The sequence below is a fragment of the Brachybacterium hainanense genome (genome assembly GCF_042434575.1).
GTDB classification, from domain to species: Bacteria; Actinomycetota; Actinomycetes; order Actinomycetales; family Dermabacteraceae; genus Brachybacterium; species Brachybacterium hainanense.
This window is the reverse complement of the sequence record NZ_JBHLSV010000004.1, coordinates 114,494-169,603: the sequence shown is the minus strand read 5'-3', so window position 1 is coordinate 169,603 and position 55,110 is coordinate 114,494. Positions and strand designations below refer to the sequence as shown.

The 55,110-nt window shown below is 72.4% G+C and carries 51 protein-coding genes (2 of these 51 only partly in view); 25 read left to right on the top strand and 26 right to left on the bottom strand.

The window, feature by feature from the left end:
* The 7 genes from ACFFF6_RS04725 to ACFFF6_RS04695 form a co-directional block, all read left to right on the top strand.
* Window positions 1–1,261 carry the 3' portion of an ABC transporter substrate-binding protein gene (locus ACFFF6_RS04725; protein WP_376978691.1) on the top strand. The gene continues 59 nt to the left of window position 1, outside the view, so only the last 1,261 of its 1,320 coding nucleotides appear in the window; its start codon lies off the left edge, out of view; its stop codon occupies window positions 1,259–1,261.
* A 2-nt stretch (window positions 1,262–1,263) separates the two neighbouring features.
* On the top strand, window positions 1,264–2,244 hold the full coding sequence (locus ACFFF6_RS04720) for a carbohydrate ABC transporter permease (protein WP_376978690.1): 981 nt from the start codon (window positions 1,264–1,266) through the stop codon (window positions 2,242–2,244).
* Window positions 2,241–3,116 (top strand): carbohydrate ABC transporter permease, encoded by an 876-nt coding sequence (locus tag ACFFF6_RS04715; RefSeq protein WP_376978688.1) that lies wholly within the window; start codon window positions 2,241–2,243, stop codon window positions 3,114–3,116. The genes ACFFF6_RS04720 and ACFFF6_RS04715 overlap by 4 nt, the downstream gene beginning before the upstream one ends.
* A 102-nt stretch (window positions 3,117–3,218) precedes the next feature.
* On the top strand, window positions 3,219–4,541 hold the full coding sequence (locus ACFFF6_RS04710; protein ID WP_376978686.1) for a M20/M25/M40 family metallo-hydrolase: 1,323 nt from the start codon (window positions 3,219–3,221) through the stop codon (window positions 4,539–4,541).
* Window positions 4,538–5,941, top strand: coding sequence for a DUF3100 domain-containing protein (locus tag ACFFF6_RS04705; protein WP_376978684.1), 1,404 nt, complete (start codon window positions 4,538–4,540; stop codon window positions 5,939–5,941). Before ACFFF6_RS04710 ends, ACFFF6_RS04705 begins: the two co-directional genes overlap by 4 nt.
* A gap of 117 nt (window positions 5,942–6,058) precedes the next feature.
* Window positions 6,059–7,369: an outer membrane protein assembly factor BamB family protein gene (locus tag ACFFF6_RS04700; RefSeq protein WP_376978682.1), complete on the top strand. Its 1,311-nt coding sequence runs from the start codon at window positions 6,059–6,061 to the stop codon at window positions 7,367–7,369.
* A gap of 111 nt (window positions 7,370–7,480) precedes the next feature.
* Entirely contained in the window at window positions 7,481–8,086 is a 606-nt protein-coding gene (locus ACFFF6_RS04695; RefSeq protein ID WP_376978680.1) for a nucleoside deaminase, read from the top strand.
* 188 nt (window positions 8,087–8,274) lie between these two features.
* On the opposite strand, the gene ACFFF6_RS04690 is transcribed toward ACFFF6_RS04695, so the two are convergent.
* From ACFFF6_RS04690 to ACFFF6_RS04660, 7 genes are all read right to left on the bottom strand, one after another.
* Complete coding sequence (locus ACFFF6_RS04690) at window positions 8,275–8,937, bottom strand: hypothetical protein (protein ID WP_376978678.1); 663 nt, start codon at window positions 8,935–8,937, stop codon at window positions 8,275–8,277.
* A gap of 410 nt (window positions 8,938–9,347) precedes the next feature.
* Window positions 9,348–11,486 (bottom strand): beta-galactosidase, encoded by a 2,139-nt coding sequence (locus ACFFF6_RS04685; RefSeq protein WP_376978676.1) that lies wholly within the window; start codon window positions 11,484–11,486, stop codon window positions 9,348–9,350.
* A gap of 103 nt (window positions 11,487–11,589) precedes the next feature.
* Window positions 11,590–12,513, bottom strand: a complete 924-nt coding sequence (locus ACFFF6_RS04680; protein ID WP_376978674.1) for a carbohydrate ABC transporter permease — start codon at window positions 12,511–12,513, stop codon at window positions 11,590–11,592.
* Window positions 12,510–13,433: a carbohydrate ABC transporter permease gene (locus tag ACFFF6_RS04675; RefSeq protein WP_376978672.1), complete on the bottom strand. Its 924-nt coding sequence runs from the start codon at window positions 13,431–13,433 to the stop codon at window positions 12,510–12,512. Before ACFFF6_RS04675 ends, ACFFF6_RS04680 begins: the two co-directional genes overlap by 4 nt.
* A gap of 3 nt (window positions 13,434–13,436) precedes the next feature.
* On the bottom strand, window positions 13,437–14,783 hold the full coding sequence (locus ACFFF6_RS04670) for an extracellular solute-binding protein (protein ID WP_376978670.1): 1,347 nt from the start codon (window positions 14,781–14,783) through the stop codon (window positions 13,437–13,439).
* A gap of 129 nt (window positions 14,784–14,912) precedes the next feature.
* Window positions 14,913–16,031 (bottom strand): LacI family DNA-binding transcriptional regulator, encoded by a 1,119-nt coding sequence (locus ACFFF6_RS04665; protein ID WP_376978668.1) that lies wholly within the window; start codon window positions 16,029–16,031, stop codon window positions 14,913–14,915.
* Window positions 16,032–16,137: 106 nt separating this feature from the next.
* A complete protein-coding gene (locus tag ACFFF6_RS04660) occupies window positions 16,138–16,722 on the bottom strand; it encodes a TIGR03086 family metal-binding protein (RefSeq protein WP_376978667.1) in 585 nt (194 codons plus the stop codon).
* 187 nt (window positions 16,723–16,909) lie between these two features.
* On the opposite strand from ACFFF6_RS04660, the gene ACFFF6_RS04655 reads away from it, so the two are divergent.
* Window positions 16,910–17,446, top strand: a complete 537-nt coding sequence (locus ACFFF6_RS04655; protein WP_376978665.1) for a hypothetical protein — start codon at window positions 16,910–16,912, stop codon at window positions 17,444–17,446.
* Window positions 17,447–17,533: 87 nt separating this feature from the next.
* Here ACFFF6_RS04655 and ACFFF6_RS04650 read toward each other — a convergent pair whose 3' ends face one another.
* From ACFFF6_RS04650 to ACFFF6_RS04635, 4 genes are all read right to left on the bottom strand, one after another.
* Complete coding sequence (locus tag ACFFF6_RS04650; protein ID WP_376978663.1) at window positions 17,534–18,052, bottom strand: DUF6328 family protein; 519 nt, start codon at window positions 18,050–18,052, stop codon at window positions 17,534–17,536.
* Window positions 18,053–18,134: 82 nt separating this feature from the next.
* Window positions 18,135–18,455 (bottom strand): DUF1905 domain-containing protein, encoded by a 321-nt coding sequence (locus ACFFF6_RS04645; protein ID WP_376978661.1) that lies wholly within the window; start codon window positions 18,453–18,455, stop codon window positions 18,135–18,137.
* Between the two features lie 162 nt (window positions 18,456–18,617).
* A complete protein-coding gene (locus ACFFF6_RS04640; protein WP_376978659.1) occupies window positions 18,618–19,583 on the bottom strand; it encodes an endonuclease/exonuclease/phosphatase family protein in 966 nt (321 codons plus the stop codon).
* Window positions 19,584–19,718: 135 nt separating this feature from the next.
* Window positions 19,719–21,140: an amino acid permease gene (locus tag ACFFF6_RS04635; protein WP_376978658.1), complete on the bottom strand. Its 1,422-nt coding sequence runs from the start codon at window positions 21,138–21,140 to the stop codon at window positions 19,719–19,721.
* Window positions 21,141–21,240: 100 nt separating this feature from the next.
* Between ACFFF6_RS04635 and mmuM the strand changes: the two genes are divergently transcribed.
* A complete protein-coding gene (gene mmuM / locus ACFFF6_RS04630) occupies window positions 21,241–22,197 on the top strand; it encodes a homocysteine S-methyltransferase (RefSeq protein WP_376978656.1) in 957 nt (318 codons plus the stop codon).
* Window positions 22,198–22,311: 114 nt separating this feature from the next.
* Window positions 22,312–23,046, top strand: a complete 735-nt coding sequence (locus ACFFF6_RS04625; RefSeq protein WP_376978654.1) for a hypothetical protein — start codon at window positions 22,312–22,314, stop codon at window positions 23,044–23,046.
* Window positions 23,047–23,100: 54 nt separating this feature from the next.
* Here ACFFF6_RS04625 and ACFFF6_RS04620 read toward each other — a convergent pair whose 3' ends face one another.
* From ACFFF6_RS04620 to ACFFF6_RS04610, 3 genes are all read right to left on the bottom strand, one after another.
* Window positions 23,101–24,429, bottom strand: a complete 1,329-nt coding sequence (locus ACFFF6_RS04620; RefSeq protein ID WP_376978652.1) for a heparan-alpha-glucosaminide N-acetyltransferase domain-containing protein — start codon at window positions 24,427–24,429, stop codon at window positions 23,101–23,103.
* Window positions 24,430–24,635: 206 nt separating this feature from the next.
* Window positions 24,636–24,902, bottom strand: coding sequence for an SHOCT domain-containing protein (locus ACFFF6_RS04615; protein WP_376978650.1), 267 nt, complete (start codon window positions 24,900–24,902; stop codon window positions 24,636–24,638).
* Between the two features lie 205 nt (window positions 24,903–25,107).
* A complete protein-coding gene (locus ACFFF6_RS04610; protein WP_376978648.1) occupies window positions 25,108–26,274 on the bottom strand; it encodes a sensor histidine kinase in 1,167 nt (388 codons plus the stop codon).
* 167 nt (window positions 26,275–26,441) lie between these two features.
* On the opposite strand from ACFFF6_RS04610, the gene ACFFF6_RS04605 reads away from it, so the two are divergent.
* A complete protein-coding gene (locus tag ACFFF6_RS04605) occupies window positions 26,442–27,092 on the top strand; it encodes a response regulator transcription factor (RefSeq protein ID WP_376978645.1) in 651 nt (216 codons plus the stop codon).
* Between the two features lie 9 nt (window positions 27,093–27,101).
* Here ACFFF6_RS04605 and ACFFF6_RS04600 read toward each other — a convergent pair whose 3' ends face one another.
* Genes ACFFF6_RS04600 through ACFFF6_RS04590 form a run of 3 tightly spaced genes read right to left on the bottom strand, consistent with a single transcriptional unit; the run spans window position 27,102 to window position 29,902 of the window.
* A complete protein-coding gene (locus ACFFF6_RS04600) occupies window positions 27,102–28,175 on the bottom strand; it encodes a hypothetical protein (RefSeq protein ID WP_376978642.1) in 1,074 nt (357 codons plus the stop codon).
* 9 nt (window positions 28,176–28,184) lie between these two features.
* Window positions 28,185–29,534, bottom strand: a complete 1,350-nt coding sequence (locus ACFFF6_RS04595) for an RNA polymerase sigma factor (RefSeq protein WP_376978639.1) — start codon at window positions 29,532–29,534, stop codon at window positions 28,185–28,187.
* A complete protein-coding gene (locus ACFFF6_RS04590; RefSeq protein ID WP_376978637.1) occupies window positions 29,531–29,902 on the bottom strand; it encodes a YciI family protein in 372 nt (123 codons plus the stop codon). The genes ACFFF6_RS04595 and ACFFF6_RS04590 overlap by 4 nt, the downstream gene beginning before the upstream one ends.
* 155 nt (window positions 29,903–30,057) lie before the next feature.
* On the opposite strand from ACFFF6_RS04590, the gene ACFFF6_RS04585 reads away from it, so the two are divergent.
* The 4 genes from ACFFF6_RS04585 (at window position 30,058) to ACFFF6_RS04570 (ending at window position 36,255) form a co-directional block, all read left to right on the top strand.
* The gene (locus ACFFF6_RS04585; protein ID WP_376978635.1) at window positions 30,058–31,119 is read left to right on the top strand and encodes a CobW family GTP-binding protein; all 1,062 of its coding nucleotides are present in this window, start codon (window positions 30,058–30,060) and stop codon (window positions 31,117–31,119) included.
* Between the two features lie 617 nt (window positions 31,120–31,736).
* A complete protein-coding gene (locus tag ACFFF6_RS04580; RefSeq protein WP_376978634.1) occupies window positions 31,737–32,324 on the top strand; it encodes a hypothetical protein in 588 nt (195 codons plus the stop codon).
* Window positions 32,325–32,473: 149 nt separating this feature from the next.
* Window positions 32,474–34,846 carry a glycoside hydrolase family 3 protein gene (locus ACFFF6_RS04575; RefSeq protein ID WP_376978632.1) on the top strand — a complete coding sequence of 791 codons (2,373 nt, stop codon included), beginning with the start codon at window positions 32,474–32,476 and terminating at the stop codon, window positions 34,844–34,846.
* Window positions 34,847–35,568: 722 nt separating this feature from the next.
* On the top strand, window positions 35,569–36,255 hold the full coding sequence (locus ACFFF6_RS04570; protein WP_376978631.1) for a hypothetical protein: 687 nt from the start codon (window positions 35,569–35,571) through the stop codon (window positions 36,253–36,255).
* Between the two features lie 20 nt (window positions 36,256–36,275).
* Here ACFFF6_RS04570 and ACFFF6_RS04565 read toward each other — a convergent pair whose 3' ends face one another.
* Window positions 36,276–36,638, bottom strand: coding sequence for an iron chaperone (locus ACFFF6_RS04565; RefSeq protein ID WP_376978629.1), 363 nt, complete (start codon window positions 36,636–36,638; stop codon window positions 36,276–36,278).
* Window positions 36,639–36,824: 186 nt separating this feature from the next.
* Here ACFFF6_RS04565 and ACFFF6_RS04560 point away from each other — a divergent pair, with 186 nt between their 5' ends.
* Both ACFFF6_RS04560 and ACFFF6_RS04555 read left to right on the top strand, forming a co-directional pair.
* A complete protein-coding gene (locus ACFFF6_RS04560; RefSeq protein WP_376978628.1) occupies window positions 36,825–38,393 on the top strand; it encodes a DHA2 family efflux MFS transporter permease subunit in 1,569 nt (522 codons plus the stop codon).
* 73 nt (window positions 38,394–38,466) lie between these two features.
* Window positions 38,467–39,270, top strand: a complete 804-nt coding sequence (locus tag ACFFF6_RS04555; protein ID WP_376978626.1) for an alpha/beta hydrolase — start codon at window positions 38,467–38,469, stop codon at window positions 39,268–39,270.
* Between the two features lie 63 nt (window positions 39,271–39,333).
* Here the strand turns inward: ACFFF6_RS04555 and ACFFF6_RS04550 are convergent, their stop codons facing one another.
* From ACFFF6_RS04550 to ACFFF6_RS04540, 3 genes are all read right to left on the bottom strand, one after another.
* Window positions 39,334–40,323, bottom strand: a complete 990-nt coding sequence (locus ACFFF6_RS04550; RefSeq protein WP_376978624.1) for a calcium/sodium antiporter — start codon at window positions 40,321–40,323, stop codon at window positions 39,334–39,336.
* Entirely contained in the window at window positions 40,323–41,006 is a 684-nt protein-coding gene (locus tag ACFFF6_RS04545; protein WP_376978621.1) for a hypothetical protein, read from the bottom strand. The genes ACFFF6_RS04550 and ACFFF6_RS04545 overlap by 1 nt, the downstream gene beginning before the upstream one ends.
* Window positions 41,007–41,128: 122 nt before the next feature.
* Window positions 41,129–42,154, bottom strand: a complete 1,026-nt coding sequence (locus tag ACFFF6_RS04540) for a LacI family DNA-binding transcriptional regulator (protein ID WP_376978619.1) — start codon at window positions 42,152–42,154, stop codon at window positions 41,129–41,131.
* Between the two features lie 101 nt (window positions 42,155–42,255).
* On the opposite strand from ACFFF6_RS04540, the gene ACFFF6_RS04535 reads away from it, so the two are divergent.
* Genes ACFFF6_RS04535 through ACFFF6_RS04525 form a run of 3 tightly spaced genes read left to right on the top strand, consistent with a single transcriptional unit; the run spans window position 42,256 to window position 45,634 of the window.
* A complete protein-coding gene (locus ACFFF6_RS04535; RefSeq protein WP_376978617.1) occupies window positions 42,256–43,758 on the top strand; it encodes an ABC transporter substrate-binding protein in 1,503 nt (500 codons plus the stop codon).
* Entirely contained in the window at window positions 43,755–44,726 is a 972-nt protein-coding gene (locus ACFFF6_RS04530) for a carbohydrate ABC transporter permease (RefSeq protein WP_376978615.1), read from the top strand. Before ACFFF6_RS04535 ends, ACFFF6_RS04530 begins: the two co-directional genes overlap by 4 nt.
* Window positions 44,726–45,634, top strand: coding sequence for a carbohydrate ABC transporter permease (locus ACFFF6_RS04525; RefSeq protein ID WP_376978613.1), 909 nt, complete (start codon window positions 44,726–44,728; stop codon window positions 45,632–45,634). The genes ACFFF6_RS04530 and ACFFF6_RS04525 overlap by 1 nt, the downstream gene beginning before the upstream one ends.
* 121 nt (window positions 45,635–45,755) lie before the next feature.
* On the opposite strand, the gene ACFFF6_RS04520 is transcribed toward ACFFF6_RS04525, so the two are convergent.
* From ACFFF6_RS04520 to otnK, 5 genes are all read right to left on the bottom strand, one after another.
* Window positions 45,756–46,250 (bottom strand): flavodoxin domain-containing protein, encoded by a 495-nt coding sequence (locus ACFFF6_RS04520; RefSeq protein WP_376978611.1) that lies wholly within the window; start codon window positions 46,248–46,250, stop codon window positions 45,756–45,758.
* A 227-nt stretch (window positions 46,251–46,477) separates the two neighbouring features.
* Complete coding sequence (locus ACFFF6_RS04515; protein WP_376978609.1) at window positions 46,478–47,479, bottom strand: 4-hydroxythreonine-4-phosphate dehydrogenase PdxA; 1,002 nt, start codon at window positions 47,477–47,479, stop codon at window positions 46,478–46,480.
* Window positions 47,480–47,565: 86 nt separating this feature from the next.
* Window positions 47,566–48,351: a DeoR/GlpR family DNA-binding transcription regulator gene (locus ACFFF6_RS04510; RefSeq protein WP_376978607.1), complete on the bottom strand. Its 786-nt coding sequence runs from the start codon at window positions 48,349–48,351 to the stop codon at window positions 47,566–47,568.
* A gap of 3 nt (window positions 48,352–48,354) precedes the next feature.
* Complete coding sequence (locus ACFFF6_RS04505; protein WP_376978605.1) at window positions 48,355–49,014, bottom strand: class II aldolase/adducin family protein; 660 nt, start codon at window positions 49,012–49,014, stop codon at window positions 48,355–48,357.
* Window positions 49,011–50,261, bottom strand: coding sequence for a 3-oxo-tetronate kinase (gene otnK / locus ACFFF6_RS04500; RefSeq protein WP_376978603.1), 1,251 nt, complete (start codon window positions 50,259–50,261; stop codon window positions 49,011–49,013). The genes ACFFF6_RS04505 and otnK overlap by 4 nt, the downstream gene beginning before the upstream one ends.
* A 201-nt stretch (window positions 50,262–50,462) precedes the next feature.
* Here otnK and ACFFF6_RS04495 point away from each other — a divergent pair, with 201 nt between their 5' ends.
* From ACFFF6_RS04495 to ACFFF6_RS04475, 5 genes are all read left to right on the top strand, one after another.
* The gene (locus tag ACFFF6_RS04495) at window positions 50,463–51,854 is read left to right on the top strand and encodes a homoserine dehydrogenase (protein WP_376978602.1); all 1,392 of its coding nucleotides are present in this window, start codon (window positions 50,463–50,465) and stop codon (window positions 51,852–51,854) included.
* 81 nt (window positions 51,855–51,935) lie between these two features.
* Window positions 51,936–53,204, top strand: a complete 1,269-nt coding sequence (locus tag ACFFF6_RS04490; protein ID WP_376978600.1) for a TRAP transporter large permease — start codon at window positions 51,936–51,938, stop codon at window positions 53,202–53,204.
* A gap of 62 nt (window positions 53,205–53,266) precedes the next feature.
* Entirely contained in the window at window positions 53,267–54,298 is a 1,032-nt protein-coding gene (locus ACFFF6_RS04485; RefSeq protein WP_376978598.1) for a DctP family TRAP transporter solute-binding subunit, read from the top strand.
* Between the two features lie 48 nt (window positions 54,299–54,346).
* Window positions 54,347–54,946: a TRAP transporter small permease gene (locus ACFFF6_RS04480; protein WP_376978596.1), complete on the top strand. Its 600-nt coding sequence runs from the start codon at window positions 54,347–54,349 to the stop codon at window positions 54,944–54,946.
* Window positions 54,943–55,110, top strand: partial view of an amidohydrolase family protein gene (locus ACFFF6_RS04475; RefSeq protein ID WP_376978594.1) — the start only. 816 nt of this gene lie beyond the right edge of the window; 168 of the gene's 984 nt are visible here — the first part of the coding sequence; its start codon is at window positions 54,943–54,945; its stop codon lies off the right edge, out of view. The genes ACFFF6_RS04480 and ACFFF6_RS04475 overlap by 4 nt, the downstream gene beginning before the upstream one ends.

Sequence of the window (55,110 nt, the reverse complement as noted above, 5' to 3'; positions counted from 1 at the left end):
GGGCCTCGGCGCTCTCGCGGCCTCCGCCGCGATGCTGGCCGGCTGCTCGACGAGCACCTCCCCCGCGCCCTCCGGCGACGGCGGCAGCACCGCGCTGTGGATCTGGCCCGAGGGCTTCGATGCGAAGATCATCGAGGACGTCGCCGGCGCCTTCCCCGATGCCGGCTTCCAGCAGGTCATCCAGGGCGGCGACTTCAAGCAGAAGCTGCAGACCACCCTGCAGGCCGGCTCCGGCCTCCCCGCCATCACCGGGATCAAGGGCGAGGACATCGCCCATTTCGCCTCCGTCCCGGACTTCTTTGTCGACCTCACCACGCTCGGCGCCGAGGACCACAAGGCCGACTTCCTGGACTGGAAGTGGCAGCAGGCCACCACGAAGGACGGCAAGCAGCTGGGCATCCCGATCGACATCGGCCCCACCGCCCTCTTCTACCGCTTCGACGTCTTCGAGAAGCACGGCCTCCCCTCGACCCCTGAGGACCTCGCCGCCGCGATCCGCGAATGGGAGGCGTTCTTCGACCTGGGCAGCAAGCTCAAGGCCGCCGATGCGGACACCTTCCTGATCCGCAACCTCGAATCCGTGTTCGCGACCGCGTGGGCACAGACCGGCAAGGGCTTCATCGACGAGTCCGGGGCGTTCATCGGCGACCAGGAGCACATCCGCCACGCCTGGGATCTCGCCGTCACCGCGCAGAAGGCGGGGATCAACGCCGCCCTCGACTCCAACACCCCGGACACCGCGGCGGCGGTCGCGGCAGGCAAGCTCCCCGCGGACTTCGGCGCCTCCTGGCACCTGTCCGACCTCATCGTCGACGCCCCCGACACCTCCGGCTCCTGGCACGTGTGCCAGCATCCCGGCGAGTCCACCAACGTCGGCGGCTCCTTCCTCGGGATCCCCGAGGGGACCCCGGATCCGAAGACCGCCTTCGAGATCATCCTGCGCCTGCTCAGCCCGGAGAACCTCGCCATCGAGTACGTGCACTCCGGCAACTTCCCGGCGAGCCCGGCCGCCTACGACACCCCGGAGGTCTCCGGCGAGGTCGAGTTCCTCGGCGGCCAGGTCGCCTCCGAGATCTTCGCCGAGGCCGCGCAGACCGTGCGCCCCCTGTTCGAGGATCCGCGCGACGGCACCGTGCGCGGCCCCTTCAGCGCCGAGCTGGTCCTGGTCGAGGCCAGCGGCAAGGACCCGGAGACGGCCTGGTCCGACGCCGTCTCCCAGGCGACCCGCCTCGCCGAGCAGAACGGCGTCACGGTGGCCTGATCATGTCCAGCGCACTCTCCACTCCCGCTCCGCCGCGCCCCCCGCGGCGGAGCGGCCCCCGCCGCGGGACCGCCGATCCCGGAACGCTCCGCCTGCGCGGTTCCCGCGTCCGCGTCCTCTATCTCGCGCTCGCCCCGTACTTCCTCGTCTTCGCGGTCTTCAGCGCCATCCCGATCCTGTTCACGATGTTCCTCGCGTTCACCGACTGGCGCGGGATCGGCGCCTGGAACGTGGTCGGGCTCGAGAACTTCTCCTACCTCCTGCGCGACCCGCTGTTCTGGAAGGCGCTGACCAACACGCTCATCCTCTGGGCGATGTCGACGATCCCCTGCCTGACGCTCGCGACGCTCGTGGCCCTGGGCCTGAACTCCGCCGTCCGCTTCTCGACGGTGTACCGCGTCGCCTATCTCGTCCCGAACATCACCTCGCTCGTGGCGATGGGCATCCTGTTCAGCTCGATCTTCTCCTCGAACTTCGGGATCGCCAATGCGCTGCTGAACGCGGTCGGGCTCGACTCCGTGCGCTGGCTGCAGACGGAGTGGGGCATCAAGATCGCGATCTCCACGCTCAGCTGCTGGAGCTTCGTGGGCTACAACGCGCTGATCATCCTCGCGGGGCTGCAGTCGCTGGACAAGCAGGTCTACGAGGCCGCGCAGCTCGACGGCGCCGGGGCCGTGCGCACCTTCTTCTCCATCACGGTGCCGATGCTGCGGCCGATCATCCTGTTCATCACGGTCATGTCGACGATCGGCTCCCTGCAGTCCTTCACCGAGTCGCAGGTCATGACGTCGTCCCTGAGCGGCAGCTCCGCCTCCGCCGGCGGCGTCGGCAACTCGGGCCTGACGATGGTCCTCTACTTCTACTCCGTCGCATTCCAGGAGAACCGCTACGGCTACGGGGCGGCCATCGCCTGGGGCGTGATGATCGTCGTCATCATCTTCACCATCATCAACTGGTTCGCGACCCGGGAGCGTGCACGATGAGCACCGCCGTCCGACGCGGCATCGCCCCCGGCGAGCGCCGCACACCGCCGCGCCGGCGCCAGGCCGTCCGGCTCCTGCGCCACCTGCTGCTGGTCCTCGGCGCGCTGGTGTCGATCTTCCCGTTCTACTGGATGTTCGTGCTGTCCACGCATCGGTCCGCGGCGATCTTCGAGTTCCCGCCCCCGCTGGTGCCGGGCGACCGCTTCGCGGAGAACCTGCAGTCGGTCATGTCGACCCTGAACGTCTGGGCGGCGATGGGCAACACCGTCGCCGTGGCCGCGACCACGACCCTGCTCGTGCTGCTGATCGACTCGCTGGCCGCCTTCGCCTTCGCGAAGTACAGCTTCCGCGGCAAGCGGATCCTGTTCCTCGTGGTGATGCTGACGTTCCTGCTGCCCTCGCAGCTCGCGACCATCCCGCAGTTCCTCATGATGACGGAGCTGGGCTGGGTCGGGGAGCTCAAGGCCGTGATCGTGCCCTCCCTCGCAGGCGCGTTCGGGATCTTCTGGCTGCGGCAGTTCTTCTCGAACTCCGTGCCGCTCGAGCTCATGGAAGCCGCGACCCTCGACGGCAGCGGCTTCCTGCGCCAGTACTGGCACGTCGCCCTGCCCTCGGCCCGCTCCGCCCTCGCGTTCCTCGGGATCTTCACCTTCATCGGCTCGTGGAACGACTTCATGTGGCCGCTGATCGTGCTCAACGACCCGAACCGGCTCACCCTGCAGGTCGCCCTCTCGCAGCTGCAGACCGCCCATGGCACCGACTACGGCATGCTCATGATGAGCGCGCTCATCGCGGTGGTCCCGCTGCTCATCGTCTTCGCGATCGGGGCGAAGCAGTTCATCGCCGGGCTCGGGGAGGGTGCGCTGAAGTAGGAGCGCGGCCGCAAGACGGCCGCGCCGCGCCCGAGCCGGACGTTCTACAGTGGTCGCCTGCCGCCCCGGCCCGCCCCCACGCTCTGGAGCCACACCGCCGCCATGTCCTTCGACAGCATCTACCCCGAGATCCGCGCCCTGGTCGACGGCCTCTGGGATCATCCCGAGCTCGGCTACGCCGAGACCCGCACCGCCCGCGCCGTCGAGGACTTCCTGGTCCGCCACGGGGCAGGGCTGCCGATCGAGCACTTCTCCACGACCGGCCTGAAGGTCGCCCTGCCGGCCGTCGACCCCGGCTCGGACCGGCGCCGCGTGGCGGTCGTCGCGGAGCTCGACGCCGTCATCTCCCCCGCCCACCCGGACGCCGATCCGGCCACCGGCGCGGTGCATGCCTGCGGGCATCACACGCAGGTCGGGATCGCGCTGGCCGCCTTCGCGCATCTGGTGTCCACCGGCGAGTGGAAGCAGGCCGGGATCGACCTGACCTTCGTCTTCGTCCCGGCGGAGGAGTTCGTGGACCTCGCCCACCGCGCCGAGCTGCGCGAGCAGGGCGCGATCACCTGGTTCGGCGGGAAGCCGGAGGCGATGATGCTGGGCGTCTTCGACGACGTCGACGCCGCCGTGTGCCTGCACGCCATCGGCGGTCTGCAGGACGGGCCGACGGTGGAGATCGACTGCGACCTCGCCGGCTTCCTGTACAAGACCGTCGAGTTCGAGGGGGTCGCCTCGCACGCGGGCCTGGATCCGTTCAGCGGCACCAACGCCTTCTCCATGGCGTCCCTGTTCACGACGGCGCTGGGGCTGGGCCGCCAGCAGCTGCGCGAGGACGTGCTGGTGCGCATGAACCCGGTCGTCCCCTCCACGGAGATGACCACGAACGTCGTCCCGCATCGGGCGGTCGTGGGGACCGATGTGCGCTCCATCGACCTGGACTACCTGGGGGAGGTCGCCGCCCGCGTGGACCGCGCCGCGCACGGCTGCGCCCAGGCCCTCGGCGGGACGGCGCACATCACCACCGAGATGGGATATCTGCCCTTCATCCAGGACCGCACCATGTCCGGCGCCTTCCGCGACGCCTTCGATCAGGACGAGCGCATCACGCACCTGATCGAGGACCGCGGGGCGATCGCGGCCGCCGGCGACGCCGGGGACCTGTCCTTCATGATGCCCACGGTCCAGCTGTCCTACGGCGGCTTCGACGGCACCATCCACGGCCGCGACTTCCGCATGGTCGACCCGGAGCACGTGCTGATCGACGTGCCGCGTCTGCTGGTGCGGGCGCTGCTGCGCCTGGATGCGCATCTGCCCGAGCCGCTGCGCCGCCGCAGCTACGAGGAGTACGTCGCCACGATCGCGGCGATCGCCCCCGTCCCCGCCGGCGCCCTGTCCGCCGTCCCCAGCTCCGATCCCGAGGCGACCCGATGAGCACCCGTCCCTCCCCCGCATCGGCCCCGGCCCGCGCCGGCGCCGGCGGCGGCATCCTCGACATGGCCCTGCTGATCGGCCTCGTCCTCGTGACGATCGTGGTCGCCGAGGGGATCGGGATCCGCGCGATCCCGATCACCGGCTCCATCACGATCACCGTGCTCCCGCTGGTCTTCGCCGTGCTCATCACGATGATCCTCGGCATCCCCGTCTGGCGGAAGGGGATCCTGCGCCGCATCTACTCGCCGCGGAACGTCGGCTTCTCCGGCGCGTTCCTCATCATCATCATGCTCCCGCTCATGGCCCGCTACGGGGCCGATGTCGCCCCGCGGCTGGGCGAGATCGTCTCCATCGGCTGGGTGTTCCTGCTGCAGGAGCTCGGCAACCTCGGCACGGTGGTGCTGGGCCTGCCGATCGCGCTGATGCTGGGCCTGCGCCGCCACGCGATCGGCTCGACCCTGGGCCTGGGTCGCGAGGGCGAGCTCGCCTACATCTCGGAGAAGTACTCGCTGAACTCGGATCCGGGCCGCGGCGTGCTGTCGATGTACCTCATGGGCACCCTGTTCGGCGCCCTGTTCTTCTCCTTCTTCGCACCGCTGCTGCTGGGCGTGGGCCTGGACGTGCGCGCCCTCGCGATCGCCTCCGGCATGGGCTCGGCCTCGATGATGACCGCGGCCTCCTCCACGCTCGCCGCGCAGGCCCCGGAGCTGCAGGACCAGATCGTGTCGTACGCGGCGGCGAGCCAGCTTCTGACCAGCTTCATCGGCACCTACACGATGGTGTTCCTCGCGGTGCCGCTGCAGCGCTTCCTGTACAACCTGTTCATGCGCGGCAAGGATCGCCTGCCGCGGCATCCCGCGCCGGTGACCGCGGCCGTCCCGACCGAGGACGCCGCGGCCGCGCCCGCCGCCTCCACGCTGTTCACGGCCCGCCGCTACGCGACCTTCGCGGCCGTGCTGCTGCTGTCGGTGCTGCTGGTGCTGTTCACACAGGCCATGAAGCTGCAGGTGAATCCGGAATCGACGCCGATCACGGCGCTGACCATCGGGGGCCTGGGCACGCTGTGGCTGTTCTCGATGATCGGCATCGCGATCGGCGACGCGATGACGCTCACGCGGGTGCCGGTCCTGCGGGACTTCCCGGTGCTGGGCTGGGTGTCGCTGACCTCGCTCGTGGGCTGCCTCGTCTCCGGGGCGTTCGTCGACGCGATCGGCGCCGTGGACTTCCTATCCCTGACCACGCCGATCCTCGCCTTCGCGGGGGTGAGCGTCGCCGACCGGCTCGTGGACCTGTCGAAGACCTCGTGGAAGATCGCGATCACGGCGATCTTCGTGTTCATCGGCACGTACGTGGGCTCCGCGCTGCTGGCGCAGTTCGGGCTGGCCGTCTCCGGCACCTGAGCGGCCGGCCCCGGGGAACGGCCGGAGCGGTCGTCCGGCCGCGTGGCAGGATGGCATCGGCGAGGGTGCCGGAGATCGGATCGTCGCCCCGCTGCCCGATCCCCAGGGAGACCCGCCATGCGCACCCGATCCATCCTCCTCACGGCCCTCGCCCTGACCCTCGCCCTCCCCGGCTGCTCGGTCCTCGGGATCTCCCCCGCGGGCCCGGGCACAGGCGGGCACGCGCCGGCGGCGACGAGCCCGATCGAGCGCCCGGCCCCCACCCTCCCCCGGCTCGACCTGGGCGCGGAGCCGCTGGCCTCAGGGCTCCCGAGCGGATCGCTGATCGATCCCGTCGTCGACGGCCGGATGCTCTCGGTGACCGGGACCGGCAGCATCCTCGTCAGCGTGGATCTGCAGACCGGGAAGGAGCTGTGGTCCCGGGACACCGGTGGTGCCTTCGAGGGCGTGGGCGAGAACGTGCGGATCGACGGCGAGCTCGCGGGCCTCGAGGATGCCGCGCTCATGCGTGTCACCCACTACGGCTGCGCGGACGACTGCGGCCCCGGCGAGGATCCGGCCGACCAGGGCTGGGGTCTCGTGGCGATGTCGCCCCAGGACGGCTCGGTCGCCTGGTCCACTGTGATCGCCCCGCCCGTCGCACCGGACCATCCGGACCGCGACTACCAGGATCATCTCGTCATCCAGTCGGCGACGGTCTCGAGCGGCGTGATCGTCCTGGGGCTCGAGGTCGACGGGGACCTGCGCTCCGAACCGCCTGCGGGCGCGCCGATGCAGCTGAGCATCGGTGTGGATGCCGCCAGCGGCAAGGAGCTCTGGCGGACGGAGGGCTTCGTCCTGGACGGCCGCGGCGTCGACGTCGGGTGGGGCGAGCTGACCGACCCGTCCGCGCCGGACGCTGCTGACGAGGATGTCCCGGCGCTGATGGATCTGCGCACCGGCGAGATCCTGGCCCGCACCGAGCACCCGGGAGCGGACATCGCGGGGGTCGGGGCGACAGGGGCTCTGCTCGAGCTCGAGGACGAGGCCGTCTACCAGTGGGTCGGGCCGAACGGACAGGACGTGCCAGGTGGCGAGGTCCGCGGCGAGTCCGACTGCGCCCGGGGCCCCGGACCGCTGACCTGCACGATCGGTCCGGACGGCGTGATGACCACCCTGACGGAGGAGGGCGAGCTGGTCTCCGCCGGGCCCTCGGAGTTCCGGTCGCTGCTGTTCACCGACGGCGACTACGTCTTCGCGATCGATCCGACAGCGGATCTGCCTCCGACCGGTGCGTTGCGGGCGACGGTCGCGCTGGACCGCAGCGGGAACCGGCTCAGCGATCCCGTTCCCGGCGTCGCCGAGCTGCGCACCGGGGACCTGCTCCTCCTGAGCGAGGCCGGGGCCGACGGCCAGAGCGTCGAGGTGCGCTCGATCACCCCTGTCTGAGGACGGTCCGGCACAGGACGCCCCGGCATCCGCGCCGGATGCCGCTGTGCCGACATGCCTGCTACGGTCCCAGGCATCGCCCGTCCCGCCGCACCGTCCGGAGGCCCTCGCATGACCGCGCCCTCGCCGCTCCCCCGTTCCTTCGGCGTCGACCTGCCCGCATGGCTGCGCGAGGAGGTGGCCGCGATGCCGCCGCGCGTTCCCGATCCCGTGGAGCGCATGCGCTTCGTCGTCCACCTCTCGGCCCGCAGCGTCGAGGAGGGCACCGGCGGCCCCTTCGCGGCGATGGTCGTGGACCGGAGGACGGACCGCGTCGTCTCCGTGGCGACGAACGTCGTGCCCAGCTCGGGCCTGAGCATCGCGCATGCGGAGACGGTCGCGCTGAGCCTCGCGCAGACCCGCCTGGGAACCTGGGACCTGGGGGCCGATGGCGCCGATCATGTCCTGATCACGAGCGCGCAGCCCTGCGCCATGTGTCTGGGGGCGCTGATCTGGTCGGGAGCGCGGGCCGTGGACATCGCCGCCCTGGGATCCGATGTCGAGGCGATCACCGGCTTCGACGAGGGCCCGGTCCCGGCCGATTGGCGCGAGCAGCTCGAGCGCCGCGGCATCGCGGTGGAGACGGGCCGCTGCGAGGCCGAGGCCCTCGCAGCGCTGCGCGGCTTCCGCACCCGCCTCGACGAGGGCGGCACCGTGCTGTACAACGGTCGCCGCTGATCGGCCATCCGCCATCCCACCCCGCTGATCGGCTCCGCTCCGGCCGGGACCGAAGACTTCGGGAGCCGGAGAGTCGGGAAGCGCCGTCTTCTCCGCGCTTCGTCGCTCTCGCTCCAGAAGTCTCCGGTCACTACGCCGAGCACGCGCCCGCGCACGCATCCGATGCAGCTCACCCGCGGACCGGCGGCTCAGCGGCGGATGTGCGGCACCGTCTGCTCGAGCCAGCAGCGGGCCGCGAGCATGTCGGCATCGACCTGGTCGAGGATCGCGTCCTGCTCGGTGCGGCTCAGCGGGTAGTCGAGCGGCTCCTCCTCCCGCTCGTCCCCGCGCAGCGCCGTCAGCTCGCCGCGGGCGAGGAGCCGCTGTGCCGACAGCTCCGCGAAGAGCCGTTCGAATCCGGTGACGACGGCGAGCGCGGCGAGCATCTCCCGTTCCACGCGGTCCAGGCAGGCGCCGATGTCCTCGCCGGTCAGCGCGGAGCCCGAGGGGTCGAACAGATCCGGCTGCCGGGGCACGTCCCGGATACGCATCCAGTCCAGCACGTCCGCGGCGCCGATCGCGCCCGGGCCCTCGTCGATCCGGACGGCCTCCGCCCGGGCCGAGCCGCCGGGATGGTGGCCCGCCCCGAAGGTCCAGAACTCCTCGCTCAGCCGGGCGAGGACGGCCAGGCGGATCCGGGCATCGGCCCCGGCACGACCGCCCTCCGGGATCCTGGCCGGCACATAGCCGGCGCCGGCGAGCTGCCCCCAGGCGTGCGCGAGCCAGCGGGCGTCACCGCCGCCGGGGAACCGCCGCGAGTACTGCCGCGAGAGCGAGTCGAGGACGGGGCGGGTCTGCATCATCGTGGCCATGCCCCTGATCCTCCCGGATCTCCCTGACATTCGAACGCACGTCCGATCCGTGGGCGTGTCCCGGGACCGATCCGTCGCTCGACGCACGCACCGCGAATGCTGACGGCGGCGGGCGTGAGCAGAAGGGACAGCAGGAGCACCCGGGCGCCCCACCTGCAGGCGAGATCCCCAGGGAGTCCCTTCCGCTCACGCCCCACCCGGGAACGCCGCCCGCGGCCTCTCCGATCCCGACGCGGAACGGCTCGGCAGCCCTGAGGGCCGCCGAACCAGGTACGCCCTGGCGGCGAGGGGAATCCGCGACTCACGTCTCCGCCCCGCCGGACGCAGAAGTCTCGACGCCGTTCTCCACACCTCCCGACACATGTCCCGATCTGCAGGGAGGTGCAGGAGCCTCGCCCCGGACGCCTGGATCAGACGCTCTCCGCCACCACCCGCACGTCCCACGCGCCCAGCGCGAGCTCCGCACCGGCTTCGAGCCGCTCGCCGGTGACGACGTCGCGCGCCGCGCTCGGAAGCGGGAGGACGCTCGGCCTCCAGGCCCAGTTGTGGATCACGTGGACCCGCTCCCCCGCCCGGTTCGTGGAGCTCGAGATGGTCTGGGACTCCGCCACGGGCCGCCACGACGGGGTGCCCGCGCCGACCGCGACCGCCCAGTCGAGCAGGGCCGCCGCGAGCGGTGCATCGGGCACGGTGCCGATGTAGGTGACACGCCCCGCGCCCGCGACGCGCGTCGTCACCGCAGGCCAGCGGCCGTAGTGCGGATGGTCGTAGCCGACCAGCACCTGCGCGGGGCCGTCGTCCGCACGCTGCAGCCCGTCGGCCCAGAGCGTCGCGCGGGCGCCGCCGGGCACGGTGAACCCGGCGGACTCCGCATCGGCCCCGGCGACGACCGGCAGCGGCTCGCGGAGGTTGCTGAACTCGTCGTACCAGACCCCGGCGGCCCGATCGAGCAGAGCGGGCTTGCGCTCCAGGCGGGCGCGGGCCTCCTCGTCCTCGTAGCCGGTCCGGATGCCGAGGATCAGATGGCCTCCGGCCTCGGCGTACTCGCGCAGCCACTGCAGGTCCGCGTCGGAGGCGATCGTGAAGGAGGCGGCGACGAGCACGGGACGGCGAGCTGCGAACTGCCCCGGCGTCTCCCGGCGCAGCTGCGCGATGTGCACGGCTCCCGACTGCAGGCCGGCCTCGAAGGCGCCCCGGGCGTAGGCCTCGTACACGGTCTGGAAGCTGCGGGGGTCGCCGTCGACGGTGCCGGGCTCGGCGAGCGCCGGGTAGTGGTGCAGCACCCACTTGCTGGCGTTGTCGAACAGCAGCGCGACATCGGCGTGGGGCGTGAGCCCGGCGACCGCGGGTCCGGCCTCCCGCAGCTCCGCGCCGAGGGCGGCGAGCTCGCGGTAGACGCGTCCCGGCTGCTGGCTGTGCGGGAGGATCCCGCCCCAGTAGGTCTCCGCCCCGGTGTGCAGGGTGTGCCAGTGCCAGTACTCGATCATGCTCGCGCCCCGGGATATGAGCGCCCATGCGGCCTGGCGCCACTGCCCGTCGAAGGCGGGCTCGTTCATCCACGGCATCCCGATGGCCTGCGCGTTCGTCTCCGTCACGAGGAAGGGCGCCTGCTTCGTGCCGTACATCCGGTCGGCATGCGCGAACAGCGACCAGGTACCGGTCGTGGTCCAGAACTGGGCGTCCTCGCGGGTGCGGGGCAGGGCGAGGGAGTCCTGCATCCGGTAGTACGGGTTTCCCGCGGCCACGTCGAGGTCGCGGGCGACGGCCTCCTCGTCCAGGGTGGGCCGGTCGTAGGAGATGCAGGTGGTGACGAACTGGTCCTCGCGGGCGTACTCGCGCACCACCTCGGCCTGCCAGCCGATGAAGGCGGTGGTGAGGTCCGCCTGGAAGCGGCGCCAGGCGAGCGTGTACTGCGGCTGCACGTTGAGGTCCGGACGCCACAGGTCCGCCCAGTCGGACAGGCGATGGGACCAGTAGGTGAGGCCCCACTCGCGGTTGAGCTCCTCGACGCTGCCGTACCGTTCGCGCAGGTGGTCGACGAACCTCTGGAAGACCTGGTCGTTGGCGAAGACCTCGTTGCCGGGCTCGTTGTCGACCTGGTAGCCGATCACGGCCGGATGCTGCGCGTAGCGGCCGATGATCTTCCGGATGACCCGTTCGGCGTGGAAGAGGAAGGCAGGGTGGGCGTAGTTGATCTCCTGCCGCGCACCCCAGCCGATCCGGTGCCCGGTGCGGCGCTCGGCGTTGATCTCCGGCACCTGGCGGACCAGCCACATCGGCGCCGCATAGGTGGGGGTGCCGAGGATGACCCGGATGCCGTGCTCGTGCGCGGCGTCGAGCACCGGGGCGAGCCATTCGAGGTCGAAGACGCCGTCACGCGGCTCCCACGTCGACCACACGGACTCGCCGACGCGGATCACGCTGAAGCCGGCCTCCTGCATGAGACGCATGTCCTCGTCCAGCCGGGGGCTCGGCTGGTACTCGTGGTAGTAGGCGGCGCCGAAGAGGACGCGGTCGCGGAGGGCGGAGTCGTGCGGAGCGGAGGACATGGGAGCCTTTCCGGAGGGGGCGGAGATTGCCGCGGCGGGGTGGCCGGGATCGGGGCGACACGGGTTCGAATCCCGTTGGGGGCGACGAGCGCGGACGCGAGGCTCATCCCTTCACCGCGCCGGCGACGAGGCCTTCGAGCAGCTGCCTGCGCAGCAGCACGAAGACGAGGATGGTCGGGATGGAGGCGAGGACGGCCCCGGCGAGCACGAGGTCGTAGCTGCGGTTCTCCGAGGCGTAGAGGATGTTCAGGCCCAGCGGCAGCGTGTACTGGGCGGAGTCGGAGATGATCACCAGCGGCCACATGAAGCTGTTGTAGCTCTGCAGGAAGCTCCACACGCCGAGCGCTCCGAGCGAGGGTCGCAGCAGCGGCAGCACGACCCTCCGGAAGGTGCCGAACTCGCTGCAGCCGTCGATGCGGGCGGATTCGATGAGCTCGTCGGGGATCGCCTGCACGATGAACTGCTGCATCATGAAGATCCCGAAGGCCGGGGCGACCCAGGGCACGATCAGCGCGAACCACGGGTTCGCGAGGCCGCTCTTGACGACGAGGACGAACAGCGGGATGAGGATGACCGCGAAGGGCACCGACAGGCTGGAGAACATGATCGCGAACAGGATCCGCTTCCCGCGGAAGCGGAACTTCGCGAAGCCGTAGCCCGCCATGGCGCACACGAGCACGGAGACGGTCGTGGAGATCGTCGAGGTGCCGATGCTGATCCCGAACCAGGACCAGAACGGCTGCGTGGTCAGCAGGTTCCGGTAGTTCTCGAGAGTCGCGGGATCGGGGATGAGGCTGGGCGGGGTCGCGAAGATGTCGCCGCGCTGCTTGAAGGAGCCGCTGATCGCCCAGACCAGCGGGGCGATGAACACGACCAGCAGGGCCAGGAGCGTCGCGTACAGCAGCCCGCGGCGGACGAGGGCGGGGGCATCGGCCCTGTGTGCGCGGGACGGGCGGCGCCCGCCGGCCGCCGCGCCGGTCACGGCCCGGGCTGGACTGCTGGTGGGGGTGCTGGCGGTGGTGCTCATGAGTCCCTCCCGATCCCGAGGATGCGGTTCAGCCCCTGGCTGACGGCGAAGACGATGGCGAACAGGACGACGCCCGCGGCGGCCGCATAGCCGAACTGCTGGCGTTCGAAGGCGGCGCGGTAGATGAACATGGCCACGGAGATGGTGGCCTCGCCAGGACCGCCCTTGGTGAGCAGGTACGGCTCGTCGAACAGCTGCGCCGCGCCGATGAACGAGGTGACGATGACGAAGGCGGAGATCGGCTGGATGCCGGGGACGGTCACGGCGAGGAAGGTCCTCCACCGCCCGGCCCCGTCCAGGGCCGCCGCCTCGTACTGCTCGCGCGGCACGTTCTGCAGCGCGGCGAGGAAGAAGATCGTCAGGTAGCCGACGGTCCGCCACAGCAGCACGAAGCCGATGGCGCCCTTGGCGATCGTGGGATCGCCCAGCCAGTCCACGCCCGGCAGGCCGAACAGGGCATGCAGGCTCGCGTTGATGAGGCCGTAGTCGCGGTCGAACATGAGCGAGTAGATGAGGGCGATGACGATGGGCGAGAGCACCATCGGCACGAAGTACGCGACCCGGAACAGGTCGCGGAAGCGCAGGCCGCGGGTGTTCAGCGCCTGGGCGACCAGGAGCGCGCACGGAACGACGACCAGCACGGCGATGAGCGTGTAGACCAGCGAGTTCAGCAGGGAGGTGCGGAAGCTGGTGTCGGTGAGCAGGTTCTCGTAGTTGCGCAGGCCGATGAAGCTGGGGCGGCCCAGCCCCACCCACTGCGTGAGGCTCAGATACACGGCCGCGCCGATCGGCACGATCATGAACAGCACGTACAGGAGGTAGAAGGGGGCGATGAAGGCGTAGGGGGCGGCGCCTCCGCGCAGGCTGCGGGCCCGGCGCGCGGTCGGGGCCGTGGGGATGGTGGTCGGTGCGGTCGTCATGGTTCAGCCCTTCGCCTGTCCGCGGAAGTCGTGATCGGCATCGGCGAGCGCTCGAGCGGGGCTCACCTCGCCGCGGAAGGCTCGCAGGATGTGCCCGGACAGGACCGTGGTCATGATCGAGCTGTCCGCGCTCTGGTGGAACTCGGGGACGTCGTCGATGACCTCGCGGAACACCTCGAACAGGCGCTGCCCGCCGAAGTACTCGTCCTCGAGCTCCAGCAGCGCCGGGTCGTCGTACACGGAGCGCAGGGTCGGCAGGTAGCCGAGGTCCTGGTAGCGCTTCACCTGCTGGGCGGGGTCGAGGTAGGCGGCCACGACGAGGTGCCCGGCGGCGTCGGTCCCGGGCTTCTCGCGCAGGGCTGCGAAGCCGGTGCCGCCGCCGACGCCGGTGGCGTGCCCGCCGGCCGTGAAGCGCGGGACGGGGGCGACGCGCCACGCCCCGGACTGCTCGGGGACGTTGGGCTGGATGCCGTAGCTCGAGTACCAGGACGGCATGTTCACCGCGAGGATCTTCCCGGACTTCAGGCCTGACTGGATGCTCGGCCCGTACATGTCGGCGACGGTCGCGAGGAAGCCCTCCTGGACGCCCTGGACGAGGAAGGCGAGGGTCTCCTCGGCCTCGGGCGTGGTGAGGGTGGGGCGGCCGTCGGCGTCGAAGAGGTCGCCGCCGCGCTGCAGGAGGTGGAGGTGGAAGCTCTGCACGGTGCCGCCGGGGTCGTTGACGGCGACCGCGCCGAGGGCCGCCCCCTCCCGCTGTGCGAGGTCGGCGCCGACCTTCGCGAGCTCCTCCCAGGTGCCGAAGTCGGCGTCGATGCCCAGGCGCTCGAACTCGTCGGCCCGGTGGTAGAGCACGGTGACGGGCGTGTCGGAGTCGAGGGCGTAGAGCGCACCGTCCTTGCTGAAGGGGGTGAGGCGGGCGGCGATGAGGTCGTCCTGGAACGGGGCGACGTCCTCGGCGAGGTCGACCAGCAGCTCCGGGGCGATGTCTCCGCGCAGCATGCGGGAGAAGGCGCCGATCTCGAGGCCCGCCACGTCCGGGGTGCCGGTTCCGGCGACGGCCTGCGCGATCAGCTTGGTGACGAGGTCCGCTGCTCCGCTCTTGGTGATCGAGAGGTCGTAGACGAAGTCCGAGCTCGCCTCGGCGACCGGGACCGCCTCGGTGAAGAAGCGGATGTAGCCGTCGTCGTGGGTCCACAGCGACAGGGGGACGGTGCCGCGGGTGATCGGGGACGGGGACGATGCGTCGCAGGCGGCGATCGCCGCGGCGATCCCGCCCGCGCCGGCGAGCGTCCCTGCGGCCCGGAGGAGCCGCCTGCGAGGCAGCGGGGGCCCGAGAGAGGTGGGGGTCATGGGCAGAACACTCCTGACTACGCTGTCAATCATGGGTGTCGAGCAGGGTGCGCCAGGGGCGTCCTGCATCGGAGGGACGAGGGGCGACGGCCTGCGGGGCGGAGAGCGCCCGCGAGGCGGCCCGGAGGACTACCGGATCGGCGGCGGGGGCCCCGTGGTCGCCCGGGTCACGAGCGAGGCGGGGACGAGCTGACGGGTCTGCGAGGGCGGGCGCCCGTCGATCGCCCGGAGCAGACGCGCCATGCCCAGGTGGGCGAAGACGTCGAACTCCTGGCGCATGGTGGTCAGCGGGGTCGTGAGGTACTCGGCCAGATCGAGGTCGTCGAAGCCGATGATGCTCACGTCGCCGGGCACCCGCAGCCCGGCCCGCTGGACGGCGGCGATCGCGCCGATCGCCATCTGGTCGTTGGCGACGAACACGGCCGTGGGTCCGGCCTGCTCGAGCAGGAGGCGCATCGACTCGAAGCCGCTGCGGGGGCTCCAGTCCCCCACCACGGTCTCCGGGGGCTCGAGCCCTTTGCCCTCGAGGGCCGCCTCCCAGCCGCTGCACCGCTGGCGGCTGGAGACCCAGGCGGAGGGACCTGCGATGTGGTGCACGGTCCGATGACCCAGCGAGAGCAGATGCCCGGTCGCCAGCAGGGCGGCGCCGAACTCGTCCGCACCGACGATCAGTTCGTCCTCGCGGCCCGTGAGCCCCTGCGAGCCGAGCGTCAGCACGGCGACATGGGCCGGGATCTCCAGCGCTCCGCCGTCGAGGTGCAGCGGCTCCGAGAGCACGATGCCTTCCACGCCCTGATCCAGCAGCGCCTCGACCGCGGACTGCAGCTCGTCGCGCCCGGTCGTGTCCGTGCGCTGGATGCTCAGCGCGTACCCCTCTGCCCTGGCGACCGCCTCGACGGCGGTCAGGACGGAGCTGGGTCCGTGCAGCGGCGCCCCGAACGCGGCCACGCCGATGCGTCGCGTCCGGCGCGTGACCAGCGAGCGCGCGGCGGCGTTGGGTCGGTAGCCGAGCTCGGCGATCGCGTCCTGGATCCGCTCCCGCAGCTCGCCGCGGACATGGGGCTCGCCGTTGATGACGCGGGAGACGGTCTTCTGGGAGACCCCGGCGCGCCGGGCGACGTCCCTCATCGAGACCGGACGGGACGTGGCCGCGAGGCCCGGAGCGGTTCGGGTGTCGATGACCGCCGAGGTCGCATCGACCTCGACGGACGCGTCCGCGGCGGAGTCCGGCGGCGGTGCAGGTTCCACGGGGCCTCCTCCTCGAGCCGGGACGTTGACGGGAACGATAGGCGCGGTTGACTACGCTGTCAACGAGGTTCCGTGTCCTGCACCGCCCGATCCGAGCCGACGCCCCTCACCCCCGCGGCGGGCTCCAGGACGGGTCCCGCCCGGACAGCCCGAGGACGCGGTCCAGCCGCGAGGAGTCCGCGGCGACGGGCACGCGCGGGCCGAACAGGCCGGAGCGCTCGGTCGGGTCCTCGCCGATGCCGGCGCAGAACTGCTCGGCGACCTCGAGGGCCGCCGTGTCCGGGTCATAGCTCTGCCCGGTGGCGACGGCGAGGTCCCAGCCGTGCAGGACCAGCTCGTCGAGCGCGACCATGGCGGTCACTTCGCCGGGCATCTCCACGCCGCCGGCCCTCGTCATGCCCTGCCACGCGGCGGGGTCCCGCCAGGCACGGCCCAGCTCGTCGAGCGCGGCCGGGGCACCCTCGCGCCAGTCCTCGGCGAGGACGGAGGCGCCGGGATCCGGGGGCGTCATGGTCGTGGGGCCGTCGATCTTCGCGGCCGCGTCCCGGAAGGCGATCGCGAGGCCGTGGAGATGCGCGACGAGCTCGCGCACCCGCATCTCCGGGCACGGGGTCGGGTTCTCGAGCTGGTCCTCGCGGACCCCTGCCACCAAGGCGGCCGCCCGCGCGGCGCTCGCCGTCAGATCGAACATGGTCAGCTCCTCGTTCGTCGGTGGTCGCAGGGTACCGCCCGCCCCGCTGCCGCGGAACGGCACCGGCGGGTCGAGGTCCGATGCATGCCCTGCGGGATGCTCGATGCGGCCCGACCGCGACGGCCGCGGCGATCGGACTGCAGCCGGGCCCGTGGTCCTTCCTCGCCCCGGGGGCTACGATCCCCGCATGGGCACCGAGGCAGCGCAGGAGATGCAGGCCGGACGGGGCCGGAGGCTGTGGCCGACGGCCACGCTGCTGGTCGTGATCGCGCTCCTCCTCGGCGCCATGGCGGGCTTCTGGGCGGGCCGCAGCGGTGCCGTGCCGGACGGTCCCGGACCGGTCCCGCCGGTCGCCTGCACGGACATCGGCGCCGTCGACGGCGTGAGCCTCGAGCTGGGCCGCGAGGACGTGGGCGAGGCGACCACAGCGATGCTGGTGGTCCGCACCGGCAGCCAGGAGGTGCGTGTCCCCGTCGACCTCACCTCCGACCGCTGGGCCCAGGGGACGACGAGCATCTGGGCGACCCTGACCGGACCGGAGATGCAGGACATCGACGCGGTCGAGCTGGTCCTCGCGGACGCTGACGGCGCGGAGCGGCGGATCACCGCGTCCGATCCGGGCGAGCCCGTCCGCGTGTCCCCGAACGGAGAGGCCTGCGAGCCTCACGTGCTGCAGTCCGCGTTCCGGATCGAGGACGGCTCGCTGGTCCGCAGCGCCGGATGACGGGCCCCGGGGCCGCGCCACCGCCCCGGGAGGCGCGCCCCGCGCGAGGGCGGGCGAGGGGCAGGGATACGCGCCGCCCCTCCGTGGTCATCCCCGCGAGGCGACCAGCCGCGGGTACAGCACCTGCAGCAGCAGGACCACGACGAGCAGCGCCGCCCCCGCGGCGATGCCCGCACCGCGTCCCAGGACGACGTCGAAGATCAGCAGCAGCACCCCGGACAGCATCAGGCCGAGCATGCCCAGGGCGATCTTCACGATCCGGTTCGAGGCGGTGACGATGTCGTCCTTGACCCGCTGGCGGAACAGGCCGCGGTGCACGCTGACGGGCGTCAGCAGCAGGACGACGATGAGCAGCGCGAGCACCAGCAGCCCGAGGTACCAGCCCACCTGGAAGCCGTCGAGATCGTGGAAGCGGGATTGGAACGGCAGCACGATGAGGAAGGCCGCGACGATCTGCGCACCGGTCTGGAGCACGCGGATCTCCTGGAGGATCTCGTTCCAGTTGCGGTCCAGCTGCTCGCCGCGGGACTCGTGGCGGGCATAGTCCTGCGGACCATCCGCGTCGGACAGCGGCGGGTCCTGCGGCGAGGAGTCCTGGGAGCTCATGGGGGAAGTGTAGGGAGCACGGCGCAGATTCCCGACCCCGCCCATGGTTCCGTCCCGCGACCGCGGACCGCGTCCCTGGACGTCAGCCCCGCGCCTCCAGGTGCAGGTCGATCCGGACGGCATCCCCGACATCGACTCCGGTCGCGCGCTGGACGGCGACCTTCACGGGCACGAAGTACGTGCCCTCGCGCGGGAAGAGGGAGGTCGTGTAGGCGAAGCCGTCCTCGGACGTCGGCGCATCCGCACGAGCGAGGTGCACCGCGGCCGGGATCGCGCCCCATCCGTAGGTGACCAGGTGCGCGACCGCGGCGACCTCATCGGCGGCGTCCTCGGGCATCGGTGCGAAGACGAACGGAGCAGGGCCCCGCCAGGAGACGAGGGTGCTGGTGAAGCTCAGATCCATCGGCTGCTCCTGCTCTCCCGCGCCGGGGCCATGGCGCCCTCCCGTCCCCGGAACACCGCGATCCTCTTCGCGCTCGGCGGGGACGGACGTCGCCGGCGCGGTCCTGCCTCAGCGCCGGCGACGTCCACCTGGTCACGTTCCCTCATCGGGCGGCCCGGCAGGTCAGGGCAGCTGCACCAGCGCCTGCACGGGCACGTGGTCGGAGGGGTAGGCCCCGGCCTTGCTGCGCGAGACGTTGATGGCGGCCTGGTGGACCGTGATGTCCTCGGTCACGAGCACCCAGTCGATGCGGTTCCCGCCCTCGACCGGGTCCTTGTAGGCCGGGAAGGTGCCCCACGCCGGGGTGAGCTGGGTGGCCGCGGTGTCCCACGTGTCGACGGTGGGGCCGTCGGTGACGAGGGTCGTGTAGCCGCCGGAGTCGTGGGCGGCCGAGTTGAAGTCGCCGGTCACGATCGTGGGCAGCTGGTCGAGCTCGCCGCCCTCGAACAGGTCGATCATGGCCTGCGCGCTCTTGATCCGCGCCGGCTCGGACTGGTGGTCGAAGTGCGTGTTGATGTACGCGAACTCCTGCCCGGTGCGCAGGTCGCGCAGCCGCGCCCACACGACGATGCGGGTGACCTTGTTGCCCCAGGTGGCGGAGCCGATCACCTTCGGGGTGTCGGACAGCCAGTACTGGTCCCAGGCGAGGACCTCGAGACGGTCCGCGTCGTAGAAGATCGCGGAGTACTCGTCCTTGCTGCCGCCCTGGCGACCGTAACCGACCATGCGATGCCCGGGCAGGGCCTCCTCGATCGCGCTCAGCTGCACGTACTTCGCCTCCTGCACGCCCAGGAGCGTGGGCTGCTCCCGCTCGAGCAGGTCGATGAGGATGGGCCGGCGGTCGGGCCAGTGATCGGGCTCGCCGGGCTTCGTGTCGGCGCTGCGCTCGAGCCGGATGTTGAAGGTCATCACGTGCAGCCGGTCCTTCTTCGCGCGTCCGATGAGTGCGCGGCCCTTCCCGCCCGTCGGGGCGGGCCCGGCGGCAGCGGCCGGCGCGGACAGGGCGGCGGCGCCGAGGGCCGCCGCGGGGACGGCGGCCATGAGGGCGCGTCGATCGAAGGAGGAGGTCGAGGGGGTCGGGGACGTCATGGTGTCGGCTCCTGGGGACGGGGACGGAGACCTCCACTGTAGGAGACGGCGGTCACACCCGTACCGGATTCGCTCCGTTCCGCCGGACGTTCACCGATCCGGCATCGGGTCTCCATCCGCTGTTCCCGACCCCGCTCACCGCTGCGGTGCGAACACCCCCGCACCGTGCCGCCAGCGGAACCAGCCCAGGCACGCGAGGGTGAAGGGCACCCCGAACCAGAGGGCCGCCCGCTGCGCCGGATCGAGGCCGACGCCGAGGAGGGAGGCGCCCAGCAGGATCAGGGCCAGGATCGGCAGCAGCGGGAACAGCGGTGCCCGATAGGGCAGATCGGCGAGGTCGCCGCCGTCCCGCAGATAGCGGCGTCGGAAGCCCAGGTGGGAGGCGGCGATGGCGATCCACACGGCGACCACCGCGAAGCCGGCGATCGACACGAGGGCGAGGAACAGGCTCCCGGGCGCGACGACGCTCGACAGGAGGGAGGCGAGTCCGCCCACCATCGACAGGCACAGGGCGATCAGCGGGATGCCGCGGCGCGTGGTGCGGGAGAGCCAGCGCGGCGCCTGCCCCTCGACGCCCAGGGAGTGCAGCATCCGGGCGCAGGAGAACAGCCCGGAGTTCCCGGCGGAGAGCAGAGCGGTGATGATGACGAAGTTCATCGCATCGGCTCCCAGGGGCAGCCCGGCCCGGTCCAGGACGGTGACGAAGGGGCTCTCGTCGGTGCCGGCCTGCTCGTAGGGGATGATCGCCGCGATCACGGCGATCGCGCCGACGAAGAACACGGCCAGGCGGATCACCGCGGTGCGGATCGCTGCCGGGATGGTGCGCTCGGGGTCCTGCGCCTCCCCCGCCGCCACGCCGATCAGCTCGGTCCCGCTGAAGGCGTAGAAGACGGCGAGGATCGTCACGAGCACCCCGGCGATGCCGGTGGGCAGCAGCCCGTCCGCGGTCATGAACCCGCCCAGCCCGACGGGCCCGCCCTGCGCGGCCGGGTTGATCCCGAGGATGGTCGCGCCGCCGATGACGATGACGGCGAGCACGGCCGCGACCTTGATGAGGGAGAACCAGAACTCGGATTCGGCGAAGACGCGGGCGGAGATCGCGTTCATCGTGAACAGCGCTCCCGCGAACAGGAGGCACCACACCCAGACGGGGACGCCTGGGAACCAGCGCTGCATGAGGATCCCCGCGGCGGTGAACTCGCTGCCCAGAGCGACGGCCCAGCACATCCAGTACAGCCACGCGGTCGCGAAGCCCCAGGCCGGCCCCAGGTTGCGCGTCGCGTGGGCGTGGAACCCGCCGACGGCCGGGTCCTTCGCGGCCAGCTCGCCGAGGCTGCTCATCACCATGTAGGCGACGAGCGCGCCGATCAGGTAGGCGAGGACGGCGCCGAGGGGTCCGGCCTGCGCGATCGTGTACCCGGAGGAGACGAACAGGCCCGAGCCGATGACCCCGCCGAGCGCGATCATCACCAGGTGGCGGTGGGTCATGGTGCGGCGCAGACCGCCGGTCGCGGGCGGGGCGCCGGGCGGCGCGGCGGGGGCGTTCGATGCGGTCATGGGTCCTCTCCTGGTCCGGCCGGGGAACGATATCGCCGGCTGCGCGCCTGCTGTCGACCGGTCCATGCGGGCCGTCCGCCGAGTCTCGTACCCTGCCGTGGTGACCGATGCACCGCTCCCCCTTCCCTCGCTGTCCGCCGCCCTCGCAGACGCCTCGGGGCCGCCGGTGGTGCTCGACGGCGGGCTGGGCACGCATCTGGCGGCGCGGGGCCTGGACGTGACCGGCCAGCTGTGGTCGGCGCAGGTGCTGCGCGAGCAGCCGGAGCAGGTGCGCGCGGCGCATGCGGACTTCTTCGCCGCGGGCGCGCAGGTCGCGACGACCTGCTCGTACCAGGTCAGCGCAGACGGCCTCGTCCGGGCGGGCGCGGACGCCGCGGAGCTCGAGAGCCTGCTGCGCGGCAGCGTCGCCCTCGCCCGGGCCGCGGCCGCGCAGGCGCCGGGCGGGCCGCGCTGGGTCGCCGCCTCCGTCGGGCCCTACGGGGCAGGGCCGGGAGCGGGCACCGAGTACGACGGGGCCTACGGGCGCTCGGCGCGGGAGCTCGCGGCCTGGCATCGGCCCCGGCTCGAGATCCTCGCCGATGCCGGAGCCGATGCGCTGCTGCTGGAGACGGTGCCGAGCCTGCCGGAGGCGGAGGCCCTGCTGGACCTGGCCTCCGCCCTCGACCTGCCCGCGCTGCTGAGCGTGACGCTCCGACCGGGGACGGCGGAGCCGATGCTCGGGGACGGCACGCCGCTGCGGGAGCTCGGGCGCCTGCTGGAGGAGGTCGGGTCGCCGACCGCGGTCGGCGTGAACTGCTGCCCGGTCGCCGATGCGCTCGCCGGGGTGCGGATGCTGTCGCAGCTGACGGACCTGCCGCTGCTGGCCTACCCCAACAGCGGGGAGACCTGGGATCATCGGGCACGGACATGGATCCCCGGCGCGGCCGGAGAGGATCTGCCCGGGACTGCCGGAGCGCTCGTCACGGCGGGCGTCCGTCTGATCGGCGGCTGCTGCCGCGTGGGGCCGGAGCAGATCACGCGCCTCGCCCGCACCGCGCGCGAGGCCGGACGGGGCTGACCCGTCCACGGCCCGGGCGAGGATCCCGCACGTGCGGAACGCCGGGACCGCCGCATGCGAAGGCGGCGTCGCGATAGGTTCGGGGGATCCCTGCACCCCTCCTCAGGAGCTCAGATGCCGTCCTCCTCCTGCCGTCCGCGCTCCGCGGCCGCCCTGCTGCGCCTCCTCCCTCTGCTCGCCCTGGCCGCCGGTCTCGCCGGCTGCGGTCTGCTCGGTCCCGGGGACGGTGCTCCCTCGCCGTCCGCATCGGCCCCGGCCTCTCCCTCACCCGCGACGCCCTCTCCCACGGCGGAGCCCTCGCCGTCCGCGCCCCCGGAGCCGCCGGCGACCGAGCGCGTCCTGCTGTGGGTGGGGCAGGACTGGGAGGTGGAGGACGTCGAGGAGGACGTGTGCGCGCTCTCCGGTGCGGTCCCGAGCTCCTTCTCCGAGCAGGAGGACGTGTTCACCTGCGGGCCGACGGCGGCGAGCGCGCTCGCCTGCGCGGAGGAGGACGGGCAGGTGCTGTGCATCGTGAATCCCGCAGATCGCCGCGCGATCCGCTTCTCCTCGCCGTCGGCGGCCGAGGGCGGGATCGACCGCAGCTACGACGAGGGCGTCCGCATGCCTCTGCTGGCCCAGCTCAAGAACGGCGCCACCTGCACGATCATCTCCCATGACCATTCCGAGCACTACGGCGGACAGCGCAGCTGGTACACCTGCGACGACGGCTCCGAGCTCCTGGTCGGGGCCGATGCCGCCGCCTCCGACACCTTCGATCTCTCGCAGGAGCGGATCACCGTCCAGCGCTCCGTCGACCAGGGTGCGCCGGAGGAGGTCGCGGTCGCTTCGGTGACCCTCGCGGGGCGCTGAGACCGCCCCATCACGGTCAGCACGCGGGCCGCGGGTCCGCGTGTGCGGGTCGGTTCAGCGCATCGGGACGACGCGCCGCACAATCCCGCTGACCAGCCGCTCGAGGGGCCCGCTGCGGCCGCGCGCGGCCAGGTGCGCCCCGATCCCCAGCGCGATCACGACGTGGATCGCAAGGATCCCGAGCCCGGCCACGTACCAGGGGTAGCTCGTGAAATCGCCGGCCGGGTTCAGCAGCATCGCGGCGATGAGAGCCGCCCCGGTGAGGATCACGTGGATCGCATAGATGGTCAGCGGAGCGGCCCCGGCGGCGCGGGCGGCCCGCGCCGGTCGGCTGCGCAGTGCGGTGCCGGGGCGGACGACCAGGGTCATGAGGCCGATGAGCACGATCGCGACGGCAGAGGTGGCGATCATGTCGATCGGGGAGCCGGTGTGCGGGGAGGCGGAGGCGAGGGCCCACAGCTCGGGCGTGACGGGGGCGCCGAACCCGGACAGGCTCACCAGGATCGGGTCGATGCCCTGCCCGGTCGCCCAGGTGCGGGCCGCGGCGGAGATGCCGTACGCGGCCGCGGCGACCAGAGCGCCGATGCCGGCGGCGCGCAGCGACCAGCTGCGGGCGCGGCCCTGCTCGATCGCGGCGGCGAGGGAGCGCATCAGCACGATGCCCAGCAGCATGTACGGCAGCCAGGTGATCACCGGGTACATGCCGGTCAGCGCGAGGCCGCGCAGCAGCGGCAGCGGCTCGAGCAGGTTCAGCGGGGTGACGGCGCCGATCTCCTGGACGATGCCGAGGCTCCCGCGGACGGAGGCGTTCAGGAACCCGCCGGTCAGCGCGAGGCCGCCGGCGATCGCGAGCAGCCAGCGGCTGCGGACCAGCAGCAGCGGGGCGGCGAGGATCATCGTGACGCCGTAGGGCACGAGGACCACCACGACGGAGGTGGGGACGAAGCCGAGCACCATGCCGATCGCGATGACGAGGGCGCCGCGCGCCATCGTGCTGAGGACGGCACCGCGCCGGTCGCCGGCGGCGAGCCGGCCCCGCGCGGCGAGCACGAGGCTGAACCCGCCGACGACGGCGAAGGTCGTCGAGGCGATCCCGGTGGTCAGGACCTCCGCGGCGCTCGCCGCGGCCCCCTGGACTCCTCCGACCTGCAGCAGGGCGAGCGGACCCAGCAGGTGCGTGGCCATCATCCCGAGGATCGCGAGGAGGCGGACCAGGTCGAGTGCCTCGATCCGGCCGGAGCCGGTGGGACGGACGTGGCCCGCGCGGTCCGGGAGCTCGCGGGATGCGGCCGGGGTGCGTGCGTCTGTGCCGCCCGGAGGGAGCAGCTCGGCCCGGGTGCGGGCCGTGGCGTAGAAGGTCGTGGCTGGGGTTCGGGACGTCATGGGACCAGGATCCGGCGGGAGCCGGGGTCGGTGCATCGGGCCCGGGGACCGTAGGCGGCCCCCGGGCTGCGACCGTGCGGTGATGCGGCATCAGACCGTGGTCGCAGGGGGTGCGGGCACGGCACCCGCGTCCACGAGTGCGGTGCAGATGTCGCTCCCCGCGGTGGAAAGCGTCATCTGCACCGCACCGGCGCATGGCCCGCGGATCAGCCCTTGTCCCGCAGCACGGCGCGGCGGGTGCGGAACTCCTCCTCGTCGATGTCTCCGGCGGCGAAGCGGGAGGCGAGCTGCGCCTCCGCCTCCCGACGCGGGGCCAGGCGCTCGCCGCGGCGGCAGCGGATCACCCCGAGCACCAGGACGGTGAGGAGGATGAGGAAGAAGATCAGCGGGAAGATCGGGAAGAAGCCGGGGCCGTATCCGTGGCCTCCGGGGCCGTCCGGTCCGGCGAGGGTGATGAGCGTGTCGGTGAGCATGATGCGTCCTTCCAGACGATGCCTGCTGTGGATGGTGGAATCACTCTCCCGCCGATGCCCCGCCCGGTGATCCGCCGGGGAGCGACACTCGCGCTACGCCCCCGGACGTACCCGGACTGCCCGGCCTCGCGCCGGCTCCCTGTCTCCGGTGGCCCTCGGTCCCGCGCCCGGGCGAGGAGCGGTAGCTGGCCCGGGCCCCGCCGGCCTACCCCGGCAGCTGCGCCTGCACCCGGAGCTCCTCGTCCTCCGCGTGCACCTCGAGCCGTCCCCCCGCATCCTGCGCGCGGCGACGCATCCCGGTGATCCCGAAGCCCTCCACAAGGGTCTCCCCTTCCCGGCGGCGGCTGCGCACCTCGATCCCCACCGCCTGCTCCTCGTAGCGGATCCGCACCTGCGCGCGGCGCTCGGACGCGTGCTTGACGACGTTGGTCAGCGACTCCTGCACGATCCGGTAGGCGGCCACGTCCGCGGCCCCGGGGAGCGCCCGAGCCGTGCCCATGACCTGCAGGTCCACCGCGATCCCGGCGTCACGCATCCGCTGCAGGAGGTCGTCCAGGCGGGCGAGTCCCGGGGTGGGCGCACGGGACTCGGAGGCCGCCGCCTCGGCCGGGGCGACCTGTGCGAGCGTCGAGCGGAGCTCCGTGAGAGCCTCGGCGCTGGCCCGGCTGATGGCCTCGAGCGCCTCGTAGGCCTGGTCAGGTCGGCGCCCCCGCACGTGCAGGGCGATGTCGGCGTGCATCTGGATCGCCGCGAGGCCGTGCCCCACGACGTCGTGGACCTCCGAGGCCAGCCGCAGCCGCTCGGCGTCCAGCACCTGGCGCTGCGCCTCCTCGCGTCGTCGCTGCCGCGCCTCGAGCACGAGTCGTCGCACCAGGCCGATGCTGAACGGCACGACGATCCATGCGGACCCGGGCACCACCGTGAGCAGAGCCTCGACGCCGTCGCGGACCAGGACCGCCGCGCCCAGGAGCAGGATCCCGCCACCGGCGGCGAGCGCCGCTCTCGACGGGACCAGCTGTCGCCCCAGGGAGTACGCGCAGGCCAGCAGGGACAGGAGGATCGGTCCGTACGGGAGGCCAGCTCCCAGGTAGAGGCTGGTGGCGGCGGCGGCGAGCGCGAAGGCGGGCAGCGGCCACCGTCGCAGGGCGACCGCGAGCACCGCCGCGACCACCAGACCGATCCCGAGCGCACCAATCTCCGCGGGGGCCTCGGTCGACCCGGGAACCGGGCCCGATGGTCCCGGGCCGTTCCCGCCCCATCCCCCGCGCGGTCCGCCGTGCCGTCCCGGGCGCAGGAAGCCGAGGTTGACCAGGCCCAGCAGCGCGGCGAGCACGAGGTCTCCGGTGCGGGGCAGCAGCTCACGAACAGGCATGTGGATCAGCCTCCTCTCGCGCGCGCGGCGCGTCGCCGTCCTCGGAGCGTACGTCGGGATACGTCCGGGGGCGTATGCGTCCCCGCCGCCGAGCCGCGATCCTGGGGGCGATACTGGAGGCGGGCTCGTCATCGGCGCGCCCGCCGCCTGCGGAAGGAGGACGGCCGATGATCCGCGTGCTGATCGTCGACGATCAGGACCTGGTCCGGCTGGGCCTGCGCACCCTGCTCGAGGCGGAGGACGGGTTCGAGGTCGCCGGGGAGGCGGCCGATGGCCTCGCCGCTGTCGGCGAAGCCGTGCGGACGCTCCCGGACGTCGTGCTCATGGACATCCGCATGCCGGGGATCGACGGTCTCGAGGCGACGCGCCGCATCCTCGCGCATCCCGCGCTGTCGGCGACGACGGTGCTGGTCCTGACGACCTTCGAGCGCGACGAGTACGTGTTCGAGGCGCTGCGCGCGGGCGCCGCGGGATTCCTGCTGAAGGACACGCCGCCGGCCCAGCTGCTCGCGGCGATCCGCACCGTCGTCGACGGCGGGGCGCTCCTCGCCCCGAGCGTGACCCGCACCCTCATCGCGGAGTTCGTGGCGGGGCAGCGCCGACCCTCCGCCCCACACCCGCAGCTGGATCAGCTGACGGCGCGGGAGCGGGAGGTCGTGGGTCTGGTCGCCCGCGGGCTGTCGAACCAGGAGATCGCGGAGCAGCTCGTGCTGAGCCCGGCGACCGCGCGTACCCACGTGAGCCGGGCGATGGTGAAGCTCGGTGCCCGGGACCGGGCGCAGCTGGTGGTCTTCGCCTACCAGTCGGGGCTCGCCTGAGGCTCCCGGTCAGCCGCGTCCCCCCAGCAGCCGTCTGAGCCCGCCCAGCAGCCCGCCGCCGTCCGGCTCCTGCTCCTGCTCCTGCGGGAGCACCGTCCCCTCGGGCGCCGCGGGGTCGCCGTCCAGGACGAGCAGCGCCTCGCGCGGGATGCGCAGCGCGTCGAGGACCGCCGCGAGCGGGTCGCCGGGGAGCTCGGTCTCCCGGAACAGGGCGCGCAGCCGCTCCGCGTCGACATCGGGCCCGAGGGCGGCGATCAGCGCCTCGGCCTCCTCCCGGCGGGCTGCGCCGTCGTCGGTCTGCTCGATCCAGCCGGTGTTCCACAGCATCAGCACCGGCACGTCGTCCGGCGTCGCCGCGCTGAGGCCGCAGCCGCTGCCGGCATCGCGGAACAGGGACAGGACCCAGCGGTCCCGCTGGGCGTCCTCGGGGAAGAACAGGTCGGGGCCGATGCCCGGGTCCTCGAGGGAGGCGATCGCGAACCAGCCGGCGTCCAGCGGCGTCACCCGCACCTGGCCCTCCGCGTCGGCGGCCATCCGGCCGATCTCCCGGGCGCGGGCCGCATCGCCGCGGTCCAGGGTGATCTCCCGCGCCTGCACCCGCTCGAGCTCCGGCAGCCCGGGCACCGCGGCGGACAGCGCCGCCACGGCCTCGCCGAGGAGGGCGTCCCCGTCCTCGCCGACTTCGTCCGCGTCCGGGTCCTCGACCTCCTCCGGATCCAGTTCCCGCCGGCACAGATGCTCCTCGAGCGCCTCCCGGACGAGCCCGGCCCCACCGGGCAGGGCCAGGGCGTCAGCGACCGCCTCGGCCGCCCCGATGGGCAGGTGCTCCTCTCCGCCGCCCCAGGCGAAGCGCCGATCGGCTCCGGTGGCACGCACGCGCAGGATCCGCGGGTCCTCCGCGTCACCGAGCAGGATCCGGTCCCATTCCGGGGGCAGCGACGGCTCGGTCCGGATCCAGGCGGCGGTCCAGCCGCTGGGGGAGGTGGGGCCGACGGACCACCCGTCCGCGGGATCGGCGGGGAGGGGGAGGGGCGAGAGGGCGGCCGAGAGCTCGGCCTGCGAGGCCCGGGCGATGAGGAGCATGGGTCGATCCTAGGGGTGCGGGTCGCCCGTCCTCCGCGAGGATGCGGCTGCGAGGCGTCCCGTCGTCCGCGGCTGCACCCCGGCGGCCCCCAGCCGCTCCCGCAGCAGCGCGTCCTCCCCCTCGGCGCCGCGGCAGGCGAGGGCGGTGCGCAGCGCCTGCGCGGCCTCCTCGTGCCGGCCCACGCGCGTGAGGAGCTCGGCACGGATGACGTGGAAGGGCCGATGCTCCGCGAGGTCCGTGGCGAGCTGGTCCACCCCGGCGAGCGCGGAGCCGGGCCCCCGGGCCTCGGCGAGCGCGACCAACCGCGCCAGGCGGACGATGGCGGTGGGCCAGTGCGCGAGGAGCGCGTCGTAGAGCGCGACCACCTCGTCCCAGTCGACGTCCTCGTGACGCTCGGGCACGGCGACGGCCGCGGCGATCGCGCCCTGCAGCAGGTAGGGGCCGCGTCCTCCGGCGGCGAGGGCACGGAGCACCAGGCGGTCCGCCCGGGCGACGAGCTCCCGGTCCCAGCGGGAGCGGTCCTGCTCGGCGAGGGCGACGGGGCGACCGGCGTCGTCGTGCCGCGTGGCGGAGCGGGCCTGCAGCAGGAGGGCCTGGGCGAGGAGTCCGGTGACCTCGGTCTGCCCCGGCACCAGCTCACGGAGGATCTCGAGGATGCGCGCGCCCGCGGCGAGCACCTCCTCGCCGCCGTCGCGCTCCCCGGCCAGCAGCAGGATCGAGACGATGTCGAGGACATCGGACAGGCGGGCGGGGAGCTCCTCGGCATTCGGCACGCGGCAGGGGATGCGCGAGAGCTGGATGCGCTTCTTCGCGCGGGTGAGGCGGGCGGCCATCGTCGGCTCGGGGACGAGGAAGGCCGCCGCGATCTGCGCGGTGCTCAAGCCCCCGACCAGGCGCAGCGTGAGGACGATGCGGGAGGGCGGGTTCAGCGCGGGGTGGGCGGCGAGGAAGATCAGGCGCAGCTGCTCGTCGAGCACGACAGCGTGCTCCTCGTCCGCGAGCCCGGCGGGCGGCGCCGATGGTTCGGGCGGCGGGTCCCACACGAGCAGCGGGAGCTTGCGCCGCAGGGTCTGCGCGCGCCGCATCGCGTCGAGGGCGCGGCGTCGGGCCGTGGTCGTGAGCCAGCCCCCGGGGTTCGCCGGGATCCCCGAGCCGGCCCAGGCGCTGAGGGCCTCGACCATCGCCTCCTGGACGCAGTCCTCGGCGAGGTCAAGGTCGCGGGAGACGGCGAGAGTCGCCGCGAGCACCCTCCCCCAGTGCGCGCGGTGCGCGGCTGCGACCGCCTCCGCAGCGGCGGCCCGGCGGCGGGCGGCGGCCTGCTCCGGGCCGCCGCCCGCCGTGTCCGAGGAGGTTCTCATCCGACCGGATCGCCGTGGGTGCCGGGCGCGTCGTCGGTCGGCATCGGCCGCACCTCCACGCCGCCGCCCTGGTGGATGATCGGGTTGCGACGGGCGACCGCGATCGCGGCGTCGAGGTCGGGGACCTCGATCACGTAGAAGCCGACGATCACCTCGTTGACCTCGACGAACGGTCCGTCGACGATGCTGTCGGCGCGGATCGAGGTGGTCGCGTCATGGTCCTCGAGCGGGCTGGCGAACGTCATCACGCCTGCCTCGAGGAGCTCCCGCGCGTAGGCGTCGTGCTCGGAGAGCTGCGCGGCGAGGGTGTCCGCGTCGAGGGTGGGACGGTCGGCCGGGTGGTACATGAACACGGTGTAGCGGGCCATGGGATCTGCCTCCTCACGGGACGGCGTCTCTCGCCGTCCTCACCATCATGTCGAACGGGAGGCGCTGGATCGACAGGCTTCCCCGAGATCGACCCCCGCCCACTTTTTGCGAACAATTCCCACTAAGCTGGGTCTCGTCCCGTCGGAAGGTTCTCATGCCCGTCTCCCCCTCCGCCCCCGCCGTTCCCGTCATCGCCCTGACCGGCTTCCTCGGCGCCGGGAAGACCACGGTGCTGAACTCCCTGCTGCGCGCTCCGGGCGCGCGGCTCGGCGTCGTCGTCAACGACTTCGGGGCGATCAACGTCGACGCGGCGCTCGTGACCGGGCAGGTCGACGAGGCGGCATCGATCGCGGGCGGATGCCTGTGCTGCCTTCCCGACCACGGCGGCCTGGACGAGGCGCTCGAGACGCTGTCCGACCCTCGGCTGCGGCTGGACGCGATCCTCGTCGAGGCGAGCGGCGCCGCGGAGCCGCTGGCCGTGGCACGGCTGATCCGCTTCACCTCGGCCGGGCGCACCCGACCGGGCGGGGTCATCGAGGTGATCGATGCGATCGAGCATCTGCGGACGGTGGACCCTCCCGGCACCGACGGCCGCCACGGACCACCCCCGCCGCGATACGGCGCGGCCTCGCTCGCGGTCATCACCAAGACCGCCCGGCTCCCCGTGCAGGAGCGGGCGGCCAGGGTCACGACGCTCACCCGGCGCCTCCGGGAGGAGAACTCCGCCCTGCCCGTCCTCGAGGCGCCCCACGGGAGCATCGACCCGGCGCTCGTGCTCGACGTCGCCGGCCCCGAGGACCCCGAGGGCGAGCTCCCGCTCGCCGCCGTGACGCGTGCCGCCCGCGAGGAGGCGCATCCGATCGACCACCAGCATGCACGGGCGGTCACCGTCCCGGCCGCCGGGCCCGTCGACCCGGGGCGAGTGCTGGACCTGTTCGAGGATCCGCCCCACGGGGTGTACCGGATGAAGGGCGTGATCTCGGTGGAGACCGGCCGCACCCGGCGCCGCTTCGTGATGAACCTGGTGGGCCGCCACGCGCACGTGGCGCCGCCGCCCGCCGGGGCCGCCGGAATCGAGGACGGCCTGGTCGCCATCGGCCCCCACCTGGACGCGGACGGGGTCCGCGACCGGCTCCGCGACGCGCTCGCCGCGCCGACGGGGCCGATCGGACGCGGGATGCGGCGCCTGCTGCGGTACCGGCGGCTCAGCGAGTGAGGGACGGCGACGGCGGGCATGCGCTCGCCGGGGACACGGAGGGCTCCCGCCGTCCTGCGTGATCCTTCACCCCTGGGCCGACCGCCCGAGGACCCGCACACCGAGCTCCGCGCGGCCGAAACGACGACTGCTTGACAGACACCTCCCGCCATGACACCCTGGCCGATTGTGACGATCGTCACAATCGGGGATTGTCGCACACACATGGGGCTCTGATGACATCGCTTCGGACACTGATTGCAGCAGCTCTCGATATCGCCTGTCCGACTACAGGCTCTGCCACGGCGTCACCCGCTCTTGCCGAGAATGACGCATACGCATGCGGCCCTCCGGAGAGAGGGATGTGGTTCTGCGGCCCCACGGCTCCTGGCACCTCCAGGGTCAGCGGCTGGAAAAGCTATCAGACATCAGGCGTGAAGTCCGACAAGACCGGGCCGTCGAATGAGATCCAGCTCTGGCTCTACAAGGACTACCCCCCGAACACAAAACGGATATGTGCCGGAAAATCAACCACTGGGATTCTGATCCGAACACTTCCGGCGCGAGTCAGCGGGCACGCCATCTGCCTCAATAAAGGTACGTCGACCAACACCCTGCAATGCTTCTCGTACTGACCCATGCCCAGACCGGAAGCTCTCATCCGCACCGCGGTGACGTTCCTCGCGATCACCTCGCTCACGGCATGCTCCCTCTTCCCAGGGCAATCTGACGATGTCCCGAGCTACCGCGTGCTCGATCTCCCGCGAAGCGACGTGGATTCCCCTCCTCCTGATCTCCTCGACGAGAGCTTCGATGCCGCCCCCGAGAGCTGGCGGGCGGCCTCACTGCGCACCGGCGCACAGGTGTATCTGGGAGGTACCCCCGAGGCGCTGTGCACCATGCTCGTCCTCGGCCCCGAGGACGGAGGTCTCACCGGTTGCGACTATGTTCCAGCCCGCGAGCCGACCTACATGACAGCGCCCACGCAGGACGGCCGCGATGTCGTGGTCTACACGGTTGACGACACCGTGCGTTCCGTCGAGGTCGATGATGTTGTCTGCGTGGCCGCCAACAACGTCGTGCTGTTCGAGGGGTTGGGGGACGGGAACGCGACGGCCACGATTCATCACATGGACGGCACGACCAGCACGGTGGATTTCCCGTCACCCGAGCTGTACGACGAAGCTTCCGCCTCTGACCCGGTCGGCGAGGTCGAATGCCTGTAGAGAGATCGTCGCCGACGTGCCATGCACCGCGCATCTCACGAACGGCGCGGACGTCGAGCGCGGCCGGGGACCCGGGCTCCGTCGACCGGCGCCCGGGCGCAGGAGGAACGGTCGACCGCCTCCACCGCCGCCCCCGATAGGTTGGATGTATGCCGACGACGCACTCCTCCATCGCCACCGCACGCCTCCCTCTTCCCGTGAAGGTCGGCCAGGTCAACCAGCGCCTCAAGGGCTGGGAGGCGGTGCGCTGGGTCGACGGGGCGCCGCAGGTCACGGACGTGCTGCGGGCGGAGGTCGACCGCTTCGGGGGGATCGGCGCGCTGTACGGGGTGCTGCGCGCGGACCCGTGGTCAGAGGTCCGATGGCACACGGGGATCCCGCCGGAGCGCAGCGTCGAGGCGTACGCCGCCGTGCAGGACTGCGTCATGAGCCGTGGCGAAGGGCTGCCCGTGCTGTTCGTGGAGGAGGCGCCGCACGGCCTCATGGCGCTCGGCGGGACGACCCTCCCGGTGAACCTCGCGCTCGGCGCGACCATGGACGCGGACCTCGCCCGGGAGCTCGGCGAGGCGGTCGCCGCGGAGGCCCGCGAACGCGGAACCCATCTGCTGCTGGTCTCCGGTCTGGACGTGCTGCGCGATCCCCGCTGGGGCCGGGCCGAGGAGTGCTTCGGCGAGGACCCGGCGATCGCGGCGATGCTCGTGGAGGCCACCGTGCGCGGCATGCAGGCCGCGGCCCCCGGCGAGCCGATCGACGAGTCCCACGTCGCCGTCGTCGCCAAGCACCTGGCCGGGCAGGGCGCCGGGATCGGCGGGCGCAACGGCTCCGGAGCGCCCATCGGTCGACGCGAGCTGGGCGAGATCCACCTGCGCCCTGCTTTCGCGGCGGCCCGCGCCGGCGTGGCCGGATTCATGTCCGCCTACAACGATGTGGACGGCGTGCCCTGCACCGGCAGTCGCGAGCTGCTCACGGACACGCTGCGGGAGGAGTGGGGCTGGGACGGGATCGTCATGTCCGACGGCGGCGCGATCGACCTGCTCGCCCGCGCGACCGGCGGTCTGCCCGAGGCCGCGGCCCTCGCGCTGTCGGCAGGCGTGGACCTCTCGCTGTGGGACCGCTCCTACACCCTGCTCGAGGACGTGATCGGTGCGGGCCTCGTCCCCGAACCCCTGCTCGACCAGGCCGCCTCCCGTGTCCTCGCCCTCAAGGAGCGTCTGGGCCTGCTCGGCGCGACGTCCGATGCGGCCGGCACCGATCGCACCGCCCCTGCCGACGGCGCCGCGGCGGCCGCGCCGACCTGGCCATCGGACCGCTCCCGGATGACCGTCCACCTCGCGCATGAGGCGGCGCGGCGGGCCGTGGTGGTTCTCTCCGGGGAGGACATCCTGCCGCTGAACGCGCGGAAGGTCGCGGTCGTGGGCCCGAACGCGGACGCGCTGCACAGCCAGCTGGGCGACTATGCCCCACCGCGCCCCGCCGAGGATCCACCGGCGGCGACGGTCCGGGAAGCGCTCGTCGAGCGCCTCGGCGCGCTGCAGGTCTCCTGCGCCCGCGGCAGCGACCTGCGCTCCGCCCTGGTGCCGGTCGAGCTCGACGCCGGCTGGAAGGACGCCGCGGATCCGGTCGCGGAGGTCGCGGCGGCCCTGCCGCTGACGGCCGTCACCGCGCTCGCACAGAATGCGGAGGCGGCGATCGTCGTGCTCGGCGGCACCAGCCGCCGCACCTACGAGGACGAGTTCGCGGACAACGGCGCGGCCGCGGGTCCCGCCGCGGACACGACGAACGGCGAGGGCGTCGACCTTGCGCAGGTCGCCCTGCCCGAGGCCCAGCTCGACGTGGCCCGCGCCGCGAAGGAGGCGGGACGGCCCGTGATCGCGGTCGTGATCGACGGCCGTCCGCGTGTGCTCGCGGATCTGATGGGAATCGCGGACGCGGTCCTGCTCGCGCCCTTCGGCGGTCCCTCCTCGGGGCGGGCGATCGTGGAGGCGCTGTACGGCCCGGCCGACGCCTCCGCGACACCCGTCCGAGGCGTGCTGCCGGTGACGCTGCCCGCGGCCGACGGCGTGTGGCCCGTCGCCCAGGACGAGCGCCTCGACGCAGCCCGCTACACGGACCACCCGCAGGTCCGCGGCCCTCTGCTGGGTACGGGGCTGCCCTCCGGGGTCGGGGTCGCCCTCGTCTCCGCCGCCCCGGCCGAGCTGAGCCGCACGGACCTCGCCGATGGAGCATCCGTGCAGGTCACCGTTCGGATCACGAGCAGCCTCCCCGGGCCGGTGGACGTTCCCGTGATCGTCTTCGGGCGACGGCGCGAGCCGGGGATCGTGCCGCGCACCCGCATGGTCCTCGCCGCCCGCCGCACCGTGGTCGAGCCGGGCGCATCGGAGCTCGTCCTGGATCTCGGCCTGGACGCGCTCGGGTCCTGGGCGAGCGGCTCCCCGCACGCCGTCCCCGCCCAGGTCGAGGTGTGGACGCAGCCCGAGCTGGCCCCGCCCACGGACGCGCACCGGATCCGCGTGACGGCATGAACGGCGAGGGCACCGGCGCACGGACAGGCGGCTGGAGCGGGACTGGCGATCAGGAACGGGACTGGTGTTGGCGATCGGGACAGGCGTTGACGCCAGGCGCAGCCATTGCCCGCGCATGAGGCACACGCACACCGCGTTCACAGGGGTGCCCGCCGATGACACACCGCACGACCCATCAGCCTCATCCCCGGTCAACCTAGCGGCCAGCCAGAACTCGCTGCCCGCGGATATGGCACCGCACCACCCGTGGGCCTCATCCCCGGTCAGCCCGGCGCAGGGACGCCCGGCTGCCCTCGGTCGAGGCACACGCATGACGCGCGGACACCGCTGCCCGCGCATGAGGCACACGTACGTCACGCCGATGCCGCTGCCCCCGGATGACGCAGCGAACGTGCCCCGATGCCTCATCCCCGGTCAGCGCCACGACCAGGCCGAACGGGCTGCCCGCGCATGAGGCACGGGAGCGTCCATCTGCCTCATCCCCGGTCAGCCCGCGGCCCTCCAGAACCCGCTGCCCGCACCCGAGGCACCGCTCCCCGTCCGCCTCATCGCCGGTCGCTCCCCCGCGACTCCACCGCGCTGGGCAGACCCGGCCCCCCGCATGGCGAGGCCGGCCCGTCGGCTCATCCCCGCTGCGCTGGGCAGACCCGGTCCCCGGCATGGCGTGGCCGGCCGGGCCCGTACGATGCTCCTCGCAGGAGCTGTCACCCTCGGGAGGGACCATGGACGCACCGATCACGCGGCGAGCCGTCGCCGCGTTCCTCGCTCTGGGCCTGTCCGCCTGCTCCTCCGGCCCCGGACCCGGGCCCCGGACGACCGATCCGACGACGGGTCCCGGTCCGTCTCCGCAGGCTGGCCCGTCCGCGACTGTCACCGCCCCCTCGGACGGCGGCGGCGACCCGTCCTCCGCGACCTCCGGCGGCGGCGACCCGTCTCCCGCGCCGTACCCCGATGCCTCCGAGATCCCGATCGGCGTGCGGTTCTCCGACCCGGAGACCGGGGACTCCTTCTCCGTCATCTCCGTGCTGCGCCACGCTCCCTCGCGGCTGAGGGCCCGCACGATCGCCGAGGGAGGCGAGGTCCTCTACCTGCAGGTGGAGGCGGTCCCCGGTGACCGGCCGGTCACCGCGATCTACGGCGCGTTCTGGTACGTCCTCGTCGACGGGGCCGAGCACCGCAGCGACATCGGCCTCGAGGCGGAGGTGTCGGAGTCCGGGCGGACTCCGTTCGACGCCGTGGCACAGGACGAGGCGGATCCGGGTGCCCGCTGGGTCCCCTTCCAGCTGCCGCCGCCGCGGCCACGTCGCTGCCGGGGCGCATACGTCCGCCCCGAGCTGAGCCGCGAGGTCGAGGGGAGAACGGTGCTCGTCCCCGAGTTCCGTCACGAGTTCGGCATCCCCGCCGGGTGAGGTTCCCCGAGCGCGCTCGGTCAGCCGGAGCCGGCCTCGATGTGACGCCGGTGCACGGCGACCAGGTCGGCGATGAGGTCATCGGGCAGCGGGTTCGCGAGGGTGAACTGGATCGCGTGCTCGGTGGTCCGGTACCCGCCGAGCCGATCCCGCAGCTCCTCGATCGCGAAGGACGACGGATAGAAGCTCATGTGCTTCTTCGATGCGGTGAGATACACGAGCGCGCGCCCGCGGTACATGAGCGTGGGCATGCCGTAGCTCATCGTCTCCTCGACCTCCGGGACGAGGCGCGCCACCAGATCGCGGATCCGCTCGAGCTCGGCGCGGCGCTCCGGGTCCACGGCGGCGACGTACTCCTGGACCGTCTTCGGCTTCTCGACCATGCCTGCCATCCTAGGGACGCCCGGTCCGTGCGGGCCAGGGCACCGAGGATCCCGCCGCTGCGGCCCGGTGTCCTGATCCTCACTCCGACGGTGCCCGGACGCCTCCGGCAGGCGTAGATTCCGTTCCGGCCGCGCCCGCCCCGACGGGTCCGGCCCGCCCGGATCCGCGCAGCACGAGGGGGCCGCATGTCCACCGCCGATGACACCGTGACCACGCCTGCCACGGCAGGCCGCGACCCGCGCCTGGACCGCCCCTGGCCCGCGCTGTGGTCCATCGTCCTGGGATTCTTCATGATCCTCGTGGACACCACGATCGTGACCGTCGCCCTGCCGCGCATGCAGGAGGACCTCGACACCGACCTCACCTCCCTGCTGTGGGTGACCAGCGCCTACCTGCTCGCCTACGCGGTGCCGCTGCTGATCACGGGAAGGCTGGGCGACCGGCTGGGGATGAAGACCATGTACATGGCGGGGCTCGCGGTCTTCACCCTGTCGAGCCTGTGGTGCGGCCTGTCCGGCAGCGTGGAGATGCTGATCCTCGCGCGGATCGTGCAGGGGCTCGGCGCCGGCATGATGACGCCGCAGACGATGTCGATGATCACCCGGATGTTCTCCCCGGAGAAGCGCGGGCAGGCGATGGCGCTGTGGGGCGCGACCGCCGGCATGGCCACGCTCGTGGGCCCGATCGTCGGCGGGGTGCTCGTGGACGGTCCCGGCTGGGAATGGATCTTCTTCGTGAACCTTCCGGTCGGTGCGATCGGCCTCCTCCTCGCGGCCCGCAACGTGCCGCGCTTCTCCACGCGCGCCCACTCCTTCGACTGGATCGGCGTGGTCCTGTCCGCCGTGGGCCTGTTCCTGCTGGTGTTCGGGATCCAGGAGGGCAACACCTACGACTGGGGCCGGATCACGGACTCGCTGCGCATCGGGCCGGTCCAGACGCACGTCCCGGTCTCCGTGCCGGGCATGATCATCGCGGGCGTGCTGGTCATGGCCCTGTTCGTGCTGTGGCAGGCGGTGAACCGCCGCGAGCCGCTCGTGCCGCTGTCGCTGTTCCGTGACCGGAACTTCTCCGTGGCGAACATCGCGATCGCGATGATGGGTGCGACCGTGCTGACGCTGTCCTTCCCGATCACCCTGTACTTCCAGCGGGTGCTGGGCATGTCTCCGACGCAGGCGGCCCTCATGACGGTGCCGATGGCGCTGGTCTCCGGCGGCCTCGCGCCCGTCGTGGGCGCCTGGATGAATCGGATCGACCCGCGCCTGATGGCCCTCGGCGGCTTCGGCTCGATGGCGGCCGGCCTGTTCTGGCTCTCCCGGATCATGACGCCGGACGCCCCCATCGTCCTGCTCCTGCTGCCCTTCGTGCTCGTGGGCCTCGGCAACGCGCTGATCTGGGGTCCGCTGTCGATGACGGCCACCCGCAACCTGCCGCCGTCGATGGCGGGCGCCGGCTCCGGCGTGTACAACGAGACCCGGCAGATCGGCTCCGTCCTGGGCTCCGCCGCGATCGCGACCGTCATGAACGACCGGATCGCGCAGCGGATCACGGAGACCGTCGGCGACGCAGGCGGCACCGGCATCCCCGCCGGCGAGGGCTCGCAGACGGCGCAGCTGCCGGACGTCCTGCACCCGGCCTTCGCCTCCGCCATGGCCGACTCCCTGCTGCTGCCGGTGGCCCTGTCCCTGGTGGGCCTGGTCGCCGCGCTGTTCATCGGCAAGCCCGTCGACTCCGGGGCCTGGGACGCGGACGACTGAGCGTCAGGGGACCCGGCCAGGAGCGGGGGCGGGCGCCCAGCTCGCCTGACCGGCGCTCCGCTACCGTGGGCCCATGAGCCGTCCCCGCACCGCGCGCCGCTGGATCCTGCGGGTCCTCCTCGCGCTCGCCTCCCTGGTCGCCGTCCTCGCCCTGGTCGCCGGGATCGGCTTCGTGACCTGGGCGAAGCTCGGGGTGATGGGAGCGGAGACGGAGCCGTGGGAGGCCGTGCGCGGCGATCCCGGGATCCTCGTCGAGGAGGACGCGACCACGCTCGTGCTGCGGCCGGGCGATGCGACGGCGAGCACCCCCGAGGGCACCGGCATCCCGGCGGAGTCGACCCTGGGCCTGGTGTTCTTCCCGGGCGCGAAGGTGGACGCCGAGGCCTACGCCGCCCGCCTCTCCCACCTGGTCACGGAGCAGGACGTGACCGTCGTGATCGTGAAGCCGCTCCTGCACCTCGCCCTGCTCGATCCGCGCGGCCTGGACGCCTTCACGGGTACCTCCCCCGCGGTGACGAGCTGGATGGTGGGCGGGCACTCGATGGGCGGCGTGCGCGCCTGCGCCCTCGCACCCGATGCCTCCGCGCTCCTCCTGTTCGCGTCCTACTGCGCGGACGATATCTCCGCGAGCGACGTCCCGGTGCTCAGCCTCGCCGGCAGCGAGGACGAGCTCTCGACACCTGCGAAGATCCAGGGCGCCCGCCACCTCCTCCCGGCCGATGCGCAGATGGTGGAGATCGCCGGCGCGAGCCACGCCAGCTTCGGCGACTACGGGCCCCAGGAGGGCGACGGCACCCCGACCATCGACGACGGCACGATGGACGCCGAGGTCACCGGACGGATCGCGGAACTCGTCGCCGAGGCGGGGCTGGGCTGAGAGGCCCGCGCCGGGCGTCCTGGAGGTCCGCGCCGAGCACCCGGGCCGCCGCATCGGCCCGGGTCAGATCCGGGTGGCCAGCAGCCAGCCCAGGTACAGCAGATATGCGAGGACCAGCAGCGCGCCCTCGAGGCGGCCCAGCCGGCGGTGCGTGCGGAACAGGGGGACGAGGGCGGCGGCTGCGACGGCCATGATCAGCAGGTCCCCGGCGATCAGTTCCTCGGGGACGACCACCGCGCCCGGTGCGAGGATGACGGTGGGCCCCAGCACCAGCAGGATGTTGAACACGCTCGAGCCCAGCAGGTTGCCGAGCGCGAGGTCGCGGGCGCCGCGCAGGGAGGACACGACGGTGGTGACGAGCTCCGGGGCGGAGGTGCCGACGGCGACGATGGTCAGGCCGATGACCGCCTCGTCGAGGCCGGCGCTGCGTGCGAGGCCCGAGGCTCCGTCGACGAGGAGCTCCGCGCCGAGCAGCACCACCGCGAGACCGATGACGAGCACCACGATCCGCCGCGGCAGCGATGCGGCGGCGCCCGCGGGCGAGGACTGCGCAGCAGGCGCGGCCGGGGAGTCCCCGGGCGGGGCGGCCAGAGCCTCCGCGCCGGCCCGGCTCGTCCCGGCGAGGATCGTCGCGACCAGGTAGCCGAGCCCGCACAGCGTCAGCACGACCCCGTCGACGGTCGTGAGCGTGCCATCGGCCGCGAGGACGACCAGCAGGACGCCCGTGGCGACGATGATCGGCAGATCGATGCGCAGCGTGCGCGGCTCGAGGACGATCGCGCTGATCAGAGCGCTGATGCCGAGGATGAGAAGGAGGTTCACGAGATTGGTGCCGACGATGTTGCCGACGCCGAGCTCCGCGGCGCCCTGCTGGGCGGAGCGGATGCCGACGGCGAGCTCGGGGAGGCTGGTCGCGAGCGCGATCACGGTCATGCCGATCAGCATCGGGGACACGCCGAGCCGGGCCGCGATCGCGCTCCCCTGCCGGACGACCACCTCGGAGCCCAGGACCAGCAGCACGAGCCCGCTCAGGAGCGGGAGCAGGGGCGCCATCAGCGCGTCCCCGCCCGCCCGCGCCCGCCCAGCCAGTCCAGCGCCCGGCGCATGCCGCGGCCCGGGCGTCCCAGCCGGTCCAGCGACCGGGTCACGCGCCATTCCCCGGTGGCCGGCTCGGGCCGGCGTCGGCGCTCTCGCTGCAGCTCCCATTCGCCCAGCCGCGCGCTCAGCTGGGTGACGGAGTCCTCGAGGCCGATGATCTGCTCGGACTCGCGCAGCAGCAGCGTGACGCGCTCGCGCAGCTCCTGGTCGGCGAGGCGCGCGAGCGGGGCGCGGCCCAGCCAGCGACCCCACCAGATCGCGCCGAGGCTCAGCAGGGTGCTCGCCCCGCCGAGGATGCTCGTGGGCACGAGCGGCACGAGCACGGCGAGAGCACCGGCGAGGGTCGCGGACCAGGCGGCGATGCGGCCGGCCCGATCCAGCAGGCGCAGGGTGTGCGGGACCGCCCGGACGCTGTCGACGGCGATCGCGAGGACATGGGCGAGGCTCGTGACGGCGGCACCGAGGATGACGATGGTCAGGCGCTGCTCCTGGATCCCGGCCGCCGCGCCGAGGACGATGACCCGCACGAGCATGCCGATCGCCGCGCCCAGCACGGTCGCGGCGAGGGCGGTCAGCAGCACGGTGCGCCGCCAGTCGGGGTAGCGGCCGTCGGCGGTGCGGCGGGGCGGAGGGATCACGGGGCTGTTCCCGCAGCGGTGGTCACCCTGCTACGGTACGGCCCCGGCGGTCGGCTGCTGCGCAGGTCGGGGCCGAGGGCCCGTGGGTCGCGCACGGCCCCGGGGATCCGCCGGTGGGCCGCTCAGCTGCTGCCGCGCCGCACCAGGCGGCTGGTCGTGCCCTGGACGTCCTCGCGCGCGTCCGTCTCCAGCAGCGCGAGCACGGCGCGTCCGGCGGTCGCACCGTAGGCGAAGGCGTCGCGATCGATCGCCGTGAGTCCGGGCTCGGTGATCTCGCACAGCGGCGAGTTGTCCAGGGTGAGGAGCGCGATGTCCTCGGGGACGCGCAGGCCCATGCCGCGCAGGGCGCGCAGCGCCTCGGCCGCGCGCAGCGAGCTGTCGAACTGCAGCGCGGTCGGGGCCGGGTCGGAGGCGAGCAGCTCCTGCAGCTGCCGGGCCGCGGCATCGGCCCCGACGACCGAGGGGATCATGGCGGCGATGCCGATCCCCGCCTGCTGCGCGGCGCGGGCGAAGGCGGCCGAGCGGACGCGGCCGTGGCGCAGGTGCTCGCCCTCGTGGATCCGCGCCGCCGTCCGATGCCCCTGTGCGGCGAGGTGCTCGATGCTCAGCCGCATCGCGACCTCGTCGTCGGTCCAGACGCTCGGCAGGTCCGCGAGCCCGCGGACGTCGCCGACGACGACCGCGGGGACATCGAGCTCGGCGAGCAGGGGCAGGCGCGGGTCCTCGGCCATCACATCGGTGATGACCAGGGCGTCCACGCGTCCCTGAGAGGCCCAGTCGCGGTAGGTGCGGATCTCCGCCTCGACGTCGCGGACCGTGCGCAGGGCGATGGCCTCCTCGCGACTCGTGAACGGCTGGTTGAGACCGTCGATGAATCGCAGCATGAAGTCGCTGATCTGCACCGCGTCGGCAGGGTCGCGCCGCAGCACGAGGCCGATCATCTGCGAGCGACGGGACTGCAGGGAGCGGGCGGCGTGGTTGGCCGTCCAGCCCATCTCCCGCGCGGTGCGGAGGATCCGCTCGCGCGTCGCCTCGCTGACTCCCGGCTTGCCGTTGAGCGCGCAGGACACCGAGGCGATCGAGAGTTCCAGCTCCCGGGCGATGTCGACGATCGTGGTGCGCCGGGGGCGGTGGGGCCGTGACGGCATCGGATCTCCTCGCTCCCGGCGCTTGCGCGGACGTGCGCCGCATGCCTAGGGTGACATAGCCTAAACGTTTAGGCGAGCGATTGCGAGGAAGGAATCCGCTCATGACCACCCCTGCTCCTCTCCCCCTGTCCCTCACCCGCCGGAGCCTTCTGCTGGGAACCGGAGGCCTGTCGCTCGGAGCTCTCGCGGCCTGCCGGGCCCCGGCCGATCCCGCCGCCGCGGGCTCCGGCGGCTCCGGCTCCGGCGCCGTCACCTATTGGGACGTCTGGCAGTCCCAGACCCCGTACATCGAGAACGAGATCGCCCTCTTCCAGGAGGCGACCGGGATCCAGGTCCAGCGCACCCAGCAGCAGACCGGCGCCTACAAGGACCTCATCACCCTGGGCGCCCGCAGCGGCGACCTGCCCGACGTCCGCCACGTCAGCTCCGAGCCGCCCATGAACGAGCAGGTCAAGAACGGCTGGCTCACCCCGCTGAACGACCACGTCGACGAGGAGTGGATCCGCTCCTTCCCGCCGTACACGTTCGTCGAGGGCTCCAACATGTTCGACGGGAAGATCTACACGGCCCCGTTCGTCGCGAACACGACACCGGCCATGTTCCTGTTCATCAACGACCAGGTCTTCCGCGACGCCGGTCTGGTCGACGGAGAGGGGAAGGCGCTCATCCCCCGCACCTGGGACGAGGTCACGCAGTACGCGAGGACCATCACCGAGAAGGGCGGAGGGGAGGTCTTCGGGCTCGGCTTCGGCAACTCCGCCTTCGACCTGCTCAGCTGGTGGGCCTCCGTGTTCTGCCAGGCCGAGGCCCCGCACGGCGGCTTCTCGATGGACCTGCGCACCGGCAGCTACGCCATGGGCAGCGACCCGCTGGCCGGCGACTTCCTGGAGATGCTGGTGGGCTGGAAGGACGCGGGGTACGTCTTCCCCTCCTCGATGTCGATCGACGACGAGACCGCGCGCGTCTACTTCGCCAAGGGCGACTTCGGCATGACCGTCGGCGGGAACTGGAACCAGCCCGGCTGGGCGGAGGACGGCTTCACGGACTACTCGTGGACCACGCTCATCGGCCGCGAGGAGAAGCCCAAGGCGTTCTTCTACTCCGCCCCGGGCGGGGACTCATGGGCCCTGACCTCCGCACTGAAGAACACCGAGGGCGCCGTGGAGTGGCTGAGGTGGCTCCTGGGCCCCGAGGCCGGGAAGCGGTGGACGCAGGAGTTCAACCTGGGCCTGTCGATCCATCCGGAATCGGTGGACGTCGACGCGATCGAGGACCGGAACTTCCGCGACTACCTCGTCGCCGCCGAGGGGAAGCAGATCCCGGGTCCCCAGCCGCACATCCGCAACCCGGACGCGGTCAAGGTGGTGCCCGATCCCGTGAGCCCCGGCCCCGGCGACGTGATCGCCGGCGTGTACACGGGGCAGCTGAGCGACATCCGCGGCGCCCTCGCGGACCTCGAGGAGCGCATGAACGAGAACCATCGCGCGGCGATCGATGCCGCCGTCGCGGAGGGCGCGCAGGTCTCCGCGGAGGACTGGGTGTTCGAGGACTGGGATCCGATGGTGCCCTACGCGTACGACATCCCGGAGTACCCGACGCTATGACCACCGACGCCGCCCCCGGCACGAGCCGGACGCGGGCCGAGACCAGGACCCTGGAGACGGCCGGCCGCCGCCGCGGCACCGGCTGGTCGCCCCTGTGGTCCTATCTCTACCTGTCCCCGTTCATCATCCTGGTCGCGCTGTTCACGATCTATCCGACGATCGCCTCCCTCGGCTACGCCTTCATCCGCTGGGACGGGCTGAGCGCCCCCAGCGGCTTCGTGGGCCTGGAGAACTTCCGCACCATCATCGGCGACCCGTTCTTCTGGACGTCGCTGAGGAACTCGCTGTGGTACACCGCGGTCCTGGTCCCCGTGCAGCTGTTCATCGCGCTGACGCTGGCGCTGGTCCTGAACCAGGGGACGATGCGGTTCACCTCGGTGTACCGCTCGATGTTCTTCCTGCCCGCGGTCATGTCCCCCGCGATCCTCGCGGTCATCTTCCGCCTGCTCATCGCCTCGATGCAGAAGGATTGGCTGGGCGATCCCGACGTGGTCATGTGGGTCATCATCGTGATCGGGATCTGGCAGACCCTGGGCTACAACCTCATCTACTTCCTCGCCGGGCTGCAGACCATCCCGAAGGAGCTGTACGAGGCGGCGGAGGTCGACGGCGCCGGATGGTGGGCGTCGCTGCGGCACATCACCCTGCCGGGGCTGCGCTCGATCGCGATCATCATCCTGCTCATGGCGATCCTGGGGTCGCTGAACGTCTTCGACCTGGTCATGGTGCTCACGGGCGGCGGCCCCTACTTCGCCTCGAGCGTCGTGAACACGTACATCTACCAGCTCGCCTTCGGCAACTTCTACGGAGGCGGCGGGGCCTCGAGCTCGGTCGCACAGAACATCGGCCTCGCCTCGGCGGGGTCCGTGTTCTACGGGTTCATGCTGCTGGGGGTCACCGTCGTCCAGTACGTGCTGCTGGCCCGGATCAAGAAGCGCGGCGCACCCGCGATCGCGGAGGAGTCCTGATGGTCGCCGTCGATGCCACCTCCCCGTCCCTGTCCCCGGCTCGCGCCGCGACCGTCGGGGCGACGCCTCGCCGGCGTCGTCACCGCCCGCGCCGCATCCTCGCGCATCTCCTGATCCTCACGCTGGGGCTGTCCTGGATGTACCCGTTGATCTGGGCGTTCACGAGCGCGTTCAAGTCGAAGATCGGCATGTTCGAGGACGGCCCCTCGATCCTGTTCTCGCAGCCTCCGGTGCTGGGGAACTTCGCGCAGGCGTGGTCCGGGGCCGATTTCGGGCAGTACTTCTTCAACAGCGTGTTCATCGCGTTCTTCAGCGTCCTGGGAACCGTCCTGTTCACCGCGATGGCCGGGTATGCGCTCGCGCGCACCGCCTTCCCCGGACGGAGGATCATCATGGTCGTTGTCGCCGTGATGCTGTTCCTGCCGCGCGGCTACACGCTGATCCCCGTCTACGACCTGGTGTACCAGCTGTATCTGCTGAACACGCTGTGGGCGGTGATCGTCGTGCAGGTCGCGGGCGGGATGATCTTCTCGACGTTCCTGTTCATGGGCTTCTTCATGACCGCGAACAAGGAGATGGAGGAGGCTGCCCGGGTGGACGGGGCGAGCTTCAACCAGACGTTCTTCCGGGTCATGCTCCCCACGGCGCGGCCGATGATCGCGACCGTGGGCCTGTTCGCGTTCATCGGCTCCTGGAACGACTTCATCATCCCGCTCGTGCTGACCCTGGGCCGGCCGGACCTGCGCACCGTCCCGGTGGGCATGGCCTCGCTGATCGGCGGCGCGGAGGGCACGAACTGGCCGGTGCTGTGCGCCGCGAGCGTGATCTCGCTGCTGCCGATCGTGATCGTCTTCCTCGTCGCCCAGCGCCACATCGTCGACGCCTTCGCCGGGGCGGTCAAAGGCTGATCGTCTCCGCTCCGGCCGGAGGGAGGGCGAGGCACGAGCGCTCCCGGCGGCCTCTCGCGCAGGAGGAGCGCCCGGGGGTCCTCCGCGCACCGGATGCGCCCCGGTTCCGGCTGGGCCGCTCTCACGCACCGAGCAGCGGCGCGACCTCCCGGGTCCAGGCGGCGACGGCGTCGAGGTCGCGGAAGTCGCCGGTCGGCGTGCGCAGGGAGCGCAGCAGCACCCGCTCGTGCACGGGGATGCGGTCCATGAGCACCCAGCCGGGGAAGTTGCGCACCGCGACGGGGGTGAACGCGGCCTCGCGCAGGAACGCGTCGGTCGCCTTCTGGCGGCCCTGCTTCGCGGGGTCGGCGGCGGAGCCGGAGCAGGAGAACAGGGCGACCGGCCGCTGCGCGAGTTCCTGCGCATGGGCTGCGGTCCACTGCAGGAAGGGCTTCTCGTAGGACTCCACCCGGATCGCGGAGCCGATGATCGCGGCGTCGGCCTCGGCCGGGACCGGATCCTCGCGCACATCGGTCAGCACGACGTCATGACCGAGGTCCCCGAGGATCCGGTCCATCTGCTCGGCGAGCGTGAGGGTCGCTCCGGAATGGGTGGCATAGGCGATGAGGACGCGCATGCGCCCAGCATGGCAGAGTCGGCCGCGAAGACGCGGGGCGAAGGTCCCTCCCCGCGCGCGACGGGAGCGGACGGTCGTCCAGCGGCGCCTCGCGTGCACAGGGACGGGTGAGGCGCCGCCAGGAGCCCGTCTGCTCCCGGCCAGGACGGGCCCCGGCCTGCCGGGGCTGCAGGCTGGCGTACCAACCCCCACCCCGGCGCGCAGGACCGGCTCCAACCTGCCGAGGCTCAGCCCTGCTCGCGCGCGGCGGCCGTCCTCGATCCCAGGTCGACGGCGATCTCGAAGGCGCGCTGGCTGGGGCCGATGAGCGCCTTGTTCTGGCCGACGATCTCGTAGGCGGTGCCGTGCGCGGGAGTCGCGATCGGCACTGGGAGCCCGCCCTGGACGGTGACGCCCTGATCGAAGCCCATGAGCTTCATGGCGATCTGCCCCTGGTCGTGGTACATCGTCACGACGCCGTCGAACTCTCCGGCCCGGGCCTTGATGAAGACGGTGTCGCTCGGGAAGGGGCCGCTGACCTGCACGCCGTCGACCTCGCGGGCCAGGTCGACGCCGGGGGCGATGTGGTCGATCTCCTCGCGTCCGAACTGTCCGTTCTCCCCCGCGTGCGGGTTCAGCGCCGCCACGGCGATCCGGGGGCTCGCGACGCCGGTCCCCTGGACGACCTCGTGCAGCAGGACGATCGCGTCGCGGACGGCTCGGGCCGAGATCCCCTCCGACACCTCGGAGATCGGGACGTGAGAGGTCACGCGCGAGGTGGTCAGCCCCGGGGCGAAGTTCAGCTCGCTGGTGAAGCCGTCGAAGCCGAGCTCCTTCGCGAACCAGCGCAGCTCGTCCTCCTCGTGCATTCCGGCGAGGTGCAGCGAGGTCTTGTTCAGCGGGAGGAACATGATCGCGTCGGCCTCGCCGTCCGCGTACATGCTCAGCGCCTGCTGGAGGTCCGCCAGCACGCGCTCCCCCGCCTGGACCGAGGTGCGTCGCGGCGGGACCTCGACGTCCTGGAGCGCGGAGCCGACCAGGTGGACGTGCCCGGTCCCGGGCTCGTCCCCGACGGGGATCGAGACGCCGAGCGCTTCCGCAGCCCGGTCGAGCTCGGCCCGGGAGACGAGCGCCGAGATCCGGGCGCGGGAGAGGTTCTCCGGATCGGAGAGCAGGCGGGCGCCGAGCTCCGGGCCGATGCCGGAGTGGTCGCCGAAGGTGAGGGCGATGCGGGGTGCCGTGGTGGACATGCGATCTCCTGGGGGTGGCGGGCGCTGCTCCGGGACGGGCGGCGCGGGAACGGGTTCAACGGGAGGGTCTGCGCGGGGGCCGCGGCTCAGGGGATGGGTGCCCGGACGAGCTCGCAGCCGGTGGCGAGGACGAGGTCCGCGTCCTCCGCCTCGAGGGCGTCGTCGGTGATGATCGTGTCGAGCTCGCGGAGGTGGGCGACGCGATGCTTGGCGAAGCTTCCGTACTTCGAGCTGTCGGCGAGGAGGATGCTGCGAGCGGCGACGGCCATCGCCGTGCGCTTGGGGTCGATCTTGGCCTCGATCGGCGTGGTCAGCCCGTGGCGGGCGTCCCAGGAGCTGCAGGAGATGAAGGCGCAGTCCAGGGACAGCTCCGAGAGGGCGAGGGCGGCGAGGCGGCCGATCGTGGAGTGGTTGGCGCGGTCGACCCGTCCGCCGATCATGATGAGCTCGACGCCGGGATGGTCGAGGAACGCCGTCGCCGTGCTGAGGTCGTTGGTGACGACCGTGAGGTCCTGGCGCTGGCGGAGGGCCGGGGCCATGAGGGCGATGGTCGTGCCGGCGTCGAGGTACACCGCCATGGAGTCCTCGACGAGCTCCACCGCCGCGGCGACGATGGCGCTCTTCTCGGGGGCGTGGGCCGCGGACTTCTCCCCGCGGGGGAGCTCGACCCCCATGCTGTGCACGGCCGCGATCCCGCCCTGGGTCAGCCGCACCCTTCCGTGCTCCGCGAGCGTCGCGGCGTCGCGGCGGATCGTCATGTGGCTGACGCCGATGGCCTGGGCGAGCTCGTGGTAGCTCTTGACGGGCTCGCTGCGCAGCAGGTCGAGGATCTGGCGGCGACGCTGCTCGGGGATCAGGTTCGGGCTGCTCATGGCTCAATCCTGCCCCGGCCGGACGCTCTCGGACGTCCAGGGGCTCCCCCATCGCTCGGCGAGCTCGGCGATCTGCGCGGGGTCGAGCACCCTGCGCGGGACGGAGGCGGTCAGCACGGCCAGCCGGCAGGCCTCCTCGAGCTCGACGGCCCGGTCGAGGGCTTCGCGGAGGTCGCGCCCGGCGACGACGCTGCCGTGATGGGCCAGCAGCGCCGCCCGGAACGGGCCGGGGGCGGCGAGCACGTCCTCCCCCAGCTGCGGGGATCCCGGCATCCGGTACGGCAGCAGCGGCGTCTGTCCCACCCGCATGACGAAGTACGGCGTCAGCGGCGGGACCGCGGAGCGCTCGGACCAGGGCGGGGTGCAGGACAGGGCTGTCGCCCACGGGGAGTGCAGATGGACGACGGCGCCGAACTCGGGGTCGCGCCGGTACATCCCCCGGTGGAGGGGCACCTCCTTGGAGGCGCGGGCACCGGCGAGGTGGGTCCCGTCGAGGTCGAGGACGGCGAGGTCGTCCTCGCGGAGGTCGCCGAGCTGCACACCGGTTCCGGTGACGAGGAGGCGCTCGCCCTCGCGCACGGAGATGTTCCCGGAGGATCCGGGGCTGATGCCGAGCGCGGAGAGCTCGCGCCCGATGCTGATCAGCTGCTGCGCCGCGGTCATGCGAGGGCCTCCCACGCGCTCGTGAACATGTCCGGCTCGCCGAAGTTGCCGCTCTTGAGCGCGAGGGCGAGGTCCGCACCCCGCGCATGCGCCCGGGACCAGCACACCCCGGGCGCGATCTCGGGGCCGATGTGCAGGCTGTGCACGCCGAGCGCGCCGACGACCGCTCCGCTGCTCTCGCCGCCGGCGACGAGGAGCGCTCGCACCTGTCCGTTCTCGACGAGCAGACGGGCCGCCTGCGAGAGCACGGTCTCGACCACGGCCGCGGGATCGACGCCGCCCCGCGGGGCCTGCACCTGCGAGCGCTCGCGGGCCGCGCACAGGACCGGGATCGCCGCGGGATCCTGGGCGAGCACCCAGGCGGCGGCCTCCTGCGCGGCGGCTCGCGGGTCGCGGGCCGCTGCGGTCACGTCGAGGACGTGCACGGGCTGGCTGCGGGCCGCATGGGCGATCTGCTCGAGGCTGCGGGCGGAGACGCTGCCGCAGAGCACGGCGCGTCGGCCCGCGGCAGGAGGCCGCCATGCATCGGCGACGAGGCCGGGTCCCGGGATCCCGAGGGCGAGCCCGGAGCCGCCGGAGACCAGGCGGTGCCCGGCGGTCGCCGCGGCGATGATGCGCAGGTGCTCGTCCGTGACCGCGTCGAGGACCTGATAGGGCTCCGGCGCGGCGTCGAGCGCCGACCGGAGGGCATCGGCCCCGGCGGCGACCGTGCGCAGCCCGATCTCCCCGACCTCGTGGATCGTCTGCGGTCGCAGCAGGTCGCGCACCCGGGAGGCCGTCATGGGGGTGAGGGGGTGGTGGCGCATCGGCGAGTCCTCGAGGAGCTGCTCGCCCACCCGCAGCAGTCCGTCGCGGACGGTGCGGCCGTTGGCGGGGAGGGACGGGACGACGACGCTGCCGCGGGCCCCGAGCGCGGCGGCGATCGCGTCGAGGACGGGGCCGATGTTGCCCTGCGGCGTCGAGTCGAAGGTCGAGCAGTACTTCACGTAGATGCGCTCCGCGCCGAGGCGCTGCAGCCGCGCGAGGGCGGCGAGAGAGCGTCGGACCGCCTCGGCGGCGGGGACGGTACGGGTCTTGAGCGCCGTGACGACCGCGTCGACCTCCGGCATGGGGTCCTCGGTTCCCTCGGCGCGAAGGCGCGGCGCCGGGTCCTCGTTGACGAGCACGGCGACACGATGCCCTGATCGGCGGAGCATCGTGGCGAGGTCCGTCGCGCCGGTGAAGTCGTCGGCGATCGCTCCGAGCACTGGGCACCTCTTCCACCGGTCGTCTCGCAGGGTCCGCGGGTCGGGATCGGTCGTGCGATCCTCGGCGACCCGCCCTCCTCAGTATGACACGATTCTGTGACGACATGTGAGAGATCTTGACATTTTCTGATCCTGTGGGAATCTTGAGGCGTTCACCGCCCGCCCCAGGGCACGCCCGCCACGACGACGTGAGGACCTGCGATGCGACTGACCAGCCCCGCCCGCGACCGCGCCCCGCTGCGCTGCGCTCTGACCGGGGCACGCGGCGGCTACGGCCGCAGCCTGCTCGCGCAGCTCGCCTCGACACCCGAGCTGCTGCCCTCCGTCCTGGTCGATCCGGATGTCGAGGGCGTCGCGGCGATGCTCGCCGAGCTCGCCGACGGCACCCGGGACGACCCCTCCGCCGCCGCCCGCCCGGGCGCCGAGCCGGCCCTCGACGCCGCCGCGGCCTCGGCGATCCTCGTCTCCGGCGGCACCGTCCTGGCCGCGGGGCCGGACGCCGTTCCGTGGGATGACCTGGACATCCTCGTCGAGGCGAGCGGGAAGATCGGCCCCGGATGCGCCTATGCGCGCCAGGCCCTCCGCCACGGCGTGCACGTCGTGATGGTCTCCAAGGAGGTCGACACCGTCGCCGGACCGGCCCTCGCCGGCCTCGCCGCGGAGGCCGGACTGAGCTATCTGCCCGCGGACGGCGACCAGCCCGCGAACCTCCTGCGCCTGGCGGACTGGGTGGCGGCCGTCGGCCTCGACGTCGTGGCGATGGGGAAGTCGGCCGAGCATGATCTGCTGCTGGACCCGGCGGCGGGCACGCTCACCCAGGACGGCGTCTCCATCCCCGCCCCCGGGTTCACAGATCTTCTCACCCTGGGGGCCGATGCCCCCGCGACCCTCGCCTCCCGGGCAGCTCTCGCGGCAGGGCTGAAGCGCTCCGCAGCCGCCGACCCCTGCGAGATGACCGTGGTCGCGCAGCGGCTCGGCATCGGGGCCGACGTCGAGCAGATGCACTACCCGATCGCCCGCATCGACGAGCTCGCGGACGTCTACGCCCGCCGCGAGCACGGCGGGCTCATCGGCTCCGAGGCCGCGCTGGACGTGTTCAGCGCGCTCCGCCTCCCCGGGGAGGCGAGCTTCGCCGGAGGCGTCTTCGCGATCGTCCGCACCGGAGATCCCGCCACCTGGGAGCTGCTGCGCGAGAAGGGCCACGTGATCAGCCGCGACGGGAGGTATGCCTGCCTCTACTGGCCGTACCACCTGATGGGTGTCGAGACACCGCTGACCCTGCACGCCGCCGCCGACGGCCGCCCCGGCCGCGCCGTGCGGGCGAGCACCATCCTCGCCGCCCGCGCCGCCCGAGACCTGGACGCCGGCACGGAGTTCCACGTCGCCGGCCACCACCACGAGATCGACGGCGTCGACCCCGTGATGATCGCGCCCGTCCCGGAAGCGACCGCCTTCTACCTGCTCGACGGCGCACGTCTGCGTCGCCCCGTCCGCGCCGGGGAGCTCATCGGCGCCCAGGACCTCGAGGGCCTCGATCCCCTCGCGCACGAGCTCCATCGCGCGGGCCGCGAGGACGCCGGCACCGCCGGCTGAGCCGCCCCAGGCACCGGCCCCCGCTCGGGCCGCAAACCACCCCCTCATCCGATCCATCGCATACTCACCGTGGAGGCACCGTTGGACGCCCTTCTGCTCATCGTCGGCTTCTTCGCCCTGCTCGCCTACGGGGTCCCCGTCGCCGTCTCGCTCATCGTCGCCGCGCTCGGATACATCCTGCTGCTGACGGACATCCCCGTCATCATCGTGGCGCAGCAGGCCCTCGCGGGAACCGACTCCTTCACCCTCATGGCGGTGCCGTACTTCATCGTCGCAGGCGCCCTCATGCAGGCCGCGGGCATATCCACCCGCATCGTGAACCTCGCCCGCTCCCTGGTGGGCTGGATGCCCGGCGGTCTCGCCGTCGTCACGATCCTCGCCTCGATGTTCTTCGCCGCCATGACCGGCGCCGGCGCGGCCACCACCGCGGCCGTCGGCGGGATGATGATCCCCGCCATGGTCAAGGACGGGTACCACCGCGGCTACGCCTCCGCCCTGCAGGCCTCCGGCGGCGTGTTCGGGCCGATCATCCCGCCCAGCATCCTCATGATCCTCTACGCGGTGACCGCGGAGGTGTCCGTCGGCGACATGCTCATCGCCGGCATCCTGCCCGGGATCCTCCTGGGTCTGATGATGATCGTCTTCGTCATGGTGCAGTCCCAGCGCAAGGGCTTCGGCACCCGGGAACCCTTCGAGCTGAAGAAGGTCGGCGTCGCGCTCAAGGAGTCGTTCTGGGCGCTGCTCGCGCCGATCATCATCCTCGGCGGCATCTACACCGGGATCTTCACGCCCACGGAGGCCGCGGCCATCGGCTGCTTCTACAGCCTCGTCGTCGGCGTGCTGATCTACCGCGAGATCACGGTGCCGAAGATGCTGCGGATCCTGTTCGAGAGCTTCAAGGTCGCCGCGGGCATCATGCTCATCGTCGGCGGCACGCAGGCCTTCGGCTGGGTCCTCACCCGCGAGGGCCTGCCGCAGGCGGCCGCGCGTTTCTTCGCCGACAACGTCTCGAGCCCGCTGCTGTTCCTGCTCATCGCGATCGTGCTGTTCCTGGTCGCGGGCTGCTTCATCGACGCGGTGCCCAACGTCCTGATCTTCGGGCCGATCCTCGTGCCCGTCGCCGTGGCCTACGGCATCGACCCCATCCATTTCGGGATCGTCATGGTCGTCGCCTTCTGCGCCGGGCTCATCACCCCGCCGGTCGGCGTGAACCTCTTCGTCGCCTCCGAGGTGGGCGGGACACCGCTGCGGGTCATGATCCCGCACGTGTGGCCCTTCTTCGGCGTGATCGTCGCGGGACTCGTCGTCCTCGCCCTCGTGCCCTGGTTCTCCCTGGCGCTGATCCCATGAGCACCGCACCCGAGTCCCGCATCCTCCGTGACCACCCGCGCGAGCCCAGAGAGGGGTCGTCCATGTCCCATCGCATCCCCCGGTCCCATCGCATCTCCCGCCGCACGTGGCTGCGGGGGAGCACCCTGGCCGCGGCGGGCCTCGCCGGCACGGCCCTCGCCGGCTGCGCCGCTCCGAGCGACCGCGGCATCGCCGACATCTCCGTGTTCGCCGGCTCCCTCCCGGAGTCCACGCCGACCGGGGTCGGCGTGCATGCCATGGTCGATCATCTCAACGCCTCCGGCACCGGCTTCGAGGCCACCGCCTTCTTCGACACCTCGCTGGGCAGCGCGTCCTCGATGATCAACGCGCTGCAGGAGGGCACGATCGACGTGGCCGTCTCCGGCAGCTCGTACTTCTCCGGGCTCGTGCCGCAGATCCAGGCCTTCGAGCTGCCCTTCGTGTTCGAGGACCTCGAGCACGCCCGACGGGCGACCGGTCCGGGCGCCGCCCGCGACCACCTGCACGAGCTGTTCGAGGCCACCAAGATCGTCGGTCTCAGCGTGTGGGAGAACGGGATGCGGCAGCTGACCAACAACGTGCGCGCGATCCACGAGCCGGCTGATCTGCAGGGAATCAAGATCCGCACGCTCCCCTCCCCCATCCAGCAGGCGGCTTGGAAGGCGATGGGAGGGCTGCCGCAGGCCATCGACGCCTCCGAGCTGTACACCGCGCTCCAGCAGGGCACGGTGCAGGCGCAGGAGAACCCGCTCGCGGAGATCGAGTTCCGCAAGTTCTACGAGGTGCAGAACCACCTGTCGATGACCAGCCACGTGTACACGCCCTTCATGATGGGGGTCAGCCGCCGCACCTGGAACCGCCTCACGCAGGAGCAGCGCACCGCTCTCGAGGAGGCGGCCGAGGTGGGTCGAGCCGCCCAGCTCGACGCCAACGACGTCGCGACCGAGAAGGCCCGCACCGTTCTGGAGGACAACGGGGTCGCCTTCGTCGACGACCCCGATCGCGAGGCCTTCCGCGAGCTCGGCACCAGCGTGTGGACCCAGTTCACCGACGCCTACGGGACCGAGCTGCTCGACCTCGTCCAGGGGATGTGATGCCCCGTGCCCTCTCCCTCTTCCGCATCGCCCGACAAGGAGCCTGACATGCGCGCTTCCGCGTCCTTCGAGAAGGTCGTCGCCGGCGTCTTCGGCGCCTGGGTCCTGCTCGCCATCTGCCTGCAGACCTGGGGAGTCCTCTCCCGCAACGTGCTCAGCTGGTCGACCGCCTGGCTGGACGACCTGCAGCGCCTCAACTTCATCTGGCTGATCTGGGTGCTGGCCGCCGTCGCCTACGGAACGCGCGGGCTGATCCGGCTGGACCTGCTGCAGTCCGCCCTGACCGGCAGGCCCCGCGCGTACCACGCCGTCTCGCTGGGCATCGCCGTGTTCGAGCTGATCTTCGGGCTGTCCTTCACGGTGCTCGGCGCGCGGATCCTGCAGACGCACCTCGGCTCCGGGGAGACGACCGTCGCCATCAGCCTGCCCGTCTGGGTCCTGACCTCCGGCTTCGTGATCGGCAGCCTGCTGATCTCGGTGTTCGCCGCCCGTAACGTCCTCCGCGAGGCGGGGCGGCTGGTGACCGGCGCTCCTGTCCAGCACGAGAGCGAGATCGCCCAGGAGGTCGACGAGGCCCTCGAGGCCGAGCCCGCCCCGCTGCCCGATGACCCGGATGCCGCATCCGAGGACGGAGACCGCCGCCCATGACACCGACCCACGCCGCTCCCCCGGCAGCCCCGCTCGATCTGGAGGCCGCCCGCGCGAGCCTGCGCATCATCGATGCCCATCATCACTTCTGGGACCTCGAGGGCCCCGGGCGCTACCCGTGGCTGCAGGATGCGGTGAACCCGGAGTTCTTCCTGGGCGACTAC

Excerpts from the sequence above, each read along its gene's own strand:
- ACFFF6_RS04720 (WP_376978690.1), top strand. The coding sequence starts at position 1,264 with ATGTCCAGCGCACTCTCCACTCCCGCTCCGCCGCGCCCCCCGCGGCGG.
- ACFFF6_RS04715 (WP_376978688.1), top strand. The coding sequence starts at position 2,241 with ATGAGCACCGCCGTCCGACGCGGCATCGCCCCCGGCGAGCGCCGCACA.
- ACFFF6_RS04710 (WP_376978686.1), top strand. The coding sequence starts at position 3,219 with ATGTCCTTCGACAGCATCTACCCCGAGATCCGCGCCCTGGTCGACGGC.
- ACFFF6_RS04705 (WP_376978684.1), top strand. The coding sequence starts at position 4,538 with ATGAGCACCCGTCCCTCCCCCGCATCGGCCCCGGCCCGCGCCGGCGCC.
- ACFFF6_RS04700 (WP_376978682.1), top strand. The coding sequence starts at position 6,059 with ATGCGCACCCGATCCATCCTCCTCACGGCCCTCGCCCTGACCCTCGCC.
- ACFFF6_RS04695 (WP_376978680.1), top strand. The coding sequence starts at position 7,481 with ATGACCGCGCCCTCGCCGCTCCCCCGTTCCTTCGGCGTCGACCTGCCC.
- ACFFF6_RS04690 (WP_376978678.1), bottom strand. The coding sequence starts at position 8,937 with ATGGCCACGATGATGCAGACCCGCCCCGTCCTCGACTCGCTCTCGCGG.
- ACFFF6_RS04685 (WP_376978676.1), bottom strand. The coding sequence starts at position 11,486 with ATGTCCTCCGCTCCGCACGACTCCGCCCTCCGCGACCGCGTCCTCTTC.
- ACFFF6_RS04680 (WP_376978674.1), bottom strand. The coding sequence starts at position 12,513 with ATGAGCACCACCGCCAGCACCCCCACCAGCAGTCCAGCCCGGGCCGTG.
- ACFFF6_RS04675 (WP_376978672.1), bottom strand. The coding sequence starts at position 13,433 with ATGACGACCGCACCGACCACCATCCCCACGGCCCCGACCGCGCGCCGG.
- ACFFF6_RS04670 (WP_376978670.1), bottom strand. The coding sequence starts at position 14,783 with ATGACCCCCACCTCTCTCGGGCCCCCGCTGCCTCGCAGGCGGCTCCTC.
- ACFFF6_RS04660 (WP_376978667.1), bottom strand. The coding sequence starts at position 16,722 with ATGTTCGATCTGACGGCGAGCGCCGCGCGGGCGGCCGCCTTGGTGGCA.
- ACFFF6_RS04655 (WP_376978665.1), top strand. The coding sequence starts at position 16,910 with ATGGGCACCGAGGCAGCGCAGGAGATGCAGGCCGGACGGGGCCGGAGG.
- ACFFF6_RS04650 (WP_376978663.1), bottom strand. The coding sequence starts at position 18,052 with ATGAGCTCCCAGGACTCCTCGCCGCAGGACCCGCCGCTGTCCGACGCG.
- ACFFF6_RS04645 (WP_376978661.1), bottom strand. The coding sequence starts at position 18,455 with ATGGATCTGAGCTTCACCAGCACCCTCGTCTCCTGGCGGGGCCCTGCT.
- ACFFF6_RS04640 (WP_376978659.1), bottom strand. The coding sequence starts at position 19,583 with ATGACGTCCCCGACCCCCTCGACCTCCTCCTTCGATCGACGCGCCCTC.
- ACFFF6_RS04635 (WP_376978658.1), bottom strand. The coding sequence starts at position 21,140 with ATGACCGCATCGAACGCCCCCGCCGCGCCGCCCGGCGCCCCGCCCGCG.
- ACFFF6_RS04625 (WP_376978654.1), top strand. The coding sequence starts at position 22,312 with ATGCCGTCCTCCTCCTGCCGTCCGCGCTCCGCGGCCGCCCTGCTGCGC.
- ACFFF6_RS04620 (WP_376978652.1), bottom strand. The coding sequence starts at position 24,429 with ATGACGTCCCGAACCCCAGCCACGACCTTCTACGCCACGGCCCGCACC.
- ACFFF6_RS04615 (WP_376978650.1), bottom strand. The coding sequence starts at position 24,902 with ATGCTCACCGACACGCTCATCACCCTCGCCGGACCGGACGGCCCCGGA.
- ACFFF6_RS04610 (WP_376978648.1), bottom strand. The coding sequence starts at position 26,274 with ATGCCTGTTCGTGAGCTGCTGCCCCGCACCGGAGACCTCGTGCTCGCC.
- ACFFF6_RS04605 (WP_376978645.1), top strand. The coding sequence starts at position 26,442 with ATGATCCGCGTGCTGATCGTCGACGATCAGGACCTGGTCCGGCTGGGC.
- ACFFF6_RS04600 (WP_376978642.1), bottom strand. The coding sequence starts at position 28,175 with ATGCTCCTCATCGCCCGGGCCTCGCAGGCCGAGCTCTCGGCCGCCCTC.
- ACFFF6_RS04595 (WP_376978639.1), bottom strand. The coding sequence starts at position 29,534 with ATGAGAACCTCCTCGGACACGGCGGGCGGCGGCCCGGAGCAGGCCGCC.
- ACFFF6_RS04590 (WP_376978637.1), bottom strand. The coding sequence starts at position 29,902 with ATGGCCCGCTACACCGTGTTCATGTACCACCCGGCCGACCGTCCCACC.
- ACFFF6_RS04585 (WP_376978635.1), top strand. The coding sequence starts at position 30,058 with ATGCCCGTCTCCCCCTCCGCCCCCGCCGTTCCCGTCATCGCCCTGACC.
- ACFFF6_RS04580 (WP_376978634.1), top strand. The coding sequence starts at position 31,737 with ATGCCCAGACCGGAAGCTCTCATCCGCACCGCGGTGACGTTCCTCGCG.
- ACFFF6_RS04575 (WP_376978632.1), top strand. The coding sequence starts at position 32,474 with ATGCCGACGACGCACTCCTCCATCGCCACCGCACGCCTCCCTCTTCCC.
- ACFFF6_RS04570 (WP_376978631.1), top strand. The coding sequence starts at position 35,569 with ATGGACGCACCGATCACGCGGCGAGCCGTCGCCGCGTTCCTCGCTCTG.
- ACFFF6_RS04565 (WP_376978629.1), bottom strand. The coding sequence starts at position 36,638 with ATGGTCGAGAAGCCGAAGACGGTCCAGGAGTACGTCGCCGCCGTGGAC.
- ACFFF6_RS04560 (WP_376978628.1), top strand. The coding sequence starts at position 36,825 with ATGTCCACCGCCGATGACACCGTGACCACGCCTGCCACGGCAGGCCGC.
- ACFFF6_RS04555 (WP_376978626.1), top strand. The coding sequence starts at position 38,467 with ATGAGCCGTCCCCGCACCGCGCGCCGCTGGATCCTGCGGGTCCTCCTC.
- ACFFF6_RS04550 (WP_376978624.1), bottom strand. The coding sequence starts at position 40,323 with ATGGCGCCCCTGCTCCCGCTCCTGAGCGGGCTCGTGCTGCTGGTCCTG.
- ACFFF6_RS04540 (WP_376978619.1), bottom strand. The coding sequence starts at position 42,154 with ATGCCGTCACGGCCCCACCGCCCCCGGCGCACCACGATCGTCGACATC.
- ACFFF6_RS04535 (WP_376978617.1), top strand. The coding sequence starts at position 42,256 with ATGACCACCCCTGCTCCTCTCCCCCTGTCCCTCACCCGCCGGAGCCTT.
- ACFFF6_RS04530 (WP_376978615.1), top strand. The coding sequence starts at position 43,755 with ATGACCACCGACGCCGCCCCCGGCACGAGCCGGACGCGGGCCGAGACC.
- ACFFF6_RS04525 (WP_376978613.1), top strand. The coding sequence starts at position 44,726 with ATGGTCGCCGTCGATGCCACCTCCCCGTCCCTGTCCCCGGCTCGCGCC.
- ACFFF6_RS04520 (WP_376978611.1), bottom strand. The coding sequence starts at position 46,250 with ATGCGCGTCCTCATCGCCTATGCCACCCATTCCGGAGCGACCCTCACG.
- ACFFF6_RS04515 (WP_376978609.1), bottom strand. The coding sequence starts at position 47,479 with ATGTCCACCACGGCACCCCGCATCGCCCTCACCTTCGGCGACCACTCC.
- ACFFF6_RS04510 (WP_376978607.1), bottom strand. The coding sequence starts at position 48,351 with ATGAGCAGCCCGAACCTGATCCCCGAGCAGCGTCGCCGCCAGATCCTC.
- ACFFF6_RS04505 (WP_376978605.1), bottom strand. The coding sequence starts at position 49,014 with ATGACCGCGGCGCAGCAGCTGATCAGCATCGGGCGCGAGCTCTCCGCG.
- ACFFF6_RS04495 (WP_376978602.1), top strand. The coding sequence starts at position 50,463 with ATGCGACTGACCAGCCCCGCCCGCGACCGCGCCCCGCTGCGCTGCGCT.
- ACFFF6_RS04485 (WP_376978598.1), top strand. The coding sequence starts at position 53,267 with ATGTCCCATCGCATCCCCCGGTCCCATCGCATCTCCCGCCGCACGTGG.
- ACFFF6_RS04480 (WP_376978596.1), top strand. The coding sequence starts at position 54,347 with ATGCGCGCTTCCGCGTCCTTCGAGAAGGTCGTCGCCGGCGTCTTCGGC.